General features: G+C 52.2%; 45 protein-coding genes and 4 tRNA genes (2 of these 49 only partly in view). 33 read left to right on the top strand and 16 right to left on the bottom strand.

What is annotated here, in order from left to right; translation table 11 throughout:
• Positions 1-318 carry the 5' end (the start) of an ABC transporter ATP-binding protein gene (locus B7988_RS02435; RefSeq protein ID WP_249268807.1) on the bottom strand. It extends 1,227 nt beyond the left edge of the window, so only the first 318 of its 1,545 coding nucleotides appear in the window; its start codon is at positions 316-318; the stop codon falls past the left edge of the window.
• A 75-nt stretch (positions 319-393) separates the two neighbouring features.
• Here B7988_RS02435 and B7988_RS02430 point away from each other — a divergent pair.
• The 3 genes from B7988_RS02430 (at position 394) to B7988_RS02420 (ending at position 4,514) form a co-directional block, all read left to right on the top strand.
• A tRNA-Glu gene (locus B7988_RS02430) sits at positions 394-466 on the top strand.
• Positions 467-577: 111 nt separating this feature from the next.
• Positions 578-650, top strand: a tRNA-Glu gene (locus tag B7988_RS02425).
• A 231-nt stretch (positions 651-881) separates the two neighbouring features.
• Positions 882-4,514, top strand: a complete 3,633-nt coding sequence (locus B7988_RS02420) for an InlB B-repeat-containing protein (protein WP_088656700.1) — start codon at positions 882-884, stop codon at positions 4,512-4,514.
• Positions 4,515-4,602: 88 nt separating this feature from the next.
• On the opposite strand, the gene B7988_RS02415 is transcribed toward B7988_RS02420, so the two are convergent.
• Positions 4,603-4,687: transfer RNA gene (locus B7988_RS02415), tRNA-Ser, on the bottom strand.
• Between the two features lie 257 nt (positions 4,688-4,944).
• Between B7988_RS02415 and B7988_RS02410 the strand changes: the two genes are divergently transcribed.
• The 8 genes from B7988_RS02410 to B7988_RS02375 all read left to right on the top strand — a co-directional run bounded on the left by B7988_RS02410 (position 4,945) and on the right by B7988_RS02375 (position 14,693).
• The gene (locus B7988_RS02410; protein WP_088656699.1) at positions 4,945-7,350 is read left to right on the top strand and encodes a DEAD/DEAH box helicase; all 2,406 of its coding nucleotides are present in this window, start codon (positions 4,945-4,947) and stop codon (positions 7,348-7,350) included.
• 52 nt (positions 7,351-7,402) lie between these two features.
• Entirely contained in the window at positions 7,403-8,275 is an 873-nt protein-coding gene (locus B7988_RS02405; RefSeq protein WP_088656698.1) for a nuclease-related domain-containing protein, read from the top strand.
• A 54-nt stretch (positions 8,276-8,329) separates the two neighbouring features.
• Positions 8,330-9,601, top strand: a complete 1,272-nt coding sequence (locus B7988_RS02400; protein WP_088656697.1) for a pitrilysin family protein — start codon at positions 8,330-8,332, stop codon at positions 9,599-9,601.
• Between the two features lie 44 nt (positions 9,602-9,645).
• Positions 9,646-10,104: an Rrf2 family transcriptional regulator gene (locus tag B7988_RS02395; protein WP_073320920.1), complete on the top strand. Its 459-nt coding sequence runs from the start codon at positions 9,646-9,648 to the stop codon at positions 10,102-10,104.
• Between the two features lie 344 nt (positions 10,105-10,448).
• Complete coding sequence (locus B7988_RS02390) at positions 10,449-11,732, top strand: O-acetylhomoserine aminocarboxypropyltransferase/cysteine synthase family protein (protein WP_088656696.1); 1,284 nt, start codon at positions 10,449-10,451, stop codon at positions 11,730-11,732.
• Between the two features lie 110 nt (positions 11,733-11,842).
• The gene (locus B7988_RS02385) at positions 11,843-13,003 is read left to right on the top strand and encodes an iron-containing alcohol dehydrogenase (protein ID WP_088656695.1); all 1,161 of its coding nucleotides are present in this window, start codon (positions 11,843-11,845) and stop codon (positions 13,001-13,003) included.
• A gap of 41 nt (positions 13,004-13,044) precedes the next feature.
• Positions 13,045-13,971 carry a cysteine synthase A gene (gene cysK / locus B7988_RS02380; RefSeq protein WP_088656694.1) on the top strand — a complete coding sequence of 309 codons (927 nt, stop codon included), beginning with the start codon at positions 13,045-13,047 and terminating at the stop codon, positions 13,969-13,971.
• 77 nt (positions 13,972-14,048) lie between these two features.
• Entirely contained in the window at positions 14,049-14,693 is a 645-nt protein-coding gene (locus tag B7988_RS02375) for an HAD family hydrolase (RefSeq protein WP_088656693.1), read from the top strand.
• Here B7988_RS02375 and B7988_RS02370 read toward each other — a convergent pair.
• Positions 14,690-15,859, bottom strand: a complete 1,170-nt coding sequence (locus tag B7988_RS02370) for a TraB/GumN family protein (protein ID WP_073320909.1) — start codon at positions 15,857-15,859, stop codon at positions 14,690-14,692. The genes B7988_RS02375 and B7988_RS02370 overlap by 4 nt on opposite strands.
• A 119-nt stretch (positions 15,860-15,978) precedes the next feature.
• Between B7988_RS02370 and B7988_RS02365 the strand changes: the two genes are divergently transcribed.
• The 6 genes from B7988_RS02365 to B7988_RS02340 all read left to right on the top strand — a co-directional run bounded on the left by B7988_RS02365 (position 15,979) and on the right by B7988_RS02340 (position 22,066).
• Positions 15,979-16,590: a hypothetical protein gene (locus tag B7988_RS02365; RefSeq protein WP_073320906.1), complete on the top strand. Its 612-nt coding sequence runs from the start codon at positions 15,979-15,981 to the stop codon at positions 16,588-16,590.
• Positions 16,590-17,039 (top strand): hypothetical protein, encoded by a 450-nt coding sequence (locus B7988_RS02360; RefSeq protein ID WP_088656692.1) that lies wholly within the window; start codon positions 16,590-16,592, stop codon positions 17,037-17,039. The genes B7988_RS02365 and B7988_RS02360 overlap by 1 nt, the downstream gene beginning before the upstream one ends.
• Before the next feature lie 40 nt (positions 17,040-17,079).
• Positions 17,080-17,748: a (d)CMP kinase gene (gene cmk, locus B7988_RS02355; protein ID WP_088656691.1), complete on the top strand. Its 669-nt coding sequence runs from the start codon at positions 17,080-17,082 to the stop codon at positions 17,746-17,748.
• Between the two features lie 35 nt (positions 17,749-17,783).
• Positions 17,784-19,550: a 30S ribosomal protein S1 gene (gene rpsA, locus B7988_RS02350; protein ID WP_073320897.1), complete on the top strand. Its 1,767-nt coding sequence runs from the start codon at positions 17,784-17,786 to the stop codon at positions 19,548-19,550.
• Between the two features lie 220 nt (positions 19,551-19,770).
• A complete protein-coding gene (locus B7988_RS02345) occupies positions 19,771-21,087 on the top strand; it encodes a bifunctional phosphopantothenoylcysteine decarboxylase/phosphopantothenate synthase (protein ID WP_170930517.1) in 1,317 nt (438 codons plus the stop codon).
• A complete protein-coding gene (locus B7988_RS02340; RefSeq protein ID WP_088656689.1) occupies positions 21,080-22,066 on the top strand; it encodes a hypothetical protein in 987 nt (328 codons plus the stop codon). The genes B7988_RS02345 and B7988_RS02340 overlap by 8 nt, the downstream gene beginning before the upstream one ends.
• On the opposite strand, the gene B7988_RS02335 is transcribed toward B7988_RS02340, so the two are convergent.
• The 3 genes from B7988_RS02335 to B7988_RS02325 form a co-directional block, all read right to left on the bottom strand.
• Positions 22,067-23,017: a class I SAM-dependent methyltransferase gene (locus tag B7988_RS02335; RefSeq protein ID WP_249268806.1), complete on the bottom strand. Its 951-nt coding sequence runs from the start codon at positions 23,015-23,017 to the stop codon at positions 22,067-22,069.
• A 149-nt stretch (positions 23,018-23,166) separates the two neighbouring features.
• Complete coding sequence (nrdR, locus tag B7988_RS02330) at positions 23,167-23,610, bottom strand: transcriptional regulator NrdR (protein WP_073320887.1); 444 nt, start codon at positions 23,608-23,610, stop codon at positions 23,167-23,169.
• A gap of 82 nt (positions 23,611-23,692) precedes the next feature.
• Positions 23,693-25,765 (bottom strand): transketolase, encoded by a 2,073-nt coding sequence (locus B7988_RS02325; protein WP_088656687.1) that lies wholly within the window; start codon positions 25,763-25,765, stop codon positions 23,693-23,695.
• Positions 25,766-25,962: 197 nt separating this feature from the next.
• Here B7988_RS02325 and B7988_RS02320 point away from each other — a divergent pair, with 197 nt between their 5' ends.
• The 4 genes from B7988_RS02320 (at position 25,963) to gmk (ending at position 31,252) form a co-directional block, all read left to right on the top strand.
• Complete coding sequence (locus B7988_RS02320) at positions 25,963-27,018, top strand: hypothetical protein (RefSeq protein WP_141225531.1); 1,056 nt, start codon at positions 25,963-25,965, stop codon at positions 27,016-27,018.
• A gap of 79 nt (positions 27,019-27,097) precedes the next feature.
• Positions 27,098-29,659, top strand: coding sequence for an NPCBM/NEW2 domain-containing protein (locus B7988_RS02315; protein WP_088656799.1), 2,562 nt, complete (start codon positions 27,098-27,100; stop codon positions 29,657-29,659).
• Between the two features lie 7 nt (positions 29,660-29,666).
• Positions 29,667-30,578, top strand: a complete 912-nt coding sequence (locus B7988_RS02310; protein WP_088656686.1) for a glycosyltransferase family 2 protein — start codon at positions 29,667-29,669, stop codon at positions 30,576-30,578.
• 110 nt (positions 30,579-30,688) lie between these two features.
• Positions 30,689-31,252, top strand: coding sequence for a guanylate kinase (gene gmk / locus B7988_RS02305; protein ID WP_088656685.1), 564 nt, complete (start codon positions 30,689-30,691; stop codon positions 31,250-31,252).
• Here the strand turns inward: gmk and B7988_RS02300 are convergent.
• Complete coding sequence (locus B7988_RS02300; protein ID WP_088656684.1) at positions 31,249-32,208, bottom strand: L-threonylcarbamoyladenylate synthase; 960 nt, start codon at positions 32,206-32,208, stop codon at positions 31,249-31,251. The two genes, gmk and B7988_RS02300, sit on opposite strands and share 4 nt — an antisense overlap.
• A 155-nt stretch (positions 32,209-32,363) precedes the next feature.
• Positions 32,364-35,252, bottom strand: a complete 2,889-nt coding sequence (locus tag B7988_RS02295; RefSeq protein ID WP_088656798.1) for a DUF349 domain-containing protein — start codon at positions 35,250-35,252, stop codon at positions 32,364-32,366.
• A gap of 127 nt (positions 35,253-35,379) precedes the next feature.
• On the opposite strand from B7988_RS02295, the gene priA reads away from it, so the two are divergent.
• On the top strand, positions 35,380-37,419 hold the full coding sequence (gene priA, locus B7988_RS02290) for a primosomal protein N' (RefSeq protein ID WP_088656683.1): 2,040 nt from the start codon (positions 35,380-35,382) through the stop codon (positions 37,417-37,419).
• A gap of 343 nt (positions 37,420-37,762) precedes the next feature.
• Here priA and B7988_RS02285 read toward each other — a convergent pair whose 3' ends face one another.
• Positions 37,763-38,485 carry a M15 family metallopeptidase gene (locus B7988_RS02285; RefSeq protein ID WP_249268805.1) on the bottom strand — a complete coding sequence of 241 codons (723 nt, stop codon included), beginning with the start codon at positions 38,483-38,485 and terminating at the stop codon, positions 37,763-37,765.
• 101 nt (positions 38,486-38,586) lie between these two features.
• Complete coding sequence (locus tag B7988_RS02280; protein WP_088656682.1) at positions 38,587-40,956, bottom strand: hypothetical protein; 2,370 nt, start codon at positions 40,954-40,956, stop codon at positions 38,587-38,589.
• A gap of 61 nt (positions 40,957-41,017) precedes the next feature.
• On the opposite strand from B7988_RS02280, the gene B7988_RS02275 reads away from it, so the two are divergent.
• From B7988_RS02275 to B7988_RS02265, 4 genes are all read left to right on the top strand, one after another.
• Positions 41,018-41,797, top strand: a complete 780-nt coding sequence (locus B7988_RS02275; RefSeq protein ID WP_170930516.1) for a nitrilase-related carbon-nitrogen hydrolase — start codon at positions 41,018-41,020, stop codon at positions 41,795-41,797.
• Between the two features lie 220 nt (positions 41,798-42,017).
• A complete protein-coding gene (locus B7988_RS15370) occupies positions 42,018-42,149 on the top strand; it encodes a hypothetical protein (RefSeq protein ID WP_255369282.1) in 132 nt (43 codons plus the stop codon).
• Between the two features lie 17 nt (positions 42,150-42,166).
• Positions 42,167-42,520 (top strand): hypothetical protein, encoded by a 354-nt coding sequence (locus B7988_RS02270; protein WP_073320869.1) that lies wholly within the window; start codon positions 42,167-42,169, stop codon positions 42,518-42,520.
• A gap of 27 nt (positions 42,521-42,547) precedes the next feature.
• Entirely contained in the window at positions 42,548-43,807 is a 1,260-nt protein-coding gene (locus B7988_RS02265) for a phosphotransferase (RefSeq protein WP_170930515.1), read from the top strand.
• On the opposite strand, the gene queA is transcribed toward B7988_RS02265, so the two are convergent.
• From queA to gltX, 4 genes are all read right to left on the bottom strand, one after another.
• Positions 43,804-44,850 carry a tRNA preQ1(34) S-adenosylmethionine ribosyltransferase-isomerase QueA gene (gene queA, locus B7988_RS02260; RefSeq protein WP_088656679.1) on the bottom strand — a complete coding sequence of 349 codons (1,047 nt, stop codon included), beginning with the start codon at positions 44,848-44,850 and terminating at the stop codon, positions 43,804-43,806. The two genes, B7988_RS02265 and queA, sit on opposite strands and share 4 nt — an antisense overlap.
• A 1-nt stretch (position 44,851) precedes the next feature.
• On the bottom strand, positions 44,852-45,844 hold the full coding sequence (locus tag B7988_RS02255; protein ID WP_073320860.1) for a WYL domain-containing protein: 993 nt from the start codon (positions 45,842-45,844) through the stop codon (positions 44,852-44,854).
• A gap of 9 nt (positions 45,845-45,853) precedes the next feature.
• Entirely contained in the window at positions 45,854-47,026 is a 1,173-nt protein-coding gene (locus B7988_RS02250; protein ID WP_088656678.1) for a BON domain-containing protein, read from the bottom strand.
• Positions 47,027-47,217: 191 nt separating this feature from the next.
• Complete coding sequence (gene gltX / locus B7988_RS02245; RefSeq protein WP_088656677.1) at positions 47,218-48,690, bottom strand: glutamate--tRNA ligase; 1,473 nt, start codon at positions 48,688-48,690, stop codon at positions 47,218-47,220.
• 117 nt (positions 48,691-48,807) lie between these two features.
• On the opposite strand from gltX, the gene B7988_RS02240 reads away from it, so the two are divergent.
• Together B7988_RS02240 and ispD are read left to right on the top strand one after the other, a co-directional pair.
• Positions 48,808-50,250 (top strand): sodium:alanine symporter family protein, encoded by a 1,443-nt coding sequence (locus B7988_RS02240; protein ID WP_088656676.1) that lies wholly within the window; start codon positions 48,808-48,810, stop codon positions 50,248-50,250.
• 97 nt (positions 50,251-50,347) lie between these two features.
• Entirely contained in the window at positions 50,348-51,031 is a 684-nt protein-coding gene (ispD, locus tag B7988_RS02235) for a 2-C-methyl-D-erythritol 4-phosphate cytidylyltransferase (protein WP_088656675.1), read from the top strand.
• On the opposite strand, the gene B7988_RS02230 is transcribed toward ispD, so the two are convergent.
• Positions 51,028-52,452, bottom strand: coding sequence for an SO_0444 family Cu/Zn efflux transporter (locus B7988_RS02230; protein WP_170930514.1), 1,425 nt, complete (start codon positions 52,450-52,452; stop codon positions 51,028-51,030). The two genes, ispD and B7988_RS02230, sit on opposite strands and share 4 nt — an antisense overlap.
• A complete protein-coding gene (locus B7988_RS02225; RefSeq protein ID WP_249268804.1) occupies positions 52,453-52,740 on the bottom strand; it encodes a metalloregulator ArsR/SmtB family transcription factor in 288 nt (95 codons plus the stop codon).
• 173 nt (positions 52,741-52,913) lie between these two features.
• On the opposite strand from B7988_RS02225, the gene galE reads away from it, so the two are divergent.
• From galE to B7988_RS02200, 5 genes are all read left to right on the top strand, one after another.
• The gene (gene galE / locus B7988_RS02220; protein ID WP_088656673.1) at positions 52,914-53,933 is read left to right on the top strand and encodes a UDP-glucose 4-epimerase GalE; all 1,020 of its coding nucleotides are present in this window, start codon (positions 52,914-52,916) and stop codon (positions 53,931-53,933) included.
• Positions 53,934-54,027: 94 nt separating this feature from the next.
• A tRNA-Gly gene (locus B7988_RS02215) sits at positions 54,028-54,100 on the top strand.
• Positions 54,101-54,801: 701 nt separating this feature from the next.
• A complete protein-coding gene (locus tag B7988_RS02210) occupies positions 54,802-55,212 on the top strand; it encodes a helix-turn-helix transcriptional regulator (RefSeq protein ID WP_073055934.1) in 411 nt (136 codons plus the stop codon).
• 6 nt (positions 55,213-55,218) lie between these two features.
• Positions 55,219-56,505, top strand: a complete 1,287-nt coding sequence (locus tag B7988_RS02205) for a type II toxin-antitoxin system HipA family toxin (RefSeq protein ID WP_088656672.1) — start codon at positions 55,219-55,221, stop codon at positions 56,503-56,505.
• 65 nt (positions 56,506-56,570) lie between these two features.
• Positions 56,571-57,671, top strand: partial view of an HRDC domain-containing protein gene (locus B7988_RS02200; RefSeq protein WP_073320832.1) — the 5' portion only. The gene runs 57 nt beyond the window's last position; 1,101 of the gene's 1,158 nt are visible here — the first part of the coding sequence; its start codon is at positions 56,571-56,573; the stop codon falls past the right edge of the window.

Genomic DNA, 57,671 nt, shown 5'->3' with positions numbered 1-57,671 from the left:
GGGGGTATGGAAATTCTTAGGAGCGAGATCACGGAGCCTGTGCAAGAACCACGCCTGCACCCGTGCCGAAACTTTATAGAGCCAACCTTCGGAAACTTTTGACTTGCCGTACAGGAACAACAGGCGAAGCATGGCGAGAACCACCATTCCCCCGACCCAGGCTGCAAGCGGAATATCGGCCTTGCCCCCAACGATGTCAATAAAGGAGCGAACACCCCAAAGCACCGCCGCATCGGCAGCACTTGCCAAAAGCGCCATCGGCAAAAAGCGGATTACACCGCCTTTCAGGGATTTTTTCAGCCATTTTCGCAAATTCACGCAGAAAAATTAACTTTTTTCCAGTTGCCCCCTTGACTAAAATTAAATAGTTACCTATATTTGGCCCTACTAAACGCCCCTATCGTCTAGTGGCCCAGGACTCGGGATTTTCATTCCCGCAACAGCGGTTCGAAACCGCTTGGGGGTAGTCACAAAAAGAACCAGCTGAAAAGTTGGTTCTTTTTTTATGCCCTCAAAAAAAACGCGCCAACCACCCTTGACTAACAAAAAATCTTTCCTATATTTGGTCGCACAAATCGCCCCTATCGTCTAGTGGCCCAGGACTCGGGATTTTCATTCCCGCAACAGCGGTTCGAAACCGCTTGGGGGTATAAAGAAAGGATGTGTCAAAGACACATCCTTTCTTTTTCAACCTTTTTAAAGGTATAAGAAAAGGTTCATCTTTTGATGGACCTTTTCTTTTTACCCGCGAGCAAACCGCCTCACAGGGTATAAAAAAGGCACAACATTCAGTTGTGTCTTTTTTTTGTAATTGGGCGGACAGTCCCTTTAAAAAAAGTTACATTAAAAGAAGAATTTGTCTTGAAGGAGGAGAAAACAAGATGTTCTTGAAGAAATTTGCCTTTATCCTGACACTCGCCCTGTGCGCGTTCTCGTTCGCAGATGAATATCTAGAGTATCCGCCAAAGGTGGACGGCTGCTACCAGATATCCACGGCCCAGGAGATGAACGGCTTTATTCGAATCGTGAACGGGTTTAGTGTCGAGGAGTATTCTCCCGACGGCGAGTTTTGGGACGAAAACGGCGATAGGTTTGACTACGTCCATATAAAAGACTCTACAGCCTGCGGTGTACTCACAGCTGATATCAGTCTTATTGCCGACGAATTTGGATGGGACCCGATGGAGACCTTTTCAGGAACCTTTGACGGAAACGGTCACACGATTTCCAACCTCGGAATTATCGGCGACGACTTCTTTTTTAAGTTAATCGAGGGGACAAAAGAAAAACCGGCGGTTGTCAAAAACGTGGGCTGGGTAAACTCAACCATTGATTCGAGATGGGGAAATATCGGGCTAATTCGTAAGAGCGACGGATACGTCATATTGGACCATGTGTACAATAGCGTTGATTATACCGCTTCCCAAGGCCTGGTTTCGTGCTTTGTCCTTACGCAATATGGCCACTTGACGATTTCCAATTCCTATAACGCGGGAAAGATTTCGTACGATTTTTACGACAAGGAGCAGACTGGCATTTTTGTCGCCGATGCTAGGGGCGTTGTCTCTTTAAAGAATGTTTATAATGTTGCTGGAAGTGCAGCCCTTGTGGGGTATGCACACGATACGTTGCAGATAGTCAATGGGTATACTATTGGGGATGGGATAATTAAACCTCTATATACCCGTAATGAAGAATATGGTTCGTATGCAGTGATTAGATGGGACAATTTCTTCTATCCGGATACAATTAGTTCCTATTATGCGGGAGACCCTTTAGAGGAATTTGCCGACGGCACGATTGCCACAAGGTTGCATTATGCGAATGACGATGGAGAGATATGGGGCCAAAATGTGGGTGTGGATCCGCTCCCGATTTTTAGCGGCAAGGTTGTTGGCTACACGGGTTCTTCGGTTAATATCTCGAAGCTGACGGTAGTCTCTTTTGATGGCGACACCACCTCATATCCCGAGTATTATATCGAAGGCGAAACAAGGCCCTTTAAGTATGTTCCGGCACAAAGGGACGGGTATGTCTTTAGTGGCTGGTTCTACAATACAGATGGTGCCGGGCATCCCGTTGATTCTATATCGTATCGCCTTACCGGTGATTTGACGATTTACGGGAAATGGTGGAAAATTCCCGAGCCTAAGGGAGACTGCTATGAGATTGCTACCATGGACGACCTGTTCGGTTTTGCGGCCATTGTGAACGGTGCTCCCGGAGCGAAAAAGGATTCCCTGGCTTGCGGAAAACTCGTGGCCGACGTCAAGTACGAAAAGAATGATGAGAATGGGAGACTGTGGTGGATTCCCATCCAGGATTTTGCGGGAAGCTTTGACGGCAACGGCTTTACCATTGGCGGCCTTTCGTGGTGGCCAGGATATGATGGGCTTAATCGTGTAGAATCGGCATATGTGGGCCTGTTCGGATCGGTTTCCGGGGGCAGCGATGAAAATCCGGTCGTCATCAAGAACCTTAGATTGCAGGACTGCGCATTTACTGCAAAATGGTACGCAGGTACTGTCATTGGTGGCGTGAAGGATAGTTCCAGGGTTACTCTGGACAGCATTCTGGTGGATGCCATTGCTTGGGGAAATTATAGAATAGGCGGAATTGTTGGCTCTGTTCATTATGGGGCGAAAGTTGTTTTGAAAAATTCCGGCAGGACTGGCGAGATGGGAGGGGACTACGATGTCGGCGGGTTTATTGGCGATATCTGGGATGGCGCGCAGGTGACCATTACCAATAGTTTTGTTGACGGAGACGTGTCTGCGAATGAAAATGGGGTAGGTTCCATGATTGGCATAGTCAATGAAGCTGATGTCCTGATAAGCCAGTCGTATGCTAAAGGTCAGGTTCATGGCTATAGCTATATGGGCGGATTTGTCGGCGGCAACTACGGACATGTCCGTATAGAGAATTCATTCCATGTCGGGGATATCGTCACCGGGAATTCTTGTCCGATTGGGGCCGGTGCCTTTGAAGGCGTCGTGATTGGCGGGTTCGTCGGAGTCGCCGGCGCTCCGTTGTCTATTGTCAATTCTTACCTATTGGGGACTATCCAAAACCACTGCCATCCCATTAGGATTGGAGCTCTGGCGGGAACAATCCGTCCCGATAATGTGCATGCTGATAACGTATTTTACCCTTCTACTTTGATTCCGGATAGTACGGTGAATGGCGTTGACGAAGAAAAATTTGCCAATGGCTTTGTCGCCAATGCTTTGCATCACTATGACAACGGTGAAATCAATGGTTTGATTTGGGGACAAGAGGTGGGCGTTGATCCATATCCCGTGTTTACCTCCGAGATTAAGGGCTATGAAGGCGAACACAAGTATTCGAAGCTTGTCCTGTACACCTATGAAAGTGATCCTGTCAAATATGCGAGCTCCTATGAGGAAGGCGTAGAAACGCAGTTGCCCATTCCGTTTCACGAAGGCTACAATTTCCACGGGTGGTTCGACAACGCTGATTTTTCGGGCGATTCTATCAGCAAGATTAGCGCGACAGCTACGGGCGAACTGCACTATTACGCAAGTTTAGAAATGAGACGGTTCTACTTGGGCGCAGAAATCAACGACGTAGACGGTTGCAGTGGCACCGTAGAAGGCGTGGGGTATTATGACTACGGCTCAAGCGTCACATTGAAGGCTGTACCCGACCCCGGCTGTAAATTGAACGATAGTTATGTAACATTCCAGAACGGCGTGGAAGTTTTTGACAAGGTAACACAGTCTGATACCGTCAGCGCATACTTTACCTGTGAGAAGTACAAGATTATATACCATGAGGATGACCAATTCTTTCCGTACTGGTACGAGAGTCGTTATAGCCATGGAAGCGCCATGGCACTTGTGGTCCTAGATGATCGGACCTGCTATACCTTTGCAGGCTGGTATGACAATGAAGGCCTTGAAGGCGAACCTATTGATTCTATTTCGAAGGGTTCGATTGGCGACAAGGAATTCTGGCCCAAGTGGGTTCTCCGCGACGACAAATCCTGTCCAGAATCCTCTAGTTCCAGCGTGGTCAGCTCGAGTTCCGAACAGCAGTCCTCTTCTTCTGTTTCGAGTTCGTCCAGCTCTGTGCTGTCGAGTTCTAGCGATACGCCAAAATCTAGTTCCAGTTCGGCAAAGTCCAGCTCTAGCGACGCTCCGAAATCTAGTTCTAGCACGGTAGAATCTAGTAGCAGTGCAAAATCTAGCTCCAGCTCGGCAGGGTCCAGCAGCAGCGCGAAGTCTAGCTCGAGTAATGCGCCGAAGTCCAGTTCCAGCAAGACGAATCATATCGCCCTCGTCTGGGATGCGAATATGGTCGTCACTACTGCCGGCCGTAATATCCATATTGACGGTGCGCGAGTCGGCATGCCGCTGGCATTGTTCGATATGCAAGGCCGCGTCATCTATACCGGTCGCACGAGTGCGTCCAGCATGGATTTGCAGGTACCGAGCTCCGGTTCTTACTTAGTGAAAATCGGCTACAGCATGAAGCATGTTCGGGTTAAATAAATCGCGCGAAACGAACCCTCTGCGAGGGTTCTCATCCTATTTTCAGTGAAACAAAAAGCGGGGCCTTACGGCTCCGCTTTTTGTTTCAAGGAGAGAGAGGGATTCGAACCCTCGGTCCTGTGACAGACTCCGGATTTCGAGACCGGCCCATTCGACCACTCTGGCATCTCTCCGAGGTTCGCACAATGTAGTAAAATATTTTTCGGTTGTCTACGCCCATTTCTAAAGAAAAACTTGCAACCCTTTGAAATCGGGCCCTTTATTTCTACATTTGGCCGCAAATCCAACAAAATGGATCCAAAAAACTTCAGGTTTATAAGCGCGAGTGCGCTTCGGGGCTTTTCAAGGTTCAGCCGGACAACCGGCATAAGAACCATTCGATAGTGCGGCATGGGCCGCAGATGAAGTTTACGGGTCCTGAAGGCGTATTATGACGAAGAATACTGAAGAACGTATTCCTGAAGAAGCTATTGACCCCAAATCCAAGATTGCCCGCGAAGCAGACGCGTTTTTGAACGCCATCGCAGGCGGAGCCGACGAAGACGAGGCAGACGAAGCCGCATTCCTCGAAGTGAACCCGAATGGCGTGGTTGTGGACGAAGAGGGCGACGTGCTCAAGAAAGGCTGCAAGTCGGCCATTGAAGTCGGCACAAAGGTCGAATTCGAAGAAGGTGAAGCAGAACAGCCCGAAGATGACTGCGACGAAGACTACGCAGAATCCAAGAAAGACTGCGCCGAACCGGTCGAAGAAGAACAACACGCTGTGGAAGACGCCGCTGACAGAGCTCCGGCCAACGAAACTGTTGCTGAAGAATCCGACATCAATTCTGACGATGAACTAGCCGAAGACACGGAACCCGCTGACGAAGCGCTGGTCACATTCGAAGACCTCGGACTTGCAGACGAAGTTCTTGAAGCCATCAAGGCATTGAACTACGAGACACCCTCTCCCATTCAGGCGAAGGCGATTCCCGCCCTGTTGCAGGGAGCAAACTTGCTCGGCACGGCCCAGACCGGTACCGGCAAGACCGCCGCATTCTCGCTTCCGCTGCTTTCGAGGCTCGACTTTAACGGTCACGAAACCTCGATGCTCGTGCTCACGCCGACCCGCGAACTTGCGATCCAGGTAGCCGAAGCCATCCAGCAGTATGCCGCCAAAATGCCGAAGGTGCATGTGGTTCCGGTTTACGGCGGACAGGACATCGCCGTACAGCTCCGCGCCCTCAAGCGCCAGGCAAACATCGTGGTCGCCACTCCGGGCCGTTTGATTGACCATATTAAGCGCGGCTCCATCGTGCTTTCGGGCGTAAAGGCCATCGTTCTCGACGAAGCCGACGAAATGCTCGACATGGGATTCATGGAAGATGTGGAAACCATCCTCAAGGAAATCCCGGCAAGCGCCCAGCGCGCCCTCTTTAGCGCTACCATGCCTAAAGAAGTCAAGAAGATTATTGAACAACATTTGGGCGAATACGAAGAAGCCTGCATCGAAGGCAAGACGACGACCGTCGAAAATATCCGCCAGCGCTACTTACTTGTAAAGAACGAACATAAGATCGAGGCGCTCGCCCGCGTACTCGAAGGCGAAGATTTTGACGGCGTTTTGATTTTCGTGCGCACCAAGCAGAATACGACCGAAGTCGCCGAAAAGCTCGAAAGCCGCGGATTCAACGTGGCCCCCTTGAACGGCGACCTCGCCCAGTCCATGCGCGAACGCACCATCAACCGGCTCAAGATGGGCAAGCTCGACATCGTCGTCGCCACCGACGTGGCCGCCCGCGGAATCGACGTGGACCGCATCACGCACGTGGTGAACTACGACATTCCCTTTGACACCGAATCTTATGTGCACCGCATCGGCCGTACAGGCCGCGCAGGCCGCAGCGGAAACGCCATCCTCTTTATCACTCCGCGTGAAAAGAAGATGCTCAAGATTATTGAAAAGGCAACCCGCCAGCCGATCGAAACGATGGAATTGCCCACCGCCGAAATTATCAGCGCAAAGCGCGTGGCCGCCTTCAAGGACAAAATCAAGAGTGTGATTACCACCGGCGAACTCGACAAGTTCAAGGATCTTGTGGAAAGCATGGTGAGCGAAAGCGCTACAGAAGGTGCAGAACCGCTAACCGCCGCAGACATCGCCGCCGCCGTCATCAAGATTTGGCAGAAAAAGCAGCCGCTGTTCCCGGAACTCAAGCCGCTTGACGTTCCGCGCGAAAGAGGCGAACGCCGCGACCGCAGCAACGACAACTTTGGACTCGACCGCGAAGAAAAGAGTAGGCTCCGCAAGGAACGCAACGAAGGCGCGAACGGCGTCGAAGAAGGCTACCTGCGCTACTACCTAGGTGTAGGCCGCCGCGACCACGTGACGCCGCGAGACATCGTAGGCGCTATCGCCGGCGAAGGCAACATCAGCAGTTCCAACATCGGGCGCATCAAGCTGTTCGACAAGTTCAGCACCGTGGAACTCCCCGAAACCATGCCGCAGGAAGTCCTCGACATTTTGGCCGACATGACGATTCGCGGCAATGAATCCAGATTCCGCCTAATGACCGACGAACCGCCTACCGGCCCCGCTCCGGGAACCCGCCCGCGCGCGAGCCGCGAAGACCGCCGCAGTTTCCACCGCGGCGAAGGCCGCAAGGACTTTGGCGACCGCCACGGCAAAAAGTTCGGTGACGACAAGCCTTTCGAAAACCGTAAGGCCCGCCGCGAAAAGATGTTTGCGGACCGTAAGCCGGGCAAGTTCGAAGATCGCTCGTTCCGCAAGGACCACGACGAGCGAAGCTTTGGCGACAAGCCATTCCGCAAAACTCGCCGCTTCGGAAGAGTTTAAGTAAACGCAAGAGGTTCGCTCCGCCGAGCCTCTTTTTTACTATACTTGCGGCATGACTTTTTCGACTCTCATCGGCATCATTCTGTTGCTCGCCCTTGTCTTTTTTAAGCTTAAGGGCAAATCGCCGAAGAAGAATCCGAAAATGTACCATGGAGACGGCCGTCGCAAAACATTCCGCGATTTTGAGCAGGAACGCCGTAAGGGCTTGAGCGACGGCATTCGCGGGCTAGACAAGCCTTTTGAATTGGGCGGTTACGGCATCACGCACGCACCCACCCGCAGCGAAAACTTCTTCAAGCCAAATCCGAAATTCAATGACGAGCGCATCGCGAACGACCCGCGCGGCATTTTTGGCGAAGCCGCCATGATGGCTTTAACCGCGCGCGTCTGCGACACCGACAAGCGCCGCTACGTTCTAATGCGAAATCTCTACATTCCGGCCCGCGCAGGCTACACCGAAATTGACGCCTTGCTCTTGCACCAGTCGGGCATTTACGTTCTCGAAAGCAAGAACCTTTCCGGCGAAATCGCAGGCGACCTCGAAAGCGAGCGTTGGAATCAACACTTGAACGCAAGCACCGAACATACGTTCCATAACCCCATTCGCCAAAACATCGGACACATCTTGACGCTAGAACATTTCCTCAAGATTCGTCACGAGCAGGCGCACTTTATTTCGTTCGTGGTTTTCAGCGACCGCTGCACCTTACGAAAAGTGCCCAAGGATAACGAATTCTGGAGCATCGTCCACTGCAGCGAATTGCAAGACGCTCTACTCAAGCGCATCACGAGCCGCAAGACCATTTACAGCATGCAACAACTCGAAGACTTTTATTATAAATTGCAAGGCTGCATGAACGTGAGCGAAGAAGTGAAGAAGCAACATAGAGATTACGCCAGCAAAAGAGGGACAGCGCTTTCTTAATTACAAACCACTTCCTACCGCCAACTTCCTACTGCCTACTTCCTACTAATAAATATGAAACAGATTGTAAAGAAAACAGTTCTCGATAACGGAATCACGATTTTAACGGACTACATGCCGCATGCCTACTCGGTTGCGGTTGGCGTCTGGGTGCCGCGCGGATCGCGTCACGAAGCGAAAGACGAATTTGGCCTGAGTCATTTTTACGAACACTTGGTATTCAAGGGAACCGAAAACCGGAGCGCACTAGAAATCGCCCGCGCCATCGAAGACAAGGGCGGAAACCTGGAAGCCTATACCACCCGCCAGGAAACGGGTTTCTACGCGCAAATCGAACGCAGCCACTTGCCACTCGCCATCGACGTGATTGCCGATATGCTCATGCACCCGCGCATGGACAAGAAGGAAATGGAAAAAGAACGCCGCGTGATTATCGAAGAAATCCACAGCTACGACGACATTCCCGAAGAAATCGTAGGCGACGTCTTTAACGCCATCCACTTTAAAGGCAGCGGAATCGCCCATTCCATTACCGGAAACATCAAGCAAGTCAAGGCGCTCACGCACAAGCAAATGCTCAAGTACAAGGAACAAGTCGTAAGCGAGATTCCGCTCCTGATTTGCGCCTCGGGTAAAGTCAACCACGAAGAACTTGTAGAACTTTGTGCAGAAAAATTCGCACAAAAGAAAGTGAACGGCACTACACCAACCGACATTTACAAGGCAAGTAACAGCGTCAAAGTCGTACAGAAACAAGACATTGCACAATCGAACCTTTTCTGGGGTTTAAGCTTTGACCGAAGCCTGATGGATGAACGCGCCCGCTGCGCACTTTCGCTCTTTAACGTAGCGATGGGTGCCGGCATGGCCAGCCGCCTGTTCCAAAAAATCCGCGAAGACAAGGGACTTGCCTACTCCGTGTATTCAACCGCCGACGTTTACCTCGACTGCACCGACTGGGGCGTATCCCTCGCCACCGAACCGCACCAGTTGAACACGGCGCTAGAACTTTCTCTCAACGAAATCCGTAACTTCTTGAAGCGCGGATTCAATAAGGGTGAATACGAACGCACCAAGACGAACATCCTCGGTGCCATGTACCTAGGCGCCGACAGCCCCGAAAAGCGCGTCGTGCGCATGGCCGAACAAGTGCTGCACTTGGGCGAATTCCATACCATGGATCAGTCCGAAAAGCTAATCCAGTCCATGCCCGAAGACGAAGTCGTCGCCATAACGAATAAGTTATTCGGCGCAGCTAAGTTCTCGGCAGCGGTAATCGAACCAGCTAGCAAGAAAAAGACTCAAATTCCGGTACATTTTTTCTAAAGCCCGAAATTAATTCTTATTATTTAAGAAAATAAGGCATTATTATGAGAATTTCTACCAAAGGCCGCTATGCACTGCGCGTCATGATTGACCTTGCTCAACACAGCAAGGACGAATACGTGAAATTACAGGAACTAGCCGAAAGACAGCAAATTTCTGAAAAATACCTTGAAGGCATTTTAGGTTCGCTCGTTCGCGGCAAACTGCTTACGGGCGCCCGCGGCAAAGCCGGCGGTTACAGGCTCAACTGCGAACCCGCCCAATGTAGCGTATGGCAAATCCTTTCGGTTGTAGAAACATCCGTTTCGCCCGTCGCCTGCCTTGACGAAAAGGAAAACACCTGCGAACGCGCCAACATCTGCATTACGCTCCCGGTATGGAAAGAGCTCCATTCCATGATCAAGGATTACCTGGATGGTGTCAAACTGGACCAATTTTTGCGCAATAGTCCAAAGGCCAAGGGTAAAATTCCTGGCGGAAAGAACTGGAATTGCGGTTTATAGCGCCTAAACCGCTTTTTTTCGAGTACTAGTTATAGTTTAAAACTATTAGTAAGAAAAATGTAAGCAAATTTCTTGCATACCGCTTTATTTTCCTATTGATTTGGTGGGATTAAAGTTCTAATTTACCACCTGTCGAACGGATTAGCCGTTCAAAGCAATTAACAAAAAAATTCGTTCCGAACCAAAACCGGAATGACACGCGAGGAAGAGTCGCAAAGGTAGGATAGCCTATGAGTTGTCGAATGTGTAACAGAACTGAACCATCCTGGAAAAGCCAGGCATAAAAAACAACAAACCATTTAATCGTCCCACCGCGGACAACAATCAAAAAAGGAATTTATACAATGACTACACAGAACAAGCTCCATTTCGAAACTCTCCAGGTTCACGTTGGCCAGGAACATGCAGATCCCACAACCGATTCTCGCGCAGTTCCCATCTACCAGACCACTTCCTACGTGTTCCATAGCGCTCAGCATGCCGCTGACCGTTTCGCCCTGAAGGACGCCGGTAATGTCTATGGCCGTATCAACAACTCTACGCAGGGCGTGCTCGAAGAACGTATCGCTGCCCTCGAAGGTGGTGTTGCCGCTCTCGCCGTCGCTTCCGGTGCAGCTGCCATTACCTACGCCATTACGGCTCTCGCCCGCAAGGGTGACCACGTGGTTGCACAGCGTACGGTTTACGGCGGTACCTTCAACCTGCTGCAGCACACGCTCCGCGACTTCGGTATCGAAACGACTTTCGTTGACACCCACGACCTCAAGAGTGTCGAAGCTGCTGTCAAGAGCAACACGAAGCTCATCTTTATCGAAACGCTCGGCAACCCGCATTCCGACATTCCGGATATCGAAGCCATCGCTGAAATCGCCCACAAGAACAAGATTCCCCTGGTCATCGATAACACCTTCGGTACTCCGTACCTGATTCGCCCGATTGAACACGGTGCCGACATTGTGGTGCATTCTGCAACCAAGTTCATCGGTGGCCATGGCACGACTCTCGGCGGTATCATCGTGGACGGCGGCAAGTTCGACTGGGCTGCATCCGGCAAGTTCCCGCAGTTCACCGAAGTGAACCCGAGCTACGGAATTCCTTTCACCGCGACGGGCGCCGCTGCTTACGTGATCTACGTTCGCACGATTCTCCTCCGCGACGAAGGTGCTGCCATTTCTCCGTTCAACGCATTCCTCCTGTTGCAGGGTGTCGAAACGCTTTCTCTCCGCCTGGATCGCCATGTGGAAAACACCAAGAAGGTTATCGAGTTCCTCACCAAGCATCCGAAGGTTACCCGCGTGAGCCATCCGAGCCTCCCGAACCATCCGGACCACGAACTTTACAAGAAGTACTTCCCGAATGGCGGCGGTTCCATTTTCACCTTCGACATCAAGGGCGGTCAGGAAGAAGCCTTCAAGTTCATTGACAACCTGAAAATTTTCAGCCTGCTTGCCAACGTTGCCGACGTGAAGAGCCTCGTGATTCACCCGTACACCACCACGCACGCCGAACTTTCTCCGGAAGAATTGGCCGCCGCCGAAATTACCCCGGCAACGATCCGCGTGTCTATCGGTACGGAACATTACGAAGACATTATCGCCGACCTCGAAAACGGCTTTGCCGCAATCTAATTGATTGCATTGAGTTTCCAGATCCGAGCGCGTTTTCACCATTAGGAAACGTTCGTCGGACTGGATTCTTTTTTATAAACTGCCATTAAGACAGTAACGGAGAGTATTAAATGATTGACTTCGAATATTATAATCCTGCAAAAATCATTTTTGGCGAGCACAGTGAACAGAAGCTAAAATCACTTTTGGCCGCACACAATGTAAAGTCACTCCAACTCGTTTACAGCGGTGACTTTATCAAGACGCTGGGCATTTACGATGTGATCAAGGCAGCTGTCGCTGAACTCGGGATTCGTTTTTCGGAAAACGGGAATGTGGTACCGAACCCTTCGATTGACCTGGTGCGCGAACTCGTGAAGCAGGGCAAGGAAAATCAGGTGGACTTTGTGCTCGCGGTCGGTGGAGGAAGTTCGATTGATACGGCAAAGGCAGTGGCACTCGGCATTCCGTATGACGGCGATGTGTGGGACTTCTTTGAAAAAGGCATCTCGCCCAAGCAGGTTTTACCTATTGGCGTGATTGCAACGACCGCTTCGAGCGGTTCCGAGACTTCGAACGCAGCGATTCTTTCGAGCGGTGAATGGAAACTCGGTTTTGAAGATGACCGGATCATTCCGAAATTCGCCATCATGAACCCGAAATACACGGTGGGCTTGCCGGCATACCAGACTTTTGTAGGCATCGCTGACGTACTCTCGCACTTGTTGGAACGCTATTTCTCGGACGAAAAGAATTCCGACACGACGGACTACCTGATTGAAGGCGCGATTCGCGCATTGCTCGTGAATGCGGACAAGCTCTTGAAAGATCAGAAGGACGTCAATGCCCGTGGTGAAATCCAGTGGCTCGCGAGCGTTGCTCACGGCGGATTCCTGGATGCGGGGCGTCGCGCGGACTGGGGCTCTCACCGAATCGAGCATGAACTTTCGGCGCAGTACAACATCACTCACGGCGAAGGCATGGCCGTTGTCACCGTCGCTTGGACCAAGTACATGGCCGAGAAAAAGCCCTGGAGGCTTGCACTTTTGGCAAACAGGGTTTTCGGGGTAGATTCCTACAACTACAACGAAACGGAACGAGCTTATATTTTGTCAGAAAAGCTTTCGGCTTTCTTCAAGAAACTGCACCTCGCAACAACCCTGGCAGAACTCAAGATCGACAACAAGGATTTTGACGCCATGGCCGCAAGAGCCGTAAGAAACGGCAATGTCGGGCATTATGTACCTTTAGATGCAACCGCAATCAAGGACATTTTGACGTTAGCTTTGTAAATTTTAACAGGAAAAACAATTCAAAGATAAGGATTAAAAACATGTCTAAAATCTATACCTCCGCCGACCAGCTCATTGGTCACACCCCGCTTCTCGAACTCACCCATATCGAAGAAGGCCTCGGAGCCAAGATTCTTGGAAAGCTCGAATACTTCAACCCCGCCGGTTCCGTGAAGGATCGTATTGCAAAGGCGATGATTGACGAAGCAGAAAAGAGCGGTAAGCTCAAGAAGGGTGCCGTGATTATCGAACCGACTTCGGGCAACACCGGTATCGGTCTTGCATCTGTCGCTGCAGCACGTGGCTACCGCATCATCATCGTGATGCCCGAAACCATGAGCGTGGAACGCCGCCAAATCATGAAAGCCTACGGCGCAGAACTCGTGCTGACCGAAGGCGCCAAGGGCATGAAGGGCGCTATCGAAAAGGCCGATGAACTCGCCAAGGAAATCCCGAACAGCTTTATTCCGGGCCAGTTCGTGAACCCGGCAAACCCGGCAGCCCACAAGGCCACCACCGGTCCTGAAATTTGGGAAGACACCGATGGTAAAGTTGATATTTTTGTGGCCGGTGTCGGTACCGGTGGTACGGTCACAGGCGTAGGCGAATACCTCAAGTCCAAGAATCCGAACGTGAAGATTGTAGCCGTTGAACCGGCTAGCTCTCCGGTACTTACCAAGGGTACTGCTGGCGCACACAAGATTCAGGGCATTGGCGCAGGCTTTATTCCTGAAACTTTGAACACCAAGGTGTACGACGAAGTGATCGCTGTCGAAAACGAAGCCGCCTTCGAAGCCGGCCGTGAAATCGGCAAGAAGGAAGGCGTACTCGTTGGCATTTCTTCGGGTGCAGCCCTCTGGGCAGCCAAGGAACTCGCGAAGCGCCCGGAAAACAAGGGCAAGACGATTGTCGCACTCCTCCCGGATACCGGCGATCGCTACCTTTCTACCGCGCTCTTCGCAGAATAATTACAAATGAATTGTTACACAGGAGGCCCTTAACGGGGCCTCTTTTTGTTTTTCTATGTTTGCGCCAGGTTTAATTTATGGCACACAAGAACATCATCTTCGATTTAGGTGGAGTCATCCTCGACATCAACATGCAAAAGGCCCTAGACGGCTTTGCTGCACTCGGGATTCCCCAAAGTGAACTCCGCTTCGATAAAGGTGAAACAGCCGACTTGATGCACCATTACCAGCTCGGGCATTTTGCGACCGATGAATTCTGCAGACTCGTTGCCGCCAAGTGCAATCCGGGTACGACTCCCGAACAAGTCGCACTCGCCTGGAACAGCATTTGCATCGGCATTCCCGAACGAAAGCTGAACGCCATCAAGGCACTTAAGCAACGAGCCAATGTTTACCTGCTGAGCAACACCAACGACCTTCATTGGCAATACTGCCAGGACCATTGGTTCAACGCGGGCGGAAACCGTTGCGAAGATTTTTTCAACCAGGTGTTCTTAAGCCAGGACCTGCACCTCGAAAAACCCAGCGCAAAAATCTTTGAATACGTCACCAAAACAATCGGCGCTGTCCGCGGCACAGAGGTGTCAGGCGACATAACCTCGGACACAATCTTCCTCGACGACAACATCGATAACGTAAATGCCGCAAAAAATTGCGGCATTCAAGCGGAGCAAATCACACCCGATTTCGACTGGTTCGATTACCTTAAAGCGCTTAATTAAAACGCCTGGTAAATCTTGAATATGGCGAGAATCTTTCCGATAATGGCGGGGATTCCCGGGCACAAGAAGCAGAGGATTACGCGAGTCACGCGGTTTTTCCACCAGCGTTTGACCTGCCAGATATCGTCAGTCAACGTTTCCATTTCGGACACGCGCGGCGGGCGCATGTAAACCTGCGTCAGCGCCGTAAAGAACCCGACACCAATCAGCGGTGTAAGACCCGTAAACGGAGCCGCGATAAGCGCCACCAGAACTGTCAGCGGATGACCGCCAGCAATGATGGTACCGAGCATGGCTCCACCGCCGGTGAGCATCGCCCACTGCAGGCTGAGTTCGCCCGCCTTTTCGGCACCCGTATGCACGCCCACGGCAATAATACTTGCGATGATTGCAACCGGAATGGCCCAGCCGATAATCTTCCAGATGGGAGCGCTCTTCGGAATCACGCTAATGGATTCTTCGCTCGGGAGTTCGCGGTTTTCTTCGATAATGTGCGCAATCCCGTTCATGTGGCCCGCACCGACAACGGCCACAATCTTTTTGCCCGGAGCGTTCCTGATTTTGCTTGCGAGGAACTGGTCGCGTTCGTCGATAAGCACTTGTTTGACTTCGGGGAACGACTTTCCAAAATCCTGCATCATGGCACTCAAAGCATCTTGTTCCTTAATCTTGGCCAAGTCTTCTTCACTGACTTCGGTCTTGTCAAAAATACTTGCGATGAGTCCACCCAAAAGGCTCAACTTACGATACCACGGAGTGCAAGCCCAAGTACGCCTCAAGGTAATCTTGATGTCTCGGTCGGCAAGCACCAGTTCAGCGTTCTTTTCTGCAGCGACATCAACAGCTTCTTTAAGTTCGGAACCAGGCTTCACGCCCGTCTGAGCCCCCATGCGCTTCTGGTAGGACCCGAGCACCAAGTTTGCAATAAGCGTCGCCAACTGTTTTTTCTTGATGACTTGCTTTAAATCAGTCTTTTTCCAGCGGTCCGGATCCTTGATAGAATTCAAACGCCCTTCGTCCAATTCAACACAAACTGTATCCGGAGATTCTGCTTCAATAGTCGCCCGAACCAGGTCCTTGGAGGCCTGGGAAATATGGGCGGTACCAATTAGAATAAGCTCTCTATCGTCTTTTTTAATGCGGTAAATATCAGATTTTTCGTTCATCGGACTAAATGATAGCAAGAAAACGGCTTGCAAATTGAAAAAAAATTTTCTTTTTTGTTGACTTTATCAAAAAATGTTTATATTTATATAAAATTTTCGTTTTTCGGAGGTTTGGCCCTATGAAAAAAATTTTGGCATATCTTTCTTTGGCGGCATTGGTTCTGACCGGCTGTGCAGGTTCTAAGTCTGATGACCCGGAAGCCCTTGACAACGCATTGGTCGGATTCACCTCCTGTGTGCAGGGTTCTCGCTGGCAGGAAGCTCTTGAATATGTGACGCCAAGCGAAGCTGACGCAATCGCAACATCCGATGGTTACGAATTCAAAGACGAATACAAGACTGCCGCCCGCAGACTCCCGCTTTCGACACTCCGTAGAGCAGGACTCCAGGTTGACGGCAGAGGCCGTCTAATAGGCATCAAGGACGCCATGGACGAAGCTAACGGCCGCTACGTGATGTCCGAAGAACAGGCCAAGGTTGGTACCAACCTCAAGCAGATGGAAGACGAACGCGTGAAGCGCCGTATTGAACAGGGCCAAAAGATTCTGCAAGAAGAAGAGGAAGAAGCCAACCAGGAACAAGAAGAAATCGTCTATTCCAACAAGCTGACCGAAGAAGAAAAGCGCAAGTACGGTAGCACCCGCGACCTGCAGGCTCCGGAAGCTTACGAAGACGAAAGCACGCAGGAAGCCGAAGAAGAAATCTACGGCGGCGACTACGAAAACCCGTAATGATTAACTTATTAAAAACCATTTCGAAAACGGCGCTATTCAAGGCGTCGTTTTTTGCAGCATTGTTCTGCCTGGCGGCCTGCAATCTTGGCCCAGACCCGGATGCAGACGGAGCCCGCTTCAACAGGCGGTTTCATTACTACTATGTACAGGACTGCCGCTTTGATTCGTTCGGCGCATATGACTGCGGACCGATACACTCCCTGAGCCCCTCCATGACCGTGGGTCTCAGAATCGACAGTGACGGCCTAGCCTCCTTGAACCTCGATGGTGACCGCTATTACTACCTGGAATCGGAATACACCGAAGACTACGACAGCGATTACGGTCCCTTTTTCGGCTTTACGCAAGATGACGACGACCTGACCATCTACAAAAGCGGCGAAGTCATGGCCTATTGGGACAATGCGAACGGGCTGGTCACGTACTACTTTTTCGACCTATACTGATTGACGTCGGGGCTTTAAGTTTCTATTTTTGACCCCACTCATGAGCAATTCTAAGAATTTTGTTATCGCCCTCGATGGCGGTTCGGGTACCGGCAAGAGTACCACCGCAAAGATCGTGGCAAAGACCCTCGGCATTACCTATCTGGATACCGGCGCCATGTACCGCGCCGTGACGCTTGCCGCCCTCGATGCAGGACTTGCTGCCGAAGAAGGCCCCGCCATGGACAAATTGCTCGAAAACCTGACCCTCGGGTTCGATTCCGAAAACCACATCCTCATCAACGGAGTCTGCCGCGAAAACGAAATCCGCGGCATGAAGGTATCGAGCAACGTGAGCATCTACTGCGCACTCCCGTCGGTCCGTGCCGCCATGACCAAGCAGCAGCGCGAAATCGGCAAGAAGCAGAGCTGCATCCTGGATGGCCGCGATATCGGAACCGTGGTGTTCCCCGACGCGAAGTACAAGTTTTTCATGGTGACGGACGTGAAGGTCCGCGCCGAACGCCGCTACAAGGAACTCCTTGAAAAGGGCGAAAAGGTGACTCTCGAAGAAGTCCTCAACAACCTGGTCGAACGCGACCGCCTGGATTCTTCGCGCGCAACCGCCCCGTTAAAGAAAGCGGACGACGCTATTGAAATTGACACTACACACATCTCAATCCAACAACAGGTTCAAAAGATTCTCGACTACGTAGGTGTAGTGGCGTAGCCTGAATCCTTTGTTCCACAACCCAACTAAACAATATGTCTCAAAATCTCAAATTCGGTACCGCTGAAGATCTCGCTGAAATCCTCGCCGCTCAGGGCGAATGCAGCCCCGACTTCCGTAAGCAGAACGCTGACGTTTACGCCGGCATGGATTGCCTCGAACAAGGCAAGCTCGTCACTGGTAAGATTAGCCAGGTGAACGACCAGGAAGTCCTGATCGACGTGAACTACAAGTCCGAAGGTGTCATTGACCGTGCTGAATTCAAGGACACGGACTCCCTCGAAATCGGTTCCGAAATCGAAGTGTTTGTCGAAAAGCTTGAAGATGAAGACGGACGTCTCATCCTTTCGAAGCAGAAGGCCGACTTCGTGCGCGTGTGGGATCGCATCCACGCTGCATTCGAAAACAACGAAGTCGTGCGCGGTACGCTCACGAAGCGTATCAAGGGCGGTGTGGTTGTCGACCTGTTCGGCATCGACGCCTTCCTCCCGGGTTCCCAGATCGACCTCCGTCAGATCCCGGACATCAACGCCCTCATCGGTCAGGAATACGACCTCAAGGTTATCAAGGTCAACAAGGCTCGCCGCAACATCGTCGTGTCTCGCCGCGTCGTTCTCGAAGAAGAACGCAACAAGCAGCGTGGCGACGTGCTCGAAACCCTCGAAAAGGGTCAGGTCCGCAAGGGTATCGTCAAGAACATCACCGACTTCGGTGCATTCATTGACCTCGGCGGCGTAGACGGCCTCCTCCACATCACCGACATGAGCTACAAGCGCATCAACCACCCGACCGAAATGCTCCAGCTCGGCCAGGAAGTCGAAGTCATGGTTCTCGACTTCAACGACAAGAAGGAACGCATCTCTCTCGGCATGAAGCAGCTTAAGCCGCATCCGTGGAAGGACATCGCCGAACGTTATCCGGAAGGCGCCATCGTTAAGGGTAAGGTTGTTTCCATTACCGATTACGGTGCATTCGTTGAACTGGATAGCGGCGTCGAAGGCCTCATCCACGTTTCCGAAATGTCCTGGACTCAGCATGTCAAGCACCCGTCCAAGATCCTCTCCGTGGGTCAGGAAGTGGAAGCTGTCGTGCTCAAGGTTGAAGAAGATGCAGAACGCATCTCTCTCGGCATGAAGCAGCTCGAATCCGATCCGTGGGATTCTATCGAAACCGAACTTCCGCCGGGTGCCCGCGTGGTTGGTGAAATCCGCAACATCGCTTCCTTCGGCGCCTTCGTCGAAATCAAGGAAGGTGTTGATGGCCTCATCCACGTTTCCGACATGTCCTGGACCAAGAAGATCACCCACCCGAACGAAATGGTCAAGAAGGGTGACAAGGTTGAATGCGTCGTGCTCGCCGTCGATAAGGAAAAGCGTCGTATTTCCCTCTCCATGAAGCACCTCACCGAAGACCCGTGGGATACCATCGATTCCACCTACCCGGTGAACAGCGAAGTGAAGGGCAAGATCGTTCGCATGCTCGACCGCGGCGTCGTGGTTGAACTCAACGACGGAATCGAAGGCTTCATCCCGGTCTCCAAGCTCACCGCTGAATACATCAAGGTTCCGGCCGATGCATTCAAGGTTGGCGACGAAGTTCCGGCTGTCGTGACCGAAATCGATCAGAACAACCGTAAGATCTTCCTCTCTGTGGTGGACTACTTCAAGAACCGTGAATCCGCCGAGCTCAAGGCTTGGATGGACTCTCACAAGCCGGGCGAATCTGGCACCACCATCGGTGAAGCAACCGCCCCGAAGAAGAAGTCTTCCAAGAAGAAGGCTGACGCTGAAGCCGAAGCTTAATTTAGTAGGCAGTTGGCAGTAGACAGTAGGCAGGAATAGTAAGGCGGCTACGTCGCAATTATTAGAACTTCCTACTTCTAACTTCTTACTGACAACTTTAAAAAACTCCTGTGGGTAAAACCACGGGAGTTTTTTACTGTATAATGTAGGATGTGAAATGAAAAATCTGTCATTACACATTTCACACTACACATCTCACATTTTTTCTATCTTAGGGGGTATGAACCTCGCTGGAAAGAAAATTTTGCTCGGTGTTTCGGGCGGCATCGCCGTGTACAAGAGCTGCGAGCTGTTGCGCCTGTTGCAAAAGAAGGGTGCTACCGTGCGCATATGCATGACCGATGCGGCGACCGAATTCGTGGCCCCGCTGACTTTTGCAAGCCTTAGCAAGTGTCCCGTGTACCTGAAGAACGGAGCCGTCGAGGCGCGCCCTTTCCAGCATATCGATTTTCCACGCTGGGCAGACCTCTATTTGGTGGTGCCCGCGACCGCGAACGTCATCGGGAAATTCGCCTGCGGCATTGCCGACGATCCGGTGAGCCTTTGCTTTATGAGCTGCACGTGCCCGCGCGTGATTGCGCCCGCGATGAATGTGGCCATGTACAATTCTCCGGCGGTAAAGCGCAACCTCGAGATTTTGCGCGGCTTTGAAGACACGACCGTGCTGGAATCGCCCGCGGGAGAACTCGCCTGCGGTGAAGTCGGACAAGGTCGCCTGATGGAACCGGCGGAAATTGTGGATTATTTAGAGGCCAGCGACGTTAAATTCCGAACTCCGAATTCTGAATTCCGAATTGAACCGCCGGCAATCCCCGTTGCAAAAGACATCGACCCGACGAAAGATTCTACTCTTCCCGGCTACGGCAAGAAGGTCCTGTTGACAGCAGGCCGCACCGAAGAAGCGATTGACCCGGTGCGCTACATCAGCAACCGCAGCAGCGGAAAGACCGCCGTCGCACTCGCCTCGGTGTTCTACGCCAACGGCTTTGAAGTCGAAGTTGTCGCAGGCCCGATGGAGGCGGCGTTCCCGGGCGGAGTTAAAGTGACCCGCGTGCAAAGCGCCCGGGACATGCACGACGCCGTGATGGAGCGGTTAGATTCTGCGGACGCCGTCGTGCATTGCGCGGCGGTAGCGGACTACCGCCCCGCCCACGCCGCCGACGAGAAAATCAAGGATAGCCGCAGCCAGCTGACGATTGAACTTGTACCGAATCCGAATATTCTACGCGATTGCACTGCCGCCCGCAAGGCTCGCACCGATTCCACATCGGGAACCGCCGCGCATAAGCAGGTAATTGTCGGATTCGCACTTGAGACCGATCACTTCGAAGAACACGCCGCAGAAAAACTTGAAAAGAGCGGCGCCGACGCACTTCTGTTAAATGCACCCGTGGCCGCTGATTCCGGCTTCGGCCGCGACTGCGTGCGCTTCGCCCTGGTGGAGCGTGGCAAGGCCGTTCCACCGCTCGCCATGGGCGAGAAGGTCGATTTGGCCGAGACGATTTTGAACTTTTGCCTGGAGCGCCTGAATGGCTGACGAATTTGACTTTAGCGAACTGCGCAACTACCTTTCAGGACAAATCGACCTGGGCGAAGCGGAACTGCTGCTAGACGAGCCGTGGACGCTCACGCGCAAGCCCGCTGTTCCTGGTGCGCCCGCCGCTCGCCCGGCTGTCGCCCCGCGCCCCGCTGCACCAAGTAATTTTCCGCCGACTCCGGCCGCAGCCCCCGCGGCACGCCCGGTGCCGCGCAACTTGCCGCCGCAATTTCCAAACAGTGCGCCCGCTTCTACAGCTCCGGAAGCCGCAAGCGCTCCGATTCCGCAGGCCCCGATTCCGGACACCACCGGATTTGCCCCCTCGCTCTTCGGCGCCGTCGACACCAAGGCCTCAGCAATTCCCGCTGCCAACATGCCGACGGCACGCACAGTCAAGCGCGCTACCCACGCCTTTGAATCCGCAGAATCCCTTGACGCATTCTACGAGTCCATCAAGGGCGAAGCCCTGTACGCCAAGGAAACAGCCCTCGCCCGCTACGTAGGCCCCACGAAGCCGAAATTGCTTTTCCTGCTCCCCGCCATTAAAATGGCCGAAGCAGCGAACATTTCGGCCACAAGCACCGACGCCTTCTTCGGAACTCCCGTCGGGCAGATGCTTTCGCGCCTGTTCGCAAGCCTCTCCATCGAGCAGAAGGACATCGGCATCACCTATTTCTTCAAGTCCACCGAACGCCCGCTCGCGCCGCTTTTGGAAGCCGCGCTCCGCAAGATGCTCGCCAAGGAACTCAGCTTTATTCAGCCCGAAATCATGGTCACCTTCGGCCAGCCGCTGTTCTATCAGGTGTTCGGCAAGGGCAAGAATTTCGACGACAACGCCGGCACCGCCATGGATTTCTCAGGTACCAAGAGCGTCGCCCTCGTGGACCCCTACCTCATGGTCAACGACAAGCAAATGAAATGGCTCACCTGGAAGGTTCACATCCCGCGCAGCGGTCTTTTCACCATCGCCGCAAAATAGTTACACTTCAATCAGTGTTGCCACAAGGCAGCTGTCTTTAGTGTGGCCAGAGCCCACAAAGTCAATGTCCTGCGACTTGTTCCAAAGTGTTTTGGCTTTCGCGTGAACAGACGCCACCGCAGCGAGCGCATCGCGCGAGAATTTAGACAAATTAAATTCGCTATAGTTGGAGCTCACCATAAAGAGGCCGCCCTTGTTCAGAAGCGTGGCGCAGTCGGCCACCAACGGCATCAGGTGTTCACGCACATTGAAGTTCTTGCCCTTGAAGCGGGCAAAACTCGGCGGGTCCAAAACGATGGCATCAAACTTGAGGCCCTTCTTTTGCGCCCAGTGAACGTATTCAACGGCATTGCCTCTGAAGAATTCGCCCTGCTTGGGTTCGAGCCCGTTAAGCGCATAGTTTTCGCGGCCCTTGTCCAGAATCTTCGCGCTGATGTCGGCATTCGTCGAAATCTCGGCGCCACCTAAGCGGCCGTGCACCGAGAAGGCGCAAGTGTAGCTGAACAGATTCAGCATGCGGCGGTCGGCCGCACGCTCGCCCATCTCCAGGCGAATATGGCGCATGTCCAGGAACAGCCCCGGATTCACCGTGTCGAGCAAATCGATGTGGAACTTCGCCGTACCTTCGCGGACTACACCTACAGAATCTTCCGCGCGCCCCACCGCCACTTCCATCGGCGGATTCTCCAGCGACTTGCCGGAACGCGAAAGGCGTTCCTTTACAACGAGGCAAACCGGTGCGAACTTTTCTGCTACGGCAGCGACGACGGCATGTTTTTCGCGGAGCAGTTCTTCACCGAAAAACTGAATCTGATAACGGTCGCCGAACTTGTCGAGCGTCACGCCGGGGAAACCGTCCGGCGTTCCATTTACAATGCGGAAAGCCTCGGTAACCCCTAGCAAAGGAGCACGTCTTTTATAAGCAGCATCTAGTTTTTCGGCAAAACTCATAAGCAATGATTTTGATTACAAATGTGAGATGTGGGATGTGGAATTACTCATCTCACACTTCACATTACACATTATACATTATTTATTAATCCTGCTCCATAGATCCTTCGACTTCGGGCTTCGCCCTACGCTCAGGATGACACTTCGTGTCACTTGTCCATGCTCTTGATCTGGTCCACGAATTCGCCGACTTCCTTGAATTCGCGGTAAATCGAGGCAAAGCGCACGTAAGCGACGGCATCGAGTTTCTTGAGTTCCTGCATCACCAGGTTGCCAATCTGCTCATAGCTGACTTCGAAGTTTTCAGTCACGGTCAAGGCGTTTTCCACGTTGGTCGCGAGCTGTTCTATGTCAGCAACAGAAACCGGACGTTTCTTGCAGGAGTTCATGATACCGCGCAGCAGCTTTTCGCGCTGGAACGGTTCATGTTCGCCGCTGCGCTTGATTACGGTCAGCGGCTGAAGTTCGATGTATTCGCGAGTGGTAAAGCGCTTGCCGCATTCGCAGCATTCACGACGGCGTCGAATGGAGGAACCGCTCACGCGGCTATCCACCACCTTGTCGTTATCTTTCTTGCAGAATGGGCAAATCATCTCTTTAATTATGATTTCAGAATTCGGATTTCAGAGTTAAAACTAATTAAATTCCGAATTCAGAATTCCGAAATCCGAATTATTAATTGTTCTTCTTAAATTCCTCGACGTTTGCCTTGAATTCAGCGAGGTATTCCTTCGCAGCAGCCACGACGGCTTCCGGAGTGTAACCGAATTCCTTTTCGAGCACGGCAGCCGGAGCAGAGGCGCCAAAGCGTTCAAGACCGGAGACCTTGCCGAAGCCACCCACGACCTGGGCGAACAGGAGCGGAAGGCCGCTGGACTTTGCGAACACCGGAGTCCAAGGAACGATGATGGAATCGCGGTAAGCCTTGTCCTGAGCCATAAAGAGGGCCGGGCTGATCATGGAGACCACACGGACCTTGAGGCCTTCGCCACGGAGGATTTCGGCGGCGTCGTGAGTCAGGAGCACGTCGGAACCGTTAGACACGAAGGTCAGGTCCGGGCGTGCGGAACCGCAGTTGTCGCTCACGATGTAGGCACCCTTGCGGCATGCCTTGGAGGCTTCGTAGCGTTTGTCACCAGGGAGCGTCTTCACGTTCTGGCGGGTAAGAATAATCGCGGTCGGGCGATCGTTGTTTTCAAAAGCCATTTCCCAGGCGGTCACGGTTTCGAAGGCGTCGGCCGGGCGGAGCACCAGCATTTCGGACTTGCCGTCTTCGCGCTTGAGGCCTTCGAGCAAACGGATCTGGGTTTCGTGTTCGATCGGCTGGTGCGTCGGGCCGTCTTCGCCCACGCGGAAGCTGTCATGCGTGTACATGAACTTGACCGGGAGCTTCATGAGGGCTGCCATACGGATCGCCGGCTTCATGAAATCGCTGAACACGAAGAATGTAGCACAAATCGGATAGAGGCCGCCGTGCAATGCGATACCGCAGCAGATGGCGCCCATGGTCAGTTCGGCAACGCCCACCTGAACGAAGGCGCCCTTGAAGTCACCTGCGCGGAAGATGCCGGTCTTGTTGAGGAAGGCCTGGGTGTTGTCGGAGTTGGAAAGGTCTGCGGAGCTGCAGATGCAGTTCTTCACGTTTTCGGCGAGGTAGCCGAGCACGGTACCGGAAGTCACGCGAGTAGCGACACCTTCCTTGAGTTCAAGCTTGGAAAGGTCGATCTTCGGAGCCTTGCCCGAGAGCCATTCCTTGAGGGTGGCGGCCTTTTCGGGATTCTTGGCATCCCAAGCGGCCTTGGCCTTCTTCCATTCGGCAACCTGCTTGCGAAGTTCTTCCTTACGGACTTCGAAGCCAGCCTTCACGTCGTCAAAAATCTTGAATGCATCGGCCGGATCGCCACCGAGGTTCTTCACCGTTGCGTCGGTAGAAGCGCCTGCTGCATTGAGCGGCTGACCGTGAGTAGAAACGGCACCTTCGAAGCTCTTGCCGTCTTCGGCGATGGCTCCCTTCGCCATGGTGGTGTGACCGATGATGATGGTCGGCTTTTCAGTTTCGGCCCAAGCGGCCTTGAAAGCCTTGCGGAGTTCTGCAATGTTGTGACCGTCTGCCACGTCAATCACGCGGAAGCCCCATGCTTCGTACTGACCAGCCAAGTCGTGGCTCATCACGTCTTCAACCTTGCAAGAGAGCTGCACCTGGTTCGCGTCATAGAAGAAAATGAGGTTAGAAAGCTTGAGGTGACCGGCAATACGGCCCACGCCGTAAGCGATTTCTTCTTCGAGGCCGCCGTCAGACACGAGGCATACGACCTTGTGCTGCAGAATGTCGCCAAAGCGTTCGACCATGAAGCGTTCGGCAATCGCGTTACCGAGGGCTACGGCATGACCGATACCGAGCGGGCCCGAGGAGTTTTCGATGCCGAGGGCGACATCGACTTCGGGGTGGCCCGGCGTGCGGGAGCCGAGCTGGCGGAAATTCTTGAGGTCATCCATCGAGAGGTTGCCGAGCATGGCAAGTTCGCCGTACAGGAGCGCGGACATGTGTCCGGGATCCATAAAGAAACGGTCGCGGGCTTCCCAGTAGGGGTTTTCGGGGTCAAAACGGAGAAATTCCGAATACAGGAGCGTAATGGCGTCTGCAGCGCCCATGGCTCCACCCGGATGTCCGGACTTTGCCTTCTGCACCATGGCAGCGGAAAGGATTCGAATGTTGTCAGCCGCTTTTGTAACCAACGCGTCTTGCACTTTTTTAACCTCTCTTTAGAATTAAGCGCCCCAAATTTAACTTTTTTTAGCCAATCTCTCAAGGTAAACCCACAGAAAACACCTTACAATCTCCTTATAATTAGTGAAAATGAGTGAAAAATGTTTTACCAAATCCGTGATAATATACGGCCGTTTTATATCTATTTTTGGGACAGGAAAAACAAAGGTCTCTTTATATGATAAAAAATATTTACAAACTAGCTTTAGTTACCTTGGCCGGCCTCATCGGAACAGCAAACGCTCTTGAGATTCGTCCGCTCACCGAAATTCTCTTCCCCACAAAAGTGAACCTCGCTTACGATAAGGGCGGCAACAAGGCTGATATCAAGTGGGAAACTGATCTTGTATTTATGATTGGCTCCGAAATCCTCGTCTCCCCCGAAAACATTCCTATCCGATTCGGTGGTGGCTTGGGCTATAAGAGCGCCCAGCAAAAGGGCAGCACCGTCGTAACGCCGGCAACCGTTCCTCTCTGGGGAACCATTTCGTACGATCCCATCAAGGACAAGTACGCCGTTTCTCCGTACATTGTCGCACGCGCCGGTACACTCGCTCCGCTTTCTAGCAACGGCAACTGGTGGGAACTCCCCCTCAACTTTGTCGTCCAGGGTGGTGTCGGTGTCATTTTGCCGTTCAACATCGGCCTCGAAGTCAACTACGACTACACTTCTCTCCTCAAGTCCTACAAGAGCATGGACACCAAGGTCAGGGCGTCGTCCGGCCGCGTAGGCGTTATGCTTTCTTACGGTTTCAACCTTTCTGGCGACAAGAAGCCGGCTGAAGAAAAATCCGAAAACCCCTACAGCATGGACGCTTTCCAGAACACTGAATCCAACGAACCGGAACCGCAGCAGGAAACCTCCGGTTTTGACTACTCCGGCGGAGCTTACGACTCTTCTGAACCGGACACCACGGCAACGACCTCTGAAACAGATTACGGCTACGGCGCCTCCGAAGAAACACCTTCCGAAGACACCACTGCCAGCGAATCTACGGAACCTGTAGCAGAAGAAACCCCGGCCGAAGAGCCTGCTACAGAAGAAGCTGCCGCAGAACCCGAAGCAGAGAGCGCTGCAGAACCGGAACCCGAACCGGCCGCAGAACCTGCTCCGGAACCGGAACCCAAGCCAGCTGTAAAAAAGAAGTCATCCAAGAAGTCTTCGAAGAAATCCAAGAAATCTTCCAAGAAATCTTCGAAGAAATCCAGCAAAAAGAGCAAAAAGAAGAAATAATGCTCACACAAAAATGAAATCGGATTAATTCCAAACGAACTAGGCGCCCTTGGGCGCCTTCATTATTTATATTTATAAAATGAAAGCTTTCATTATTGGACTTTTGAAGAATCTCGCCCATCCGGGAACCATTATCGGCCTTGTCGTATCAATTGCAATTCCGTTCCTGATTTACCTGGGTCCCAATATCGGGCACAAAGATACCATCAAGAATCTTGACCTGTACCTGCCGCTCCCGCTATTTATTATTCAGCTGATCGCTGCGGTTGTCATTTTCGCCCTCCTGCATAAAGATTTTCACGAATGGATCAAGGGCATTCTTCCTGAAAAGAAGATTTCCATTTTGATGCTCGCCTTTACCGCCGCGATTACGATTTTCGCCGGCACCCAGATCGAGGCCCGCCACCGCGTGCAAAGCGACGAAAGCGTGTTCATGTCGGTTGCCCAGAACATGTATTACAACCAGGAATCGGGCACCTGCAACCAGGGATACTTCGATAACGGCAAACTGAATTGCGTCGGTAAGTCGAATAGTTTCAAAACCAAGGGCCTCGCCTTCCTTTACCTGCTCGGCATGCCGCTCCTGGGCAACAACCTGCACTGGATTTTCCACATGGAGCTCCTGATGCTCCCGCTTGCAGTGCTTCTAATGTTCCTCGCGATTGTCGCCTGGACAAGGATGCCGCTCCTCGCCTTCTTTGCCGCACTCCTTACAGCATTACAGCCCACGGTGCTTTTCCAGTTCCGCGCCATGTCAGTGGAACCGCTCTACATTTTACTTTCCGCCCTTTCGCTATTGATTTTCAAGTGGGCATTTGACCGCAATACCGTCAAGCACTGGGCGCTTCTCGCACTTTCGTTGGCATTCTTCGCGCAGACCCGCCAAGAGACCGTCTTCTGCCTATTCGCCTTCATCCTGTTCGCCCTGCCCAAACTTTTGGACAGCAAGAGCGCCAAGGCTCCCACCTTTTTTGTGACGCTTTCTCTGTTCTCGGTCCCGGCACTTTTGACCATCAGCTACTTCCAGGGCTTTGGTTTCCAGGGTGGAGAATTCGAGGCCCACGGCCACTTCCTAGAAGACCTCAGCCGAAACTGGACCGAAATGACCAAGCCGCTCACCAAGAACGGCGAACTTGAAAACCCGTTTCTCACTTACTTTAATTACCTGTTCGTCATCGGTGCCATTTACCTGGTGGTCCGCGCCATTTGGGGCGCCAAGAAGAAGGAATACTTCTACCTTGAAATTCTCGCCTTCTTGCTCTTGTACCACATTCAGACATACGTGATTCTCGAAAACGTCTCGGGCGATTTCAGCATCCAAATCAACCAGCGCTACAGCTTGGTCATGCTGCCGTCGATGGCTTTTGTCGGCGCCCTCCCGGTAACCCACTTGGTAAAGCTGCTGATTGATTCCATGAGCGGCAAAGACGCCAAGCAGAATGCCATGACTGCCGCCCTGATTACGCTCGTTGCAGGCCTTATCTTTACCGGTTGGACCTTCCACTATAAAGAAGACTTCAACAAAAACATCATGTACAACCGCAACCACCTGACCATCGAAGAATACGAAATTCTGAGTTGGCTCAAGGAACAGCCGAAAAAGGAACGCATGTTCATATACGGCCGTCCCTGGCATTTTATCGGTTACGGCATTTCTTCGATTCATTACGACCGCGCCCGTCAAATGAGCTCCCTTGATCTCAAGAAACTCATCGACAAATACCAAGGCGAGGTCTACTACATTCGCGGCCTCGACTGTTGGGACAGCCAGACCTACCACAAGAAGGCGGTGGAACATCGCATTGCCACCACCTGCGACGTGTTTGAACGCGACATGGATTTGGAAGGCGTCAAGAACATTCTGATTACCAACAACTACTGGGTGCAAATCGCGAAGTTCAATGGACGCAAGGAATTCAACCCGCAAAAAATTATTGCCGTAAGCGACCTCGAGTTGAAATCGGCCTCCGGAGATTCCCTCGCTGAACAATCGCTCTTCTACCGATTCAGCCTGAACGAGACCGCAGCCATTGCAAACCAGTGGGACTACACCATTCTTTTCGATGGCGACACCATTGCGCACAACACATACTCTAACGGAAGCTTTAGCGGAAGCATTGCTAAAGACAAGTTAAAGTCTGGCTACAACCAGATGGAATTCGTGGTGCAGAACCGCGAAAACGGCAAACTCATGGCCGACATCCAGAAATTCTACTTTAACAATGCCGAAGGCGCCATGCAACTGACCGAATTGCCTTACGTAAGCCACAAGCAAGCTTGGGGCAAGCTCCACAAGAACACCTCGCTCGAAGGCAATACTTTCAAGGTCGGCGGCAAGCTCTACAATGACGGCTTTGGTACGCACGCTTCTTCCGAAACGGTATTCAATATCGAAGGCAAGTACAAGACTTTCAAGATGGGTTACGGCCTCGACGAAGAATCGCTCTGCAGCGATGGCGTCCAACTGCAAATCATTGCCGACGGAAACGTGATCCACGACAGTGGCCGATTCGCTCTGGGCAATTTAAAGGTTGCCGAAGTGAGCGTCGAAAACGTGAAGACACTTATCATCAAGACAAACTCTTACGAAGACATGGACTGCGACCATGTCGATATCATCAACCCCGCGCTTATTCCCTAGGTAAATCATGCTGTTATCTGTAATCATTCCTGTTTTTAACGAAGAAGAAATCGTCGCCGAAACCTACCGCGTTCTCGAAGAGGAACTCAAGAATATCGAGCACGAGCTCATCTTTGTAAACGATGGTTCCAAGGACAAGACCCGCGAAATCGTAGAATCGCTTTTGCCCCAGAATCCGAACAACAAGATTATCAACTTCAGCCGCAATTTCGGTCACCAGGCCGCTTTCAGCGCGGGCCTCGATCATTCTACCGGCGATGCAGTTGTCATTATCGACGGCGACTTGCAGGACCCGCCGAGCCTGATTCACGAAATGCTCGAAAAGTGGCGCGAAGGTTACCAGGTGGTTTACGCACAACGCAACAAGCGCAAAGGCGAAACCATTTTCAAGCGCTTTACCGCCTTCTGTTTCTACCGCCTGATCGGCAAACTCACGAGCATCGACATTCCGCCTGACACGGGCGACTTCCGCCTCATGGACCGCTGCGTCGTGAACCAGCTCAAGAACTTGCCCGAGCGTAGCCGCTTCTTGCGCGGGCTCGTCTGCTGGGTCGGTTTCAAGAAGATTGGCGTCAAGTACGACCGCGCCGAACGTACCGCAGGCACTTCCAAGTACCCGCTCAAAAAGATGGTGCGTCTCGCCCTCGACGGCATTACCGGATTCAGTTCTGCGCCGCTCAAGATCAGTTTCTATGCAGGACTCTTCGCGACCATCGTCGGTCTCGGCGTTTTGATTTGGTCCATCCTCGAAAAATTCCTGAGCCCTGCCACGACCGTTCCCGGCTGGGCATCGCTCATGACCGCCATCGTATTCTTTGGTGGCGTACAGCTGATGTCTATTGGCATTATGGGCGAATACATCGGCCGCATTTACGACGAAGTCAAACAGCGTCCGCTTTACATTGAAGACAAGAAGTAAACAGTGATTAGTGATGAGGAATGTGAAATGAGAAATGCATGACGAAACATTTCACATTACACATTACACATTTCACATTGAAATTGATTGCAAGAAGTTAAAAGGTTTTTATGCGCAATAAATTATTCGTTATGAGTGCCGCTAGCGGCGCAGGCAAGACCACCCTCAAGGATTTGGTCATCAAGGATTTTCCGGACATCAAGTATTCTATTTCGGCCACCACGCGCAAGCCGCGCGAAGGCGAAGTCGACGGTGTTCATTATTTCTTCAAGACTAAAGAAGAATTCGAAAAGCTCATCAAGGAAGATGGCTTGATCGAATGGAACGAAGTCCACGGCAATTACTACGGTACGCCCAAGAGCTTTGTCGAGCATACTCTCGCCGAAGGCAACCGCGTGTTGTTCGACCTCGACGTTTTCGGCAAAGTGAATTTTGACAAGGTCTACCCCGACGCTACGGGCATTCTGATTTTGCCGCCGAGCGAAGAAGAACTTGAAAAGCGTCTTCGCGGACGCGGTACCGACAGCGAAGAAGTGATTCAGCTCCGCCTTGCAAACGCCAAGAAAGAAATGGAATTCGCCAAGACCAAAGGCAAGTACGAATACGTCATCATCAACGACGACTTGCAGCGCGCCGCCAACGAACTCCGCGCAATCCTAAAGAAGAAAGATTAAAGTTTAATGCTCGCCCGTTTGAGGCGATCATTCAAGGCCATACCGACTCCGACATTCGGAATTGGGTCTACCAGAATCAAGTCGTACTTGGGGTCGTCCAAGTCGTGCATGTAGGCGTACAGCTTGGCTGTCGCCTCTAGCATATTGCCCGATTCCGACAGATTCAGCGTCGCAGGAATTACGCCGGGGTGATTGCCGAAGGCAATCCGCACGCAGTGTTCCGGAAGCGTAAAGCCAGCAGGAATTTCACCATAGAGCAGCGGAACCTGCGGGCGGTAGTGCGTATCGCACTGCCCCGGCGCTAGCATAGCTTGCCCCGGCTTAGAGGTCGATTCCTTAATCTTCACATCACCGATGACTTTTGCAATCATCTCGGGCGTTACAGCACCCGGCCTTAAAACAGTCGGCTCGCCCACCAGCGACACAATCGTACTTTCCACGCCCACGTCGCAGGGGCCTCCATCCACGATGCCCGCAAGGCCGCGGTCGGCGAGCTGAGCTGCCACGTGTTCCGCTGTCGTCGGGCTCACATGCTTGAACAAGTTCGCACTCGGAGCCGCAAGAGGCACGCCGGCCTTCCAAATAATTTCTTGCGCCACCGGGTGGCTCGGGAACCTCACCGCCACAGACGGGAGTCCGCTCGTACACAAATCCGGTATGCATTCCTTCTTGGGCAGAATCATCGTCATCGGGCCCGGCCAATAAGCCTTCGCCAGCGCATACGCCGCATCGGGAATATTTTCGGCAACATCAGCCAACTGCGAAATTTCGCAAATGTGAACAATCAGCGGGTCAAAAGTCGGGCGTTCCTTAATCGCAAAAATCTGCGCCAGGGCCGACGGCAAATAAGCATTACCCGCAAGGCCGTAAACGGTCTCGGTCGGAATCGCAACCACCTGTCCGTCGTGGAGCAGGCGCGCGGCATCGTCAATACTTGTCCAAGGAGGAAATTGCATTTTCAATTCAGAATTAAGAATTCAGATTTCAGCGTTAAAAATAGAAAAAATTGTTGTTCACATAAAAAAAGAGAACAGCGCAACGCTATCCTCTTTTTAATTATGATTTCACATTCAATAATAATTCCGAATTCAGAAATCCGGATTCAGAACTATTATGCTTCTGCCGGAGCAGCAGCCGGAGCTTCTTCCTTGTCCTTGCGGCCAAAGGCAAACACCTTATCACAGGCGGAATTGAAACGCTGCCACGTCTTTTCAGACTGTTCGCGCGGCACGGCTCCCACTTCCTTCCACAAACGGCGCAGGTGCTTCACCTTGTTCATCGAGGCACCGACAGTCTGCTCGTTCAAGTCAGTCAGCAAGTCTTCGGCCTGTTCGCAGAGCAACAGCTTTTTCTGCAAGTTATTCTGGCGAGCCTGTTCCTGAATGTCGAGCTGGTCGCGGCGGCGGGTAAAGAAGTCATCGCAAGCTTCACGGAACTTCTTGTAAAGATCCATATCTTCGATACCGCAGAATCCAAGTTCACGCCATTCCTTCTGGAGTTCACGAACCGCGTCTGCAAGCTGGTTAGAGCCTGCGCTTTCGGCAAACTGGCGAACCTTATCGATCATGGCATTCTTCTTTTCCTTGATTACGTCGAGCCCCTGAGCCAAGGTGGAATCGGCGTGTGCGAGGCGTTCGAGAATCTTGTTATAAACCGTATTGTAGCGGTTGCTGATAGATTCAATCGCTTCCTTCGGAACCATACCTGCGGCCTTCCATTCCGCTTCTACAGCCTTCAGTTCTTCAAGAGAACCCTGACCGGCAGCTTCCATGGCTTCAAGTTTTTCGCACAGAGCGTTCTTGGCATCCAGATTCTTCTGCTTCGAAGCATCCATTTCTTCAAAATGGGCGCGTTTCTTTTCGAAGAAGCTGTCACATGCCGTACGGAATCGATTCCAGATTTCGTCGGACTTGCTCTTCGGCACAGGACCCACGGCCTTCCAGGATTCCTGAAGCTGTTTTAATTTGTTCGAAGTAGCATTCCAGTCGTTTGATTCCTTGAGGGCTTCGGCTTCCATGCAAAGCGCCACCTTCTTTTCGTAGTTGGCTTCGCGGTTTTCGTCTTCGGCCTTCAGGTTTTCCTTGTGCTGTGCATAGTAGGCAGTCATTGCAGCCTTAAAACGTTCGGTCAATGCAGCCACATTTTCCTTAGGCACCATGCCAATGGCCTTCCACTGTTCCTGGATATCCTGCATGGCCTTGTACTTGTCCTTCCAGAACATTTCCGTGTTCTTGACAAGATCTTCAATCTTCGCGCAAAGGGCTTCCTTGTCGGCCAAGTTCTTCTGGCGTTCCGCATTCATCTCTTCGATAAAGCCGGCGCAGTTTTCCTTAATCTTTTCGTAGTTGCTCTGGAAATGATCGCGGTATTCCTGCAGCTTGGCGGCAGAGATAGGTCCGATTTCTTTCCAGCGGTTCGTAATATCCTTAAGCTTGGCAAGAACGGCCTGGCTACCCGGTTCCTTGGTCAGAGCATCCATTTCAAGGAGCAGGTCATCGCGGTCCTTTTCGTTATGCCAGTTTTCCCACTGCTGCATTTCCTGGAAGCGCGCCGTTGCGGCCTTGTATTCCTGCCACAAATCATGATACTTGAACTTGTTTTCGCCCACGATTTCTTTCCACTGCTGATAGAATTCGCGAACCTTCTTGTTCAAGTCGCGGAAGTCTTCATTTTCGTCGAGGGCCTTTACCTTTTCGATAATAGCCTTGAGCTTTTCGGAATTGGCTTCGAAACGCTTCTGTGAATCTTCTTCGTATGCAGAGATCTTGTTAGAGAGCGTGTTGCGGAGTCCGTTGTAAGACTGCAACATCGGGTCTTCGCCTTCCAACAGCGGAAGCTTTTCCCATTCACGCACAAGGGCATGCAAATGCTTCTTGGTCATGTCGTTCACGTCGGTATCTGCCAAGGCCTTAAGGCGTTCCAGCAGTTCCGGTCGCACCGATTCGTCGGTCGCTTCGGGCACGTCCACCACAACTTCTTTAACCTTGCGCAAATCCTGCACCTTGAAGGAGGCATTGTTGTAGCGTTTGGTCCAAGCGGAATCCATCAGGGACTTGCTTTCGGCACATTCAGCGAGAATGGCATCCACACGTTCGGCGTTGTCCGCCACCTTGTTTTCAGAAATCAAGGTTTCGAGTTCTTCGAGAGCCGCCGAGAGAGAGGCAATCTTTGCCTGCTTTTCGGCTTCGGCCTTTTCGGCTGCGATGCGTGCGGCATCGGCTTCGTCGCAGAACTTCTTGAAGCTTGCATAGACTTCGTCAATCGTCGCCTGCTTGTCGCCCATGCCAAGCTTTGCGGCTTCTTCCATCAAAGATTCAAACTGTGCCTTGACAGAGAGGGGTTCCTTCTGCGCAGCCAAGAAATGAGCTTGCTGTACAAGAGCTTCGCGCTTGCTAGCCAAGAGTTCGGCCGCCTTCTTACCGTTGTCTTCAGCTTCTTTTCTTGCGCGGATTCGTTCACTTGCAGCCTTGCGAACTTCGGGCTGTCTGGAGTTCTTTGCAATATCCTGGAGCAAGGAATCGGAGGTCACCTTGCGTGCAGCGGACATAGCGATGTCTTCATCCAAGTCGCGGTTAGCGGCAAGGGCCAGGACCGACTGCTTGGTACAAATCTTTACGAGTTCGGCACGAACGAGACCTGCGGTGTTCACACCCTTGAGCAAGTCTTCGGCATAGTGCGTATCCTTAAGGTCTTGCAGATAAGCGAGATCCTCGGCACTCGGTTGAGCCTCGGTTTTAAGCTTCTTGACCACTTCTTCCAAATAACGAGTCTTAGCCGTGCGCTTCACATCTTCGTCGGAATCTCGTTCTGAAATCTTTTTCAGAGTAGCAATGATGGACAACTTCTTTACGGCAGCAATCCTTACAGAAGCATCGGTATCAGACTCGGCAACACGTTCCAGGACATCCTGGTTGTCCGCACCCAATTCAGCGATTGCTTCCAGTCGCTTTTCGGGGTTGGAATTTTGCCACTTCGGTTTAAAGGCGTCAAATAAGCTCATAGAGATCTCCAATAGTATGGCAACTCCCAAAGGGGATTTGCATACTATAATCTAACAAAAAAAGTTTTTTGAAACAAAAAAGATTGTAAAATAGGCGCTTTTTGCGGTATTAACTATCTTTTAGCCCGTGACAAAACGAATCCCAAAACTTAGCGCCCCCGAAGAGGTTCATCAGAAGCTCAAGTCCGAATTGTTAACGGATTTTTGCGAAGTGTACATTCCCATGGCGCCCGATGTATACACCTACGGAGTGCCCGCCGGAGTAAGCCTTTGCCGCGGAGACGTTGTATGGGTTCAGTTTGCCACCCGTAAAAAGCCGGCCCTCGCCGTGGTCGCACGCGTCCACCAGGACCGCCCCAAGTTTGATGTGCGCCCCGCTTACCCGCACCAGTCGGGCTACCGCTTTAGCGAACGTTATATGGAAACGCTCGAATGGACGGCGCGGTATTACATTAGCACACCCATGAAGGCGCTGTTCGTTTTTTGGCCCGCCGATTTCGAGAAGTACCTGAACGCACTCGCCGCAGACAGTAGACAGTCGGAAGTAGACAGTAGACAGCCTACCCCAGTAGCTCCGGCGTTGACATTAGAACAAACTAACGCATTCAACACGCTTTGCGAAGAACTGGACAAAGACGGATTCCGCGGCGTATTGCTTCACGGCGTTACAGGTTCGGGAAAGACCCGCATTTACCAGGAGCTCGCCCGCGAAGCCTTGATGCGCCACAAGAAAGTTTTAATCCTCGTGCCCGAAATTGGACTCACGCCGCAAACGCGCAAGCGCTTCGAAGATTTCCTGCAAGTCCCGATTGTGGTTTTGCATTCCGCACTTTCGGCGCCCAAGAAACGCGAAGGCTACGTCTCGATTTTGAAGGGCGACGCGCAAGTGGTTCTCGGCACCCGCAGCGCGATTCTTGCGCCGTTTGATTTTGACCTCGTGATTCTCGACGAAGAACACGATCCCTCTTTCAAGCAGCAGGACCCGGCGCCGCGTTACCATACCCGCGAAATGGCATTCCACTTGGCGTACAAGTACGGAGCCCTCGTGGTGCTCGGCAGCGCCACGCCGAGCCTTGAAACATTCAACAACGCGAAAGCGAACAACTTAAAGACGGTTACGCTTAAGGAACGCGCCACGCAGGCACCGCTCCCGAAGGTGCAAATTGTCGACATGGGCAAGATGCGCCAGCAAAAGGGCATCCTCTTGTCGCCCGCGCTCCGCGAAGCATTGACCGATTGTATCGAGCGCGGGGACCAGGCGATTATCCTCATGAACCGTCGCGGTTTTTCGAAGATGCGCGTGTGTACCGAATGTGGCGAGACACTTTACTGCAAGCACTGTCATATTCCACTAGTGTACCATAAGCAATACCGCTCGCTCATGTGCCACTACTGCGCCGCCCTTTACCCGGTGAACACACCGTGTAGCGCCTGCGGCGCCGAAACTTACGAGTTTGTGGGCGGCGCGATCGAGATGCTCGAAGACGAAATCAAGGAATGGATTCCGAATGCGAAAGTGATTCGCATGGACCGCGACACCACGCAGAACGTGGGCGCCAGTGAAAAAATTCTAGATGCGTTCCGCAACCGAGAATACAACATTCTGCTTGGAACGCAAATGGTAGCCAAGGGCCACGACTTCCCGGGCGTGCAATTAGTCGGGGTCGTTGGCGCCGATAGCGGGCTCGGCATTCCCGATTTTCGCTCCACCGAAAGACTTTTCCAGCTGCTCAGCCAGACTGCAGGGCGCGCGGGTCGCGCCGGCGGCGAAGGCCTGGTACTTATCCAGACACTCAAGCCGTCTGAACCCGTGATGCAGTTCGCCGTGAACCACGACTTCATCGGATTTGCAAATAAGGAAATGGAAGACCGACGCGCCGCCTTCTACCCGCCCTTCTGCAAGCTCGTGGAAATCAGCTGCGGCAGCCGCGACGAAGATTTACTCCGCCACACCATGGAGCGTCTGGAATCACTTCTGCGCACCGACAAGAAACTTCTGGTTCTCGGCCCAGTCGATGCCTTTGTCCCCGTGGTCCAAAACACCCACTGGGCCAAGCTTTACATCAAGACCCAGGACTTAGCGCCTGTACGCAAGATTCTGCACCCCGTCATCAACGGCGCCAAGCCCTGGGTGCAAAACGTAGAAATCAAGGTAGAAATAGAATAATTTCTGTATTGTACAGACCAATTTTTCCACAATAAACTTTTTAGCCTGTACCAAAATGTCACATAGGCCAGATTTTTCAAAAAAAATGTGGCTTGTACAGGCCTTTTCAAATTGCGCAATACTTTTAGCCTGTACAAAATCTCTCAAAAAGCATTTGACAACCGAAAAGAAGGCGTTTCGTACAGGTCTAACAAGCTCAAGTATACCATTCAACCTGTACCAGCAGCAAAATAATCTTCATTTTTTCAAAAAATCGAAAAATAGTACAGGCCTTTTCCACCATCGCACCTCATCTAGCCTGTACAGCCCCTCAAAAAGAATTTAAAACAAATTAACTACACCGTTAAAGCGGAAACTTCGGATAGTTTTCGCGCACGTACTTGCTGGGGTACGCGTTAAAATGCCACCACTCGCTGCCGAGCGGCACCCAGCCCGCCCCCTTCATAATCTTGCGGAGCTTGTTGCGGTTATCCACTTGTTCCTGCGTAAGCCTGCCGCTCTTTAAAGCTTCCGCTTCGCCGACTTCGCCCGCGCAGCGTTCAAAAGAATCAAAGTCCGTGCCCATGTCAAGCAAGTTGCCATCGGCATCGGTAATGCTCAAGTCAAGCGCCAAGCCAAAGTTATGGAGCCCGCCCGTGGCCGGCGACGACACGTAGGCAGAATAGGGCGTTCCACGCACTGTCTTTCGCAAAGCCTCTTGCGCATACAGCGGGCGCGACGCATCGAAAATCACAAGTTCGGAACCCGGCATTTCACGTTCCATAATTTTCACAGCCTTGCGGAGTTTTGCCGCGGCATCTTTATGCACAAAGGCTCGCTGCACGCCGCAGTACAAGTCATGGCCTGTCACGTTATTGAAAGTCGCATAACGCAAGTCCATGCGCACGCCCTTCAGGCGCGTAATTTCGACCATGTTGGAATCTGCCATCGCAAATTCAATCCACTTTTTGACAGAACTGCAATAACGCAAGGGCTTATCGGGCTTCGGCGGAACAAACAGAGAATCCGTCTCATGGGCAAAAGCCATGGCACCCAGAAAAAGTACTGTCAGAAGTATCCGAAACATAAGTCCAATCAAAATATCAATGTGAAATGAGAAATGAGGAATGTGAGATGTATTATTTTCCATCACACATTTCACATTACACATCATTCATCTTCAAACAACTAGATTCCCAGCTGTACTTCGACACCGAATTGCACGTACAGGCCCATGCCCTTGGCAATAAACGGCACCAGGTCATAGCCATCGTTAATGTCTTCGTTATTGTCGCGGGTCACCCAAGAACGTTCGCGGGCGTTTTCGCTACCCAGGAACTTGAGGGCATCGACATCCAGGTTTGCAAAGATATTATCCACTTCCACGTAGAATCTTGCCGTCCTGAAGAAGCTGTTGTTCTTGCCAATCAAATCCAGGTTCACGCGGGCATCCGTACGGAACATGTCCGTGAAGTCATGGAAATCCTTGAGGCGACGGGTACCGTTGCTGCGGTCCTTCGGATCAGACGGCATGATTTCGTAGTAATAAAGAGGACGGTGCAATGCTGCGTGGTGCGTAATGATAAACGAAAGAATCGAGTCCTTACGCGGGTAATAGCGGAAATGCGACAGAATATCCAAGCGGGAGTTCGCTTCCCACGGGAGTGACTTGCCACCATCGAGTTTGTATTCACCATACACGGAGCTCACGTTCGTCGCCATCGAGAAATGGTGAGAAGTCTTGAGTTCCATCGTGGCAGAAGCACCTGCCACCCAGGCGTAGTCAATCGGTGTTACGTCTTCGTACTGCGCAAAAGCCTTAGGCATCGGGAGCAGCGGATCCGGGTAGTAACGGCCAAAGCCGGAACCCTGAGCCACAAAGTACTTGGAGTTGTAACCCAAGCCGAGCTTGCCGGACACGCCCGATTCCAGGCGACCCGTCAGATCGCCGTCATCATAATAAGGCTTCCAGTCGCTGCGGTAAGCGGCGTTTGCAATCAATCTCCAGTAAGCAGTGTCCACATGAGAAAGGTTCTGGTCAAAGTCGAACGAGGCTGTCGGAGCCGCTTCGCGTTCTCCCAAGTCGGTCACCGCACCCACAGAAAGAATCTTCTGAGAAAAGTCGCTCTGCCAGTTCATGCGGCCGGCACCCGACCACACGCCCGCATTAAAGTCATCCGTAATCGAACCACCGTAATCCTGGTAACTACGTTCCACGAAGTGGTGTTCATAAAGCAAGGCCCAGCTCAGCTTGGAGCCCAGGATACTTCCCTTGAAGTTTTTGTCGATGCCGCCTGTCAAAGTCGTATGGGTCTGTTCGTAACCGTCAATATAGGTGGCAGCTTCCTTGGAATTAGCCGTATTGCGGAATCCCTTCGTATCGCGGAGCGTATCGCCCAGCACTTCGCGAACCACGCCGGCGTGAGCCGAGGTTCCGAAGCGGGAATTGTATTCGGCACCTACCACCAAGTACTGCTGCTTGCCTTCGATAATGTCGATCGAGTTCACCTCGTTATAAGAGGTCGCGGTATCCTGGTGCACGCTGTATTCATCGGAGCTATACAAGGTGCGCAAGGCCCAAGTGTTGCCGTTGGTGTCAGAACCGTTAAACTGGGCATACACGTCAAAAGCGGTCAAGTCGTACGGATCAGAGGTTTTCACGTTGCAGTCGCTGCCCGAGCATTCGGCACTGCGGTCCTTGCGGAATTCACTAAAGAACTTTTCGCCCATGTTCTTGAGCATTTCGTCGTCGAGTCTGCGGAAAGAGAACCTGAAGCTGTCCCAGAAAAGCCACGGTGCGTCGACCACCACTTCTTGCAAGGCAATGCCGGCCGTTCCACGCAGCCCCCAGTCTCCCTTGGTCTGTTCGGGAATGTACTGCACAGACGTTGCCAGGCCCTGACCGATCGGGCCTTCTCCGTAATGGTCATGAATTTCGATTGCACTCAGGATATGCGGGTTAATCACCGAAAGGTTGCCCGGGAACCCGACATCCAAGTGGCGCATGTTCGGCACGCGGAGCCTGCCCAAGTGGTAAGCCACGTCGCTTGCACGGGAGCCCTCGTAGTAAAGAGCGCTGCTAAAGTCTTTCTGGCCCGAAATTCCCGGCATCTGGCTCAGGTGTTCCGTCACGTCAAAGCGCATGCCGGCTGCATCTTCGAGCTTGTCAAGATTCACCTTGCGTTCAAAACTCCATTGCACCTTGTCGCCACCGCCACCGATCACAGTGCTTGTTCCCAGGTTGCGCACATCGGCAGTCGTCTGCATGGTAATCACCATGTCGAACAAGTCGGCAAAGTCCTGTAGTTCCACCTGCACGCTATCGAAACCGTCTTTTTTAAAGATAAGCACCGCATTCTTGGAATCGGCAGTCAATTCGAATCGACCATCGGAATCGGTTTCACCGAGCTTCTTACCCGAGACATAGGTAATCGTCGCATTCTTAATCGGCAAATCGGTTTCGGATTCCAGAACCACACCCACAATCAAGGTCGGGGTCGCGGCAAATATGGCTGCTGCAAAAAGCAGTACGAAAACAAACAGGGAGCGTAATCTCATATTTTTTAAAATAGAAAAAACTAAGTTCTTAGTTCTACCAACTAAGTTCTATATTTATAGTATGCTCGATATTTACTTGGTACAAATGGACGTCGCCCCGAACGACAAGGCAAAAAACTTCGCCAAAGTGCGCGAACTGACCGCCAAAATCCGCAAAAACGCAAGCGACCCCGTGCCAGGACTTATCGTTTTGCCCGAAATGTTTGCCACGGGCTACTTGCCCCTACACCCGGAATCTGCTGCCGAAGACTTTTCGACGAAGGATTCCGGCGAGACCGCAAAGTTGCTCTACGAACTTGCAAACCAAACCGGCTGCACCGTCATGGGGGCGGGCATTGCAAAATCCAACGGCACGCTCTTGAACCACAGCAGCGTCTACGTTCCCGAATGCGCACAAGAATTCGCGCACTACGACAAGCGCCGCCCCTTCTTCATGGAACAAGCGAAATTCAGTGCCGGCGAAAAAGTTAATTTATTCAAAATAGCAAATTGGAATACGGCAGCAACCATTTGCTTTGACTTGCGATTCCCGGAACTTTACCGCGACGCCGTCAAGGCAGGGGCAAGACTTATCACCGTTCAGGCAGCATGGCCACTCGCACGCATTGCACACTGGAAAACCTTGCTACAAGCCCGCGCTATCGAGGACCAAGTATACATGGCCGCAGTCAACTGCACCGGTAGCGAACTAAACGGCGGTAACTCCATGATAGTCAACCCCAAAGGCGAAATCATCGCAAGCGCAAACGGCCAGGAAGAATGCATTGTCTACGCGCGAATCGAGTCAGCTCCGCAAGAAGAATACCGCATCAAATTCCCTGTTTTGAAGGACCTTTTGTAACAGTTCGTTAACAAAAGTGACCTGCATTTTTCTGTAATCTATATCACATTTCCCCTAAAGAAAGTGAATGGACCTAATTCACGAACTATCAACAAGTTAGGCCCAATATACCCGTAAACACGAAAAAAATTGCATTATTTTTGACATTGAAATGTCAGAATTTTATTGTATCTTTATTGGAGTAAACAAATCGACAGTGTCTTAACGTGTGAGGTAAGTTATGTCGAACACAAGCAGACTCCAGTATGCGAAGGCGCTAATCAAGGCCGGCATTACACGCGAACTGATTCTCAAAATCACGTCGATTTCGAGCTATCAGTATTCGCAAATCCAAAGGGAACTTGCGGCCTAAGGTTTCGTACTTTGAAAATGGTGTTAGTTATACCAGCGCAGCCCGCCACCTCGAACGAGGAAAGGCAGGCTGTGCTTTTTAGTTGCTTTAGGGACGGTTCCCTATTGCTCGACGCCAAAGACGGTAAAAAGCCAGCCCGTTTTTACCTCAAACCAAGCGACCTGTTTCCGTGGGATCAATTCCTGCCCAAGCTCCTCGTGAACTGGCAACTGTCCGATTTTAAAGATATTCCCAAGGAATTCCGTCCACAAAAACGCATTCCCGAATTCGTACTCGAAGGGATTCTCAAGGAGCCTCTCGAAACACAACTCAAGATTCTCGCCACGCTGCGCGCCCAAGGGTATTTTCCACCGCTTAAGGCCAGAGGCTAATGTGAAATGTGTGATGCGAGATGTGCGATGATTGAGGACATTTCAAGAAAACGCTGGTTCATGGGCAAAGGGCAGGCCATCCGTCAAGTCAGCGAAATGGATTCTGCCGAAATCGCGGGCGTACAACTCCAGATTCTTAAGGTTGAATTCGAAAACGGTACAAGCGACCTGTACGCCACCATGAGCGACGAATCTAAAGCGGGCGCCCTTCTCGCCGAAGGTTTTGGAAGCGTTGCCGCAATCCAGGCGTACAAGGCACGCAACGGGTTTTTCAAATTCCAGCAGTTCGCAGAACTTGACCGCGTGTCGCTCGCAACAGCAACCCCGCTAGGTGCCGAGCAGAGCAATTCCGCCTTCTATGTCAAGGGCAAGTATTTTTTCAAGATGTTCCGCCGTCTACAGGCAGGCATTCACCCCGAACAAGAAATCCTCTCGCAACTGAACGCGACCCATTTTGACGGTGTTCCGCAACTTCTAGGATTCATCGAATATCAAGATTACACCGCAAGTTACGCTATCGGCATTCTCGAAAATCATATCGAAGACGCAACAAGCGCTTGGGATTTGATGGTCCGCACACCGAGCGAGAAAACGCAATCCGGCAGCCAGAACTTTTTTGCAGACGCCGCACTTGAACTCGGGCGCACCACCGCCCAAATGCACAAGGCACTCAAAGATTTAGACGGCACCGCCCCGCGGGCCGAAGAAGTTCCCTTCGACAAATTGATTGCCTTACTGCAGGCAAACGGGAAACAGGATTTGGTGGCGCGAGTGGAAAAACTGAAGTTGCAAACTCAAGAGGAGATCCCGGGTCTAGCCCGGGATGACAAACAAAAAGCAAGTGCATCTAGATGCACCGAAGACCCCCGCTTTCTAGTACCGCAGCGCATCCACGGGGATTATCACTTAGGACAGTTGCTTTATAAAGACGGCAAGTTTATCGTGCTGGACTTCGAAGGCGAACCCACCCGCACTCTCGAATACAGGCGCAGGTTCCGCTCCCCCGCCGCCGACATAGCCGGCATGCTCCGCAGCTTCGCCTATGCCAGCGCCGTTCGGCAAAACAACGCGACAGAAAAATGCCGCGGCGGAAAGGAATTCGAGCAATTCACGGCCGAAGCCTTCTTGCAAGGCTACAGCCGTGAATCCGGCATTTCCGTTGCGCAATTAAAAGAAGAGGCCTCGCCCTATGTACTGGGCAAGGCCATCTACGAAGCTTGTTACGAACTGGAATACAGGCCAGACTGGTTCTGGATTCCAGAAGCAGCCCTAAAAAGCGGACTCTAAAGAATCAGCATTCCATCGCCGTAGCTGAAAAGTTTCATCTTGTTTTCAACAGCCATTTTGTAGGCTTCGAGGGTGTTTTCACGGCCATAGAATGCCGACACCAGCAAAATGAGGCTGCTTTTCGGCCAGTGGAAGTTGGTCAAAAGGCCGTCCACAATCTTGTAGCGGTATCCCGGATAAAAAAACGCATGGGTAATTCCCTTTTGCGGTTTCAGGAATCCGTTTGCATCGGCAATCGTTTCGACAACGCGGGTACTCGTAGTGCCCACGGTTACAATGCGGCCACCTTCACGTTTCGCCTTGTTGATGATGTCGGCGTTTTCGGCGGTGAGTTCGTAATGTTCGCCGTGCATTTTGTGCTGGGTAAAGTCTTCCACCGAGATATTCTGGAACGTACCCGGGCCCACATGCAGCGTGACTTCGGCAACGTAAACGCCCTTCGCTTTGAGGGCTTCGAGCATTTCTTCGCTAAAGTGGAGGCTTGCCGTCGGGGCAGCCACCGCACCGGAATACTTCGCAAAAATCGTCTGGTACGCTTTCTTGTCGTCTTCGTCATCGGGGCGGTCAATGTAAGGCGGCAGAGGCACGTGTCCTTCGCGGTTCATCACCGCTTCAAGTTCCACCGGCGTCACCGCAAAACGCAGCACGCGAGCGCCGTCTTCCTTGATGTCTTCGACAACGGTCTTGACACCCGCAATATCGAGCTCGCGACCAACCTTGAACGCCTTGCCCGGGCGTACCTGCGCCTCGTAGCGGGCAGAGCCATCTTCGGCCGGAATCAAGGCCTGCACCAGGAGCGTTTCCACTTCGCCGCCGTGCATGGTATGGCCATACAAGCGGGCCGGAATCACCTTGGTGTTATTCACCACCAGACAATCACCCGGCTTAAAAAGGTCGACAATTTCAGGAGCCTTCAGAATATGGCGTTCACCGCCATTTTTCGGGCAATGCAGAATGCGGGTTTTCCCCTTGCCAGCCGTACGGCTGGCAATCAGTTCCTTGGGGAATTCAAAATTATAGTCAGAAAGATTATGCGATTCCATTTTAGGCATCCATCTCAGCGAGAGCCTTTTTCAGCAACTTCTTCACGCTTTCTTTAAGCGATGCGGGCTTAAGAATGCGGACTTCGCCCGCATTGCCCATCAGCCAGTTCAAAAAGTCCGGCGTCACGTGAAGTTTCATATCAACGATCATATTCTTGTTCTTGTCGAAACGCTTCGAAATTTCGGGGTAGAAATGCGAACGTTCGAACTGCGACTGCAACCATTTGGATGACGACTTGATTTCAAGAGATACATCTTCGGGAGTGCCCTGGCCAGAATACTTGCCAAAGCAGTACTTGTAATGCAGTTTGGCATCGAACACGAACTTGGGCATGGCATGATTCGTTTCGGTTACGCTATCAATGCGTTCAAAAACATAATTCTTGAAAGCCTGGTTACCCTTTTCATCCATTTCGCCAGCCACCAGGTAAAGCGTGTCTACGCGCATAATTACCTTGACCGGGTTCACTTCCAGGGTCACCTCTTCGGCGTCCGTATGGCCCTTGCCGGAGGGGCGGTAATGGATCTTGATGGAAAAACCGTCGTGAATTGCCTTGAGCACGCGATTGACCATGGTATCTTGCAACTTGTCGTCGCTGAAGGGGCCGTAATCCAGAACGTAATCTGGGTCCGTCGAAATCGCCTCGGGCTTAAAGTCTTCGGGATTCGTGGTCTGCATGGTCTTGATGACCTTGTCCAAAAGCTTGACCGTCTTGATATCGGGAGCGGAACTCGTCGGCAGGTTTTTCTTGATTTTTTCAAGCTGTTTTACGACTTCCTGATTGAAGTTCGCTTCTTTATCGGTCTGAATAATGTAGAAGGTTTCCCCGTTTTCCTTGAACTTGCGGAGTCCGCAATTTTCTTCGCTGATTACTTCCAAATGGCGGAAAATGGTACGCGGGCCACAACCCATTAGACGAGCCAAGTCATTTACCGTCTGCTTGACCTTCAGCTTGCTTTTAATCGCATTAATTTTTTCGTAACCGGTAGCCATAGGCACCTCCTATACAATTCTTAAACGGTTTTCGATAGACGTCGTCTTCACATTCTTGAGGAGCGTCGCAAAGGCAAGTTCCTTTTGCAACCGCGAAACTACACTCCCTTCCAATAAATACCTGCGATTGTTGCAAGATATTCTAACATTCGCTCCGCGCAAAAAAGAACTCGACGCAATTTCCGATTCCACCTTTTGGCAAACGTCTATATTTAACGGATCGTAAACCTCTGTCACCAGGCAAATCAAGTCGCGTACGCCCGGAATTTCGGCCAGGCGGTTTTCCAAGTCCTTCGGGCGTTCGTTTTCGTAACAGCACACCTCAACCTGCACCTTGCCATCTTGCACACTTACCTTGCAATCGAACAGGCGCGTCGTCGAAGAATCCAGCTGGTCGTACACAGATTTTTCAATCTGTTCGTCGGTCATAAAAGGCGGCACAACCACGCGGGTAAAGTCCACGCAGCCGCGCACCTTGGGTATAGCGTTCACACACTTTACCACCGCCCGCTGGATAGACAGATTCTCGACAAGGCCATTCAAGTAAATAATGCCCTGTCCCGCTTCTACCGAAATTTTATCGCAATGTTCCGGGAATACCTGGGCAAGCTTGCCCTGCACCACGGCACAAAGTTTCTCGTTCGACAAATTCTGCGCCAACGGCGGGAGCGTAATAAACACCAGCGTATGGTCTTTCAGCAAAACGGCGAGTTTGTCTTTTTCGCCATCGTTCACTAAACCAACGGCAACTCCGAACTGGTCACGAATGGCATGGTAAATGCAGTCGCCCAAAAGCGTCTGTGCGCTCTGAATCGGCAACAAACGATACCCTTCAGGCGACTCTTCGTCTTCTATTGAAACTCTCGGCTTTTCAATTCTTTGAAAGGGGCCGCCGTCATAAGTGACAACCAAAATCAACTTGTCAGGCGTCTGGAAAATGCTCTTGACAAAGCCTGGCTTGGGTGCACCTTTAAAGTAAACCCAGTCGCCCGCCTTGATGCGGTTGTAGCCGTAAATTTTGGTATAATCGCGGTTGACATATTCCCTGTTGCAAAAAACGAACTCGTTCGAAAATGCGACAAACATGGTGCCGCAAGCATCGCAACAACATAAAAGAGGAATATGCGGATCCATTCCACCAAAGGTTGAATACGCCTCGCGGGCAAATACGCCGTGTTCCACTACCTTCTGGCAGCGCCGGCAGAAAAGCCTTTGAGAGTACAACCGATGTGGAAACTGAGAACGCATAGGTTAGTGGTTGGTGGTTGGTGGTTAGTGATTAGTAGGAAGTAAGCAGTAGACAGTAGGAAATTTTTATAATCGCGGCGTAACCGCCTAACCACCCCTGTCTACTAACCACTGTCTACTGTTTACTACTTCATAAGCGGCATTGCGACGTCGATGCGGCGCAGAACTTCGTCCTTGCCGATGATTTCGAACATTTCCCAGAGGCCCGGGCCTGCGGTCACGCCAGAAACAGCGAGACGCGGCGCACCCACGAGTTCACCCACCTTGTGGCCGCAGCGTTCGGCGAGGTCATAGAATCCCTTCTCGATGACTGGCGTCTTGAAGTCCTCTATGGAGGCAAGCATGTCGCGCACGAGCGTCGCCACTTCTTTGGAGCCTTCGCCGAAGTGCTTCTTCACACCCTTCTCGTCGTAGGTGGTCGGAGCCACAAAGAAGTACACTGCCATGTCGGCCAGGTCCTGCACAAAGTGGGCTCGCGGCTTGAGCTGCTTCACGATTTCGTCGAGGCGTTCTTCCGGTTCCTTCGAGAGGTCAATGCCCTTGGCGACCAGACCTTCCTTCATGATGTTCTTGAGGAAAGCGTCATCGCACATGTGGATGTGCTGGCCGTTCATCCACTGCAACTTCTTTTCGTCGAAGCTGGCAGACTTCGGGTTGATGCGTTCCAGCGTAAAGCTTTCCACCATTTCCTTGATGGTCATGACTTCGCGGTCGTCACCCGGGTTCCAGCCGAGGAGAGCGAGGTAGTTCACGAGAGTCTCCGGCAGGTAGCCGAGGTCGCGGAAGTCGCCCACGGAGGCGGCACCCTTGCGCTTAGAAAGCTTGCCGCCGTTCTTGTCGAGAATCACCGGCAGATGGCACCATACAGGCGGCTGCCAGCCGAAAGCCTTGTACAAGAGTTCGTGCTTGGGCGTAGAGCTAATCCATTCATCGCCGCGGAGCACGTGAGTGGTACCCATCAGGTGGTCGTCCACCACGCTTGCAAAGTGATAAGTCGGGTAACCGTCGCGCTTGATAAGCACCAGGTCGTCCAGAAGTTCGTTCTGGTAGCTGATGTGGCCGCGGATCATGTCGTCGAATTCCGTGACGCCAGTTTCGGGCACCTTGAAGCGGATCACCGCTTTTTCGCCGGCAGCAATGCGGGCTTCGGCTTCTTCACGGCTAATATTGCGGCAGTGACGGTCGTAACCCGTGACCGGCACATGGCTCTTTTCCTGTTCGGCGCGGACTTCCTGCAGGCGTTCTTCGGTGCAGAAGCAATAGTAGGCGCAGCCGGCATCCAGAAGTTTCTTGATTTCGCGGTGGTAAATGTCCAGGCGTTCGCTCTGGAAGTACGGGCCGCAGTCACCTTCGCAACCCGGACCTTCGTCCCACTGCAGGCCAAGCCACTTGAGGTCGCGCATCAAGTCGTGCAATGCAGTTTCGTTGTAACGCTTGCGGTCGGTATCCTCGATACGCAGGTAGAACGTGCCGCCCATGTGCTTGGCAAAAAAGTAGTTGTAGATAGCGGTGCGCGCACCGCCCACATGCAGGTAGCCCGTGGGGCTCGGGGCAAAACGGACGCGGACAGGACGGTTAGAATTGCAATTTTCGCACATAATTTCCTCTTTTGTTTATTCCGTGTCAAAAAATAGCAATTTAAAATGACTCCAGATTCAACTTTTCTATCTTTGGGGCCGTTAATCGAAACAGCCACCCTTTTCTACGGGATTTCTATGGAGACTCTAAATTCCATTTTAGATGCAATTGACGGCTATGTTTGGGGAGTACCCCTGATTGTCATCGTTCTCTTCGTGGGTTTCTTGCTCACGATTCGCCTCGGTTGCCTGCAGGTTTTGAACTTGCCGAATGCCATTCGTTACATGTTGCACAACGAAAAGGGCGGCGATGGCGAAGTTTCAAGTTTCGGAGCACTCTGCACGGCTCTTGCAGCCACCATCGGCACGGGTAACATCGTGGGTGTCGCCACCGCTATCGGTACCGGTGGCCCGGGCGCCCTCTTCTGGATGGAAGTGGCAGCTTTCCTCGGCATGGCCACCAAGTATTCCGAAGGCCTGCTCGCCGTCAAGTACCGTACCGTCGATCAGGACGGCAAAGTTTTGGGCGGCCCCTTCTACTACATCGAAACAGGCATCAAGGAACGCTTCGGCTGGAATATGAAATGGCTCGCAGTCCTGTTCGCGATTTTCGGCGTACTCGCAGGTCTTCTCGGCATCGGCACGATTACACAGGTGAACGGCATTACAAGCGCCATGGCCCGCCTCACCCCGAACGCCCCTGAATTCATTAACATCGGCGGCAATTCCATTTCTTGGACGACGGCGATCGCCGGCATTCTCGTTACGATTTTTGCGGCAACCGTTATCATTGGCGGTCTCAAGCGCATCGCTAAAGTTTCGACCTATATTGTCCCGATTATGGCAATCGTTTACATTCTCGCCTGCGTGCTCTTGCTGCTCTTGAACTTCGCCCAGATTCCGCTTGCCATCCAGACGATCGTGCAGGCCGCATTCAACCCGAGCGCCATTACCGGCGGCGCCGTAGGAACCATCTTTATCGCCATGCAGAAGGGCATCGCCCGCGGCATCTTCAGTAACGAAGCGGGCCTCGGTTCTGCCCCGATTGCAGCCGCTGCCGCAAAGACCAAGGAACCGGTTCGCCAGGGTCTCGTCTGCATGACCGGCACCTTCTTCGACACCATTATCATTTGTACCATGACGGGTCTTGCTATCGTGGTTTCGGGCGCATGGGATCCTAAGCTCGGTCTCGAAGGCGTGAACATCACCATGGAAGCCTTCTCTCGCGGACTCGCCATTGTTCCGGCCGGTTCTATCATCGCACCGTTCTTCCTCGCCATCGCCCTGGTGTTCTTCGCATTCACCACGATTCTTGGCTGGGCATACTATTCCGAAAAGTGCCTGCAGTACCTGATGGGAGGCAAGAACGCCAAGGCAACGCTGATTTACCGTTGGGTGTACATCGCCGCTATCTTTATCGGCCCGTACCTCACGGTAAGTGCCGTATGGACTAGCGCCGACATCTTTAACGGACTCATGGCCTTCCCGAACTTGGTCGCCTTGATTCTCTTGAGCGGAATTGCCGCCAAAGAAACCAAGGATTACCTGGAACGGCTTCACAACGGACACGTGGGCGACTAATTAGTTCGGATTTCGGAATTCGGAGTTCAGAATTAGAATTTCGAAGTTCATTTTTTTAATTTGGAAATGAAGCGAATATATTTCGTCGGAAGGTTTTATGTTGGATTTTAAAGGCAAATTTGCGGCGGTGCTCCCGGCGGGGGGACTCGGCAAGCGCATGGGCGGAAACATTCCCAAGCAGCTTTTGGTTCTGGGCGGCAAGCCCGTTTACCGTTACAGCCTCGAGACCTTCCTTTCGATGGATGAAATCGCCGAAGTCGTGATGGCCGTGCCCGCCGACTGGAAAGACCACTTTGAAAAGGATTTTTCGCACCCGAAACTAAAAATCGTCGTGGGTGGCGCAGAGCGTTGGCAGTCCGTGGAAAACGGCGTGAACGCGCTCACGAGCAACGCCGAATTCGTACTGGTGCACGATGTGGCGCGTCCGTTCATCAGTAAAGAAATCATCCTTGACGTTTGCAAGACGCTTGTCGAAAAAGGCAGCTGCCTTGTGGCAAAGCCCGCCGTTGACACCATCAAGATTGCAAAAGATGGATGCGTGCAGCAGACCATCGACCGCAACACCGTATGGATGGCGCAGACCCCGCAGGCGGCCTCGATTGCCTTACTGAAAAAGCTCTACGGGCGCATTGCCGCAGAGCCTTTAAACTTTACCCCCACCGACGAAGCAAGCATCCTCGAATATTTCGGCGAAAGCGTCTACATCGTGAAGGGCAACAACCTGAACGACAAGCTTACGACTCCCGAAGACTTCGAGATTTTCGCAAGCCGCACCCGTTAAATTTTTCCGACGAATTCAAATCCGGCTTCATCGACCGCCTTCTTGAGAGCGGTTTCGTCTATATCGTCTTCGTCATGCCATTCCACGCGGAGTTCTTTTTTCGCGACATCGGCTTCAGCCGAAATCACGCCGTCTAAAACCCTTACGGCTTTTTCGACGCAAGCCTTGCAGTGACTGCAGCTCATTCCGTTCACGCGATAGAATTTGACTACAGGCCCCTCATGATGATGTTCGCCATGTTCGTGATCATGGCAATGGCATTCGCCTTCACCTTCGCAGCAGCAATCATGATCGCCGCAGCCGCAATGCCCGCAGTCACACCCCTTATGTGCAAACTTCGCATAAATAATCAGCGCTGCAAACACGACTGCGCAAACGTAGTCAAATACGCCAAGTGCGCCGTGACCGTGACATTCCGCAGAACCGTGCGGGAGCATCGAAGCAAGGAACGTATCCATCAGGAACGTGTCGACCACAAAGCCAAAGAACATAGCTCCAAGTGCAATCGAAACAAGGTAGGCCGCGAGAGTGCGCTTGCCAAAAGCCTTGCCCACGACCAACATGCTTGCGATACTTGTGGCAGGGCCCGCCATCAACAGCACCAGGGCCGCCCCCGGCGTAATGCCTTTTTCTACAAGGGCCAACGCCAGCGGAATGGAGCCTGTGGCACAAGTGTACATGGGCATGGCAAGCACCAGCACCACCAACATGCAAAGCAACGGGTATTCGTGCAGGAACAAGAAGAAATCATCCGGAACAAAGGCGGCAATCAGGGCACCGAGCAAAAGGCCAATCGTCAGCCACTTGCTCACATCGCCAATCATGTTTACAAAGCCGTATTCAAAAGTTTCTTTCAACTTTTGCGCAAAAGACTTTTTCGCATGCTCATCGTGATCATCATGGCCGCAGGAACAATGGTCGCCTTCACAATCGCAGTGTTCGTGATGCTCATGCTCGTGAGAATTTTCAAGCACGGCAACACCCGTTTCAGGCTCGTTCTTTGTGACCAAGTTAGTAAACACGCCGCCAAGCATTGCCGTTACAAAAGCGGCCACCGGGCGCAAAATCGCAAACGGTCCGCCTAACAGCGAATACGTTGCCAAAATAGAATCTACGCCTGTCGCAGGCGTCGAAATCAAGAAGCTCACGCTCGCACCCTTACTTGCGCCTTCTTTACGGAGCGCAATCGATGTGGGAATCACGCCGCAGCTGCAAATCGGGAGCGGCACGCCAAACAGCGCAGCCCAAAGCACCGACTTAAAATTCGACTTCGCAATCTTTGGCACATACAAGTGATTCGGCACCCACACATGCAAAATGCCCGCAAGCAAAAAGCCGAGCAAAAGGAACGGCGCCATCTCCGAAAACAGCGTAATGAATTGCCAAACAAACTTTTCCAGAATTTCTAAAACAGCAGGCATTTACTTACCCTTCTTGTGCAGAATATGTGTGAGACCCGTATTGAAAATCAATCCGATATGTTCATCGTCAAGCGAATAGAACATCTTGCGACCATCGCGACGCGGCTTGACCAAGTTCGCCGTACGCAAGATTCGCAGCTGGTGGCTTACCACGGACTGTTCCAGATTCAGTTTTTCAGCAATATCGTTCACCGAAATTTCGCCCGAGAGCATCAAATGGATAATGCGGATACGCGTGGTATCGCCAAAGAACTTGAAAAACTCCGACAGTTCGAAAAGAACATCCATCGAAATATCATTTTTCGCATTTTTTATATATGAACAAGTATTCATATTTTCATATATACATTTTTTCAAGCGTTCCGTCAAGGTCAAAAACCGAAATTCGCCCCATTTTCTTAAAAATTTCCATCTTTTCTCCCCCCCATTTTTGTATTTTTAGCCAAAAATTGAGGTTTTTAATGAAGATTGCAGTGATTGGTGGCGCAGGTTATATTGGCAGCCACACGATTATCGAACTTTATAAGGCAGGCCATTCCGTTGTCGCCGTCGACAACCTGGTTAATTCCTGCGACGAATCGCTCCGCAGAGTCGGCGAAATCGTCGGGCAAGAAATTCCCTTTATCAAGGCAGACGCCCGCGATGCAGCCGCCATGGACAAGATTTTCAAAGAAAACCTCTTTGACGCCTGCATCCACTTTGCAGGGCTAAAGGCCGTGGGCGAATCGGTCGCCAAGCCGCTGGAATACTACGAAAACAACATGAACGCAACCTTCGTGCTGTTGAACGCCATGCGCAAAAACGGCTGCAAGAACATCATCTTCTCGTCGTCGGCCACCGTGTACGGTAACCCCGCCGAAATTCCCATTACCGAAAACTGCCCGAAGGGCGCCATCACCAACCCCTACGGACAAACGAAGTCCATGCTCGAAGAAGTGCTCCGCGACGTGCAGAAGGCCGACCCCGAATGGAACGTGGTACTGCTCCGCTACTTCAACCCGATCGGCGCACACCCGAGTGGCCGCATCGGCGAAGACCCCAACGGCATTCCGAACAACTTAATGCCTTACATTACGCAGACCGCCGTGGGCATCCGCAAGGAACTCGGCGTGTTCGGCAACGACTACGACACCCCCGACGGAACCGGCGTCCGCGACTACATTCACGTATGCGACCTCGCCGCAGGCCACGTGAGCGCGCTCAAGGCCATCGAAAACAAGTGCGGACTCGCCATTTACAACCTGGGTACAGGCCACGGCTACTCCGTGCTCGACGTGGTGCACGCCTTTGAAAAGGTGAACGGCATCAAGGTGCCCTACAGCATCAAGCCCCGCCGCGCAGGCGACATTGCCACCTGCTACTGCAACCCCGAAAAAGCCTACAAGGAACTCGGCTGGAAGGCCCAGTTCGGCATCGAAGAAATGTGCCGCGACGCCTGGAACTGGCAAAAGAACAACCCGAACGGTTACCGCAAGGGATAACGGCCCCAAAAGCCGCGTTCCGCAAAAAAATTCATTTTTTGCGTCACCATCCCCTTGACACCTCCGCCCAATTATTCTATAATTGGGCAACCCCGCGGGAATAGCTCAGTTGGTAGAGCACGACCTTGCCAAGGTCGGGGTCGAGGGTCCGAGTCCCTTTTCCCGCTCTAAAACGAAAAAGACACCTATATGGTGTCTTTTTTCGTTTTATAACACGGGAAGGGACCCGGCACCCTCGAAGAGGGTGCGACCAAATTCTTTTTTGGGCGAAGCCCGTGAAAAGAATTTGGAGCTTAACGCGAACGAAGTGAGTGTTGAGCCCGTAGGGCGGCAAGCCAGCCGCGTAGCGGAGACTGGCGCAGCCGCAGTCCCTTTTCCCATACGACGAATCACATAATTTGGCTCATGCACGAAGTGCGGAGAGGCAAATTATGAGCTTGAGGCAAGCGCAGCTTGCATCGAGCCCGTAGGGTTAGACCGCAACCTTGCGCAAGCAAGGAATATTGCGGGCTAACACTAAACAACGAGGCGCACGAAGTGCATGCGAGTTGTTTAGGACTTTGAGCGAAGCGATAAGCCCGTCAGGGTGAGGAGCTAGCCGGTCGCAGACCGGAGACTAGCGACGAATCAATCCCTTTTGACGCCTACGCTTCGCTGCTTACCGCGGCGTCACTCGGTCATGACAAAATGCGAGCATTTTGTCGCGACACTCGTTTAGCACGCTTTTCCCACTCTTTTTTATAAAAATTAATTCACTAAATCTAAAGAATAACTACGTAATTTCTGTAATAATTCACCAAATCTAATGAAATACTATTGTTTTTAGATTCAATTTTTATTATATTCAATTTAAACAACGGGAGAAAATATGGCGATATACAAAGCACAAACCGACGAGTCCGCACTAGCCCTACTAGGGAAACGTATGGCGGCATTCCGCATAAGAAACAACTGGACACAAGCCCAGCTCGCCCAAATATCCGGAGTCAGCAAGGGAACCGTAGAACGCATTGAACGCGGCGATTCAGTCCAGGTGTTAAACCTAGTTAAGGTACTACGGGCCTGCAATATGCTCGAGACTTTCTTGAGTATATTCCCGGACGATTCTCCCTCGCCCATGCAACTTTTGCAAATGGGGCAAATCAAAAACCGCCAACGCGCAAGCTCTCCTCACAAGAAAAGCACCAGCGAAAATTCCGTCGCCGACAACTCCGCTCAATATTCAGCCGCCGAAAGCCCTGCCAAGAACAAGCCCTGGGTATGGGACGAAGACAAGTAACGCATTATGATTGCAGTCGAAGTAAAACTCTGGGGAACGACCATCGGCGCGCTTTCTATGCTCGAAGGCGAGCAAACAGCGCGTTTCGAATACGCCCCTAATTTTATCGGAGCAGGAATAGAACCTTCTCCTATAGTAATGCCCGTATCCAAGCAAATTTATTCGTTTCCACTGCTGTCAAAGACATTCCATGGACTTCCGGGACTTTTCGCAGACAGCATCCCCGACAAATTCGGCAACAGAGTCATTGACGCATGGCTTATTCGGCAAGGCCGGCTCCCCGAAAGTTTTACCGCCCTTGAGCGCCTGTGCTACACAGGGAATCGCGGCATGGGGGCGCTGGAATTTTTCCCCTTGCAAGGCCCCGATTCTCACACAGACGACTCCCTGGATATAGAAAACCTGCGAATTTTCGCCGCCGAAGTATTGAATCAACGAAAGCGGTTCTCCACAAAAAAGCTCAGCAAAAAAAACACAAAATCCTTCGAGGACATTCTCCGGGTAGGAACCTCCGCTGGAGGCGCCCGCGCGAAAATCCTCATCGCCTATGACGAAGCAACTGGCGAAATGCGTTCAGGCCAGGTGGCCACAGACGCGAACTTCGGCTACTGGCTTTTAAAACTCGACGATGTGGAACAAAACGGCGACAAGGAAAATGCAGACCTGTTTGGGTACGGCGCGATTGAATACACTTACTCGCAAATGGCCAAGCTTGCCGGTATAGACATGACCGAATGCAAGCTGTACGAATGCGCCGGACACAGGCACTTTATGACCCGACGGTTCGACCGACTGCCGGGCGGGAAAAAGCTGCATTACCAGTCGCTATGCGGCCTTGCCCATTACGACTTCAACATGCCCGGCGCCTACAGCTACGAACAAGCCCTGAATATCATCAAGCTGCTAGGCCTCGGCTACGACGCACTCGAAGAAATGTTCCGCCGTGCGGCATTCAACATCTGCGCCCGCAACCAAGATGACCACGCCAAAAACATCGGGTTCTTGATGGACAAAAGTGGAGCGTGGAAACTCGCTCCCGCATTCGACATGACCTACGCCTACAATCCGCAAGGTCTATGGACCGGCACTCACCAGATGACATTCAATGGCAAGCGAGACAATTTCTCGCTAGACGATTTCAAAGCGGTCGCAAAATTTGCAGGACTGCGACAGGGGCGCTATAAAAAAATTCTCGATGAAGTCAAAAGCGCCGTCACCGAGTGGCCCAAACTTGCAAAGCAAAACGAAGTCCCCACAAGAATCATCCGCGCTATTGCGGCTGCGCACCGGTAAATTTTTTCCGCAAGATTAAGCAAGCCCCCCTTTACCCAAAAATTTTATTACATTTCACCCTACCGATGCAAGACGAGAAATACATCCTGGTAGATAGCGAAGAATCGCTCGCGAATTTGCTCGCGGATTTGGAGCTGTACGAAATGGCCGCCGTCGATACCGAGGCGGATTCCATGTACCATTATACCACCCGTCTTTGCCTGATCCAGATTACCATCGGCGAACACCACTACATTGTGGACCCGCTGTGTGGGCTTGACCTTGCCCCTTTGTTCAAGGCCCGCGCCATGCAGACGCTCATTTTCCACGGCGCCGACTACGACTTGCGACTGCTGTGGCAGACTTACGGATTCTCGCCCAAGCAGATTTTCGACACCATGCTCGCGGCAAAGATTCTGGGCGAAGATCACTTGGGCCTTGCGGACTTGGTCCGCGAATACTTCGGTGACGAACTCAAGAAAGAAAACCAGCGCGCCGACTGGACCACGCGACCGCTGCCGCTCGAAATGTGCGAATACGCCATCCACGACACGTTCTACCTGCACGAACTCTGCGCGATTCTCGTAGAAAAGTTGCAAGAAGCTGGCCGCATGAGCTGGCTTACCGAACAGTGCGAAGCCCTGATCGAACATGCCAAGCACCCGGCACCGCAGAGAAAGGACCCCTGGCGTGTCACGGGATCTGCTCCGCTTTCGCCGTGCGCCCTGAACGTGCTCAAGTTCCTCTGGGAATGGCGCGAAAACCAGGCCCAGGAACTGGACCGCCCGCCCTACAAGGTGATGCCGGTGGAACTCATGCTCGCCATCGCCCGCCGCAGCGAGGCCAATTTCCCGACCGTGGACTTGGAAAAATTGCCGAAGCTCCCCCGCAATTTCCGCGACGAGCGCCTGGATTCGTTCGTGAACATGCTGCAGACGGCCGTAGCCGTTCCGCAATCGGACTGGCCCGAAAGACTCCCCAAGGCCCCGCCCCCGCCGGTGGTGCCGAACTCCGACCTGCTTTCGGTACTCAAGACCTGGCGCGACCTGAAGGCCGAAGAACTGGAGCTTGACCCGTCGCTCTTGGCCAACAAGGCGCAGCTCATTTGGCTAGCCGCTCCGGGTGACATGCCCTGGGAGGCCCGTTACGAAGAGGCGCACCTCATGAACTGGCAGCGCGTCCTGTGG

The sequence above is a fragment of the Fibrobacter sp. UWB1 genome (assembly GCF_002210325.1).
Lineage (GTDB): Bacteria > Fibrobacterota > Fibrobacteria > Fibrobacterales > Fibrobacteraceae > Fibrobacter.
This window is presented reverse-complemented; position numbering and strand designations above follow the sequence as displayed.

Excerpts from the sequence above, each read along its gene's own strand:
- B7988_RS02205 (WP_088656672.1), top strand. The coding sequence starts at position 55,219 with ATGATTGCAGTCGAAGTAAAACTCTGGGGAACGACCATCGGCGCGCTT.
- B7988_RS02335 (WP_249268806.1), bottom strand. The coding sequence starts at position 23,017 with ATGAGTTTTGCCGAAAAACTAGATGCTGCTTATAAAAGACGTGCTCCT.
- B7988_RS02320 (WP_141225531.1), top strand. The coding sequence starts at position 25,963 with ATGATAAAAAATATTTACAAACTAGCTTTAGTTACCTTGGCCGGCCTC.
- cysK (WP_088656694.1), top strand. The coding sequence starts at position 13,045 with ATGTCTAAAATCTATACCTCCGCCGACCAGCTCATTGGTCACACCCCG.
- B7988_RS02300 (WP_088656684.1), bottom strand. The coding sequence starts at position 32,208 with ATGCAATTTCCTCCTTGGACAAGTATTGACGATGCCGCGCGCCTGCTC.
- gltX (WP_088656677.1), bottom strand. The coding sequence starts at position 48,690 with ATGTGCGAAAATTGCAATTCTAACCGTCCTGTCCGCGTCCGTTTTGCC.
- gmk (WP_088656685.1), top strand. The coding sequence starts at position 30,689 with ATGCGCAATAAATTATTCGTTATGAGTGCCGCTAGCGGCGCAGGCAAG.
- queA (WP_088656679.1), bottom strand. The coding sequence starts at position 44,850 with ATGGAATCGCATAATCTTTCTGACTATAATTTTGAATTCCCCAAGGAA.
- B7988_RS02405 (WP_088656698.1), top strand. The coding sequence starts at position 7,403 with ATGACTTTTTCGACTCTCATCGGCATCATTCTGTTGCTCGCCCTTGTC.
- B7988_RS02280 (WP_088656682.1), bottom strand. The coding sequence starts at position 40,956 with ATGAGATTACGCTCCCTGTTTGTTTTCGTACTGCTTTTTGCAGCAGCC.
- B7988_RS02345 (WP_170930517.1), top strand. The coding sequence starts at position 19,771 with ATGAACCTCGCTGGAAAGAAAATTTTGCTCGGTGTTTCGGGCGGCATC.
- B7988_RS15370 (WP_255369282.1), top strand. The coding sequence starts at position 42,018 with ATGTCGAACACAAGCAGACTCCAGTATGCGAAGGCGCTAATCAAGGCC.
- B7988_RS02360 (WP_088656692.1), top strand. The coding sequence starts at position 16,590 with ATGATTAACTTATTAAAAACCATTTCGAAAACGGCGCTATTCAAGGCG.
- B7988_RS02295 (WP_088656798.1), bottom strand. The coding sequence starts at position 35,252 with ATGAGCTTATTTGACGCCTTTAAACCGAAGTGGCAAAATTCCAACCCC.
- B7988_RS02390 (WP_088656696.1), top strand. The coding sequence starts at position 10,449 with ATGACTACACAGAACAAGCTCCATTTCGAAACTCTCCAGGTTCACGTT.
- B7988_RS02315 (WP_088656799.1), top strand. The coding sequence starts at position 27,098 with ATGAAAGCTTTCATTATTGGACTTTTGAAGAATCTCGCCCATCCGGGA.
- B7988_RS02410 (WP_088656699.1), top strand. The coding sequence starts at position 4,945 with ATGACGAAGAATACTGAAGAACGTATTCCTGAAGAAGCTATTGACCCC.
- B7988_RS02375 (WP_088656693.1), top strand. The coding sequence starts at position 14,049 with ATGGCACACAAGAACATCATCTTCGATTTAGGTGGAGTCATCCTCGAC.
- B7988_RS02365 (WP_073320906.1), top strand. The coding sequence starts at position 15,979 with ATGAAAAAAATTTTGGCATATCTTTCTTTGGCGGCATTGGTTCTGACC.
- B7988_RS02285 (WP_249268805.1), bottom strand. The coding sequence starts at position 38,485 with ATGTTTCGGATACTTCTGACAGTACTTTTTCTGGGTGCCATGGCTTTT.
- B7988_RS02370 (WP_073320909.1), bottom strand. The coding sequence starts at position 15,859 with ATGAACGAAAAATCTGATATTTACCGCATTAAAAAAGACGATAGAGAG.
- rpsA (WP_073320897.1), top strand. The coding sequence starts at position 17,784 with ATGTCTCAAAATCTCAAATTCGGTACCGCTGAAGATCTCGCTGAAATC.
- B7988_RS02310 (WP_088656686.1), top strand. The coding sequence starts at position 29,667 with ATGCTGTTATCTGTAATCATTCCTGTTTTTAACGAAGAAGAAATCGTC.
- B7988_RS02275 (WP_170930516.1), top strand. The coding sequence starts at position 41,018 with ATGCTCGATATTTACTTGGTACAAATGGACGTCGCCCCGAACGACAAG.
- B7988_RS02210 (WP_073055934.1), top strand. The coding sequence starts at position 54,802 with ATGGCGATATACAAAGCACAAACCGACGAGTCCGCACTAGCCCTACTA.
- cmk (WP_088656691.1), top strand. The coding sequence starts at position 17,080 with ATGAGCAATTCTAAGAATTTTGTTATCGCCCTCGATGGCGGTTCGGGT.
- B7988_RS02270 (WP_073320869.1), top strand. The coding sequence starts at position 42,167 with ATGGTGTTAGTTATACCAGCGCAGCCCGCCACCTCGAACGAGGAAAGG.
- B7988_RS02240 (WP_088656676.1), top strand. The coding sequence starts at position 48,808 with ATGGAGACTCTAAATTCCATTTTAGATGCAATTGACGGCTATGTTTGG.
- B7988_RS02225 (WP_249268804.1), bottom strand. The coding sequence starts at position 52,740 with ATGGATGTTCTTTTCGAACTGTCGGAGTTTTTCAAGTTCTTTGGCGAT.
- ispD (WP_088656675.1), top strand. The coding sequence starts at position 50,348 with ATGTTGGATTTTAAAGGCAAATTTGCGGCGGTGCTCCCGGCGGGGGGA.
- B7988_RS02255 (WP_073320860.1), bottom strand. The coding sequence starts at position 45,844 with ATGGCTACCGGTTACGAAAAAATTAATGCGATTAAAAGCAAGCTGAAG.
- B7988_RS02420 (WP_088656700.1), top strand. The coding sequence starts at position 882 with ATGTTCTTGAAGAAATTTGCCTTTATCCTGACACTCGCCCTGTGCGCG.
- galE (WP_088656673.1), top strand. The coding sequence starts at position 52,914 with ATGAAGATTGCAGTGATTGGTGGCGCAGGTTATATTGGCAGCCACACG.
- B7988_RS02265 (WP_170930515.1), top strand. The coding sequence starts at position 42,548 with ATGATTGAGGACATTTCAAGAAAACGCTGGTTCATGGGCAAAGGGCAG.
- nrdR (WP_073320887.1), bottom strand. The coding sequence starts at position 23,610 with ATGATTTGCCCATTCTGCAAGAAAGATAACGACAAGGTGGTGGATAGC.
- B7988_RS02230 (WP_170930514.1), bottom strand. The coding sequence starts at position 52,452 with ATGCCTGCTGTTTTAGAAATTCTGGAAAAGTTTGTTTGGCAATTCATT.
- B7988_RS02340 (WP_088656689.1), top strand. The coding sequence starts at position 21,080 with ATGGCTGACGAATTTGACTTTAGCGAACTGCGCAACTACCTTTCAGGA.
- B7988_RS02385 (WP_088656695.1), top strand. The coding sequence starts at position 11,843 with ATGATTGACTTCGAATATTATAATCCTGCAAAAATCATTTTTGGCGAG.
- B7988_RS02395 (WP_073320920.1), top strand. The coding sequence starts at position 9,646 with ATGAGAATTTCTACCAAAGGCCGCTATGCACTGCGCGTCATGATTGAC.
- B7988_RS02400 (WP_088656697.1), top strand. The coding sequence starts at position 8,330 with ATGAAACAGATTGTAAAGAAAACAGTTCTCGATAACGGAATCACGATT.